At 70.0% G+C, this 47,619-nt stretch carries 36 protein-coding genes, 1 tRNA gene and 2 rRNA genes (1 of these 39 cut by a window edge); 19 read left to right on the top strand and 20 right to left on the bottom strand.

Annotated elements, in window-relative coordinates; all coding sequences use genetic code 11:
* From BLQ49_RS21060 to BLQ49_RS21050, 3 genes are all read left to right on the top strand, one after another.
* Window positions 1-300, top strand: a 23S ribosomal RNA gene (locus BLQ49_RS21060); the annotation flags it as partial.
* A 168-nt stretch (window positions 301-468) separates the two neighbouring features.
* Window positions 469-584 (top strand): 5S ribosomal RNA (gene rrf / locus BLQ49_RS21055).
* A 131-nt stretch (window positions 585-715) separates the two neighbouring features.
* A tRNA-Met gene (locus tag BLQ49_RS21050) sits at window positions 716-792 on the top strand.
* Between the two features lie 149 nt (window positions 793-941).
* On the opposite strand, the gene BLQ49_RS21045 is transcribed toward BLQ49_RS21050, so the two are convergent.
* Window positions 942-1,958 (bottom strand): zinc-dependent alcohol dehydrogenase family protein, encoded by a 1,017-nt coding sequence (locus BLQ49_RS21045; protein WP_091719284.1) that lies wholly within the window; start codon window positions 1,956-1,958, stop codon window positions 942-944.
* A gap of 99 nt (window positions 1,959-2,057) precedes the next feature.
* Between BLQ49_RS21045 and BLQ49_RS21040 the strand changes: the two genes are divergently transcribed.
* The 4 genes from BLQ49_RS21040 (at window position 2,058) to BLQ49_RS21025 (ending at window position 9,924) form a co-directional block, all read left to right on the top strand.
* A complete protein-coding gene (locus BLQ49_RS21040; RefSeq protein WP_091719282.1) occupies window positions 2,058-2,975 on the top strand; it encodes a LysR family transcriptional regulator in 918 nt (305 codons plus the stop codon).
* Window positions 2,976-3,214: 239 nt separating this feature from the next.
* Entirely contained in the window at window positions 3,215-5,152 is a 1,938-nt protein-coding gene (locus BLQ49_RS21035; RefSeq protein ID WP_091719280.1) for an autotransporter assembly complex protein TamA, read from the top strand.
* Window positions 5,153-9,502, top strand: a complete 4,350-nt coding sequence (locus BLQ49_RS21030; RefSeq protein ID WP_091719278.1) for a translocation/assembly module TamB domain-containing protein — start codon at window positions 5,153-5,155, stop codon at window positions 9,500-9,502.
* 104 nt (window positions 9,503-9,606) lie between these two features.
* On the top strand, window positions 9,607-9,924 hold the full coding sequence (locus tag BLQ49_RS21025; protein WP_091719276.1) for an HPr family phosphocarrier protein: 318 nt from the start codon (window positions 9,607-9,609) through the stop codon (window positions 9,922-9,924).
* A 20-nt stretch (window positions 9,925-9,944) separates the two neighbouring features.
* Here the strand turns inward: BLQ49_RS21025 and BLQ49_RS21020 are convergent, their stop codons facing one another.
* The 4 genes from BLQ49_RS21020 to BLQ49_RS21005 all read right to left on the bottom strand — a co-directional run bounded on the left by BLQ49_RS21020 (window position 9,945) and on the right by BLQ49_RS21005 (window position 14,253).
* A complete protein-coding gene (locus BLQ49_RS21020; RefSeq protein ID WP_091719274.1) occupies window positions 9,945-10,655 on the bottom strand; it encodes an endonuclease III domain-containing protein in 711 nt (236 codons plus the stop codon).
* Between the two features lie 63 nt (window positions 10,656-10,718).
* Window positions 10,719-11,516 (bottom strand): hypothetical protein, encoded by a 798-nt coding sequence (locus BLQ49_RS21015; protein ID WP_091719272.1) that lies wholly within the window; start codon window positions 11,514-11,516, stop codon window positions 10,719-10,721.
* A 104-nt stretch (window positions 11,517-11,620) separates the two neighbouring features.
* Window positions 11,621-12,712 (bottom strand): CobW family GTP-binding protein, encoded by a 1,092-nt coding sequence (locus BLQ49_RS21010; RefSeq protein ID WP_091719270.1) that lies wholly within the window; start codon window positions 12,710-12,712, stop codon window positions 11,621-11,623.
* A 56-nt stretch (window positions 12,713-12,768) separates the two neighbouring features.
* Window positions 12,769-14,253 (bottom strand): D-alanyl-D-alanine carboxypeptidase family protein, encoded by a 1,485-nt coding sequence (locus BLQ49_RS21005; protein ID WP_091719268.1) that lies wholly within the window; start codon window positions 14,251-14,253, stop codon window positions 12,769-12,771.
* Between the two features lie 253 nt (window positions 14,254-14,506).
* Here BLQ49_RS21005 and queE point away from each other — a divergent pair, with 253 nt between their 5' ends.
* A complete protein-coding gene (queE, locus tag BLQ49_RS21000) occupies window positions 14,507-15,139 on the top strand; it encodes a 7-carboxy-7-deazaguanine synthase (protein ID WP_091719266.1) in 633 nt (210 codons plus the stop codon).
* Window positions 15,140-15,188: 49 nt separating this feature from the next.
* Here queE and BLQ49_RS20995 read toward each other — a convergent pair whose 3' ends face one another.
* Entirely contained in the window at window positions 15,189-16,100 is a 912-nt protein-coding gene (locus BLQ49_RS20995) for a DUF6925 family protein (RefSeq protein ID WP_091719264.1), read from the bottom strand.
* Window positions 16,101-16,280: 180 nt separating this feature from the next.
* Here BLQ49_RS20995 and rfbC point away from each other — a divergent pair, with 180 nt between their 5' ends.
* The 8 genes from rfbC (at window position 16,281) to BLQ49_RS20950 (ending at window position 24,663) form a co-directional block, all read left to right on the top strand.
* Complete coding sequence (gene rfbC / locus BLQ49_RS20990; protein ID WP_091719262.1) at window positions 16,281-16,832, top strand: dTDP-4-dehydrorhamnose 3,5-epimerase; 552 nt, start codon at window positions 16,281-16,283, stop codon at window positions 16,830-16,832.
* A gap of 93 nt (window positions 16,833-16,925) precedes the next feature.
* A complete protein-coding gene (gene rfbB / locus BLQ49_RS20985; RefSeq protein WP_091719260.1) occupies window positions 16,926-17,975 on the top strand; it encodes a dTDP-glucose 4,6-dehydratase in 1,050 nt (349 codons plus the stop codon).
* Complete coding sequence (gene rfbD / locus BLQ49_RS20980; protein WP_091719258.1) at window positions 17,975-18,880, top strand: dTDP-4-dehydrorhamnose reductase; 906 nt, start codon at window positions 17,975-17,977, stop codon at window positions 18,878-18,880. Before rfbB ends, rfbD begins: the two co-directional genes overlap by 1 nt.
* Window positions 18,877-19,776 carry a glucose-1-phosphate thymidylyltransferase RfbA gene (gene rfbA / locus BLQ49_RS20975; RefSeq protein WP_091719256.1) on the top strand — a complete coding sequence of 300 codons (900 nt, stop codon included), beginning with the start codon at window positions 18,877-18,879 and terminating at the stop codon, window positions 19,774-19,776. The genes rfbD and rfbA overlap by 4 nt, the downstream gene beginning before the upstream one ends.
* Window positions 19,777-20,202: 426 nt before the next feature.
* Window positions 20,203-21,300 (top strand): OpgC family protein, encoded by a 1,098-nt coding sequence (locus tag BLQ49_RS20965; RefSeq protein WP_091719254.1) that lies wholly within the window; start codon window positions 20,203-20,205, stop codon window positions 21,298-21,300.
* On the top strand, window positions 21,297-22,130 hold the full coding sequence (locus tag BLQ49_RS20960) for an SGNH/GDSL hydrolase family protein (protein ID WP_244507703.1): 834 nt from the start codon (window positions 21,297-21,299) through the stop codon (window positions 22,128-22,130). The genes BLQ49_RS20965 and BLQ49_RS20960 overlap by 4 nt, the downstream gene beginning before the upstream one ends.
* A 56-nt stretch (window positions 22,131-22,186) precedes the next feature.
* The gene (locus tag BLQ49_RS20955) at window positions 22,187-23,527 is read left to right on the top strand and encodes a lipopolysaccharide biosynthesis protein (RefSeq protein ID WP_091719250.1); all 1,341 of its coding nucleotides are present in this window, start codon (window positions 22,187-22,189) and stop codon (window positions 23,525-23,527) included.
* Entirely contained in the window at window positions 23,524-24,663 is a 1,140-nt protein-coding gene (locus BLQ49_RS20950; RefSeq protein ID WP_091719248.1) for a GNAT family N-acetyltransferase, read from the top strand. The genes BLQ49_RS20955 and BLQ49_RS20950 overlap by 4 nt, the downstream gene beginning before the upstream one ends.
* A 6-nt stretch (window positions 24,664-24,669) precedes the next feature.
* On the opposite strand, the gene BLQ49_RS20945 is transcribed toward BLQ49_RS20950, so the two are convergent.
* A complete protein-coding gene (locus BLQ49_RS20945; RefSeq protein ID WP_091719246.1) occupies window positions 24,670-24,954 on the bottom strand; it encodes a hypothetical protein in 285 nt (94 codons plus the stop codon).
* 179 nt (window positions 24,955-25,133) lie between these two features.
* On the opposite strand from BLQ49_RS20945, the gene BLQ49_RS20940 reads away from it, so the two are divergent.
* Window positions 25,134-25,388, top strand: coding sequence for a hypothetical protein (locus tag BLQ49_RS20940; RefSeq protein ID WP_091719244.1), 255 nt, complete (start codon window positions 25,134-25,136; stop codon window positions 25,386-25,388).
* 108 nt (window positions 25,389-25,496) lie between these two features.
* Here the strand turns inward: BLQ49_RS20940 and BLQ49_RS20935 are convergent, their stop codons facing one another.
* From BLQ49_RS20935 to BLQ49_RS20880, 12 genes are all read right to left on the bottom strand, one after another.
* A complete protein-coding gene (locus BLQ49_RS20935; protein ID WP_091719242.1) occupies window positions 25,497-27,065 on the bottom strand; it encodes an ABC-F family ATP-binding cassette domain-containing protein in 1,569 nt (522 codons plus the stop codon).
* A 223-nt stretch (window positions 27,066-27,288) separates the two neighbouring features.
* Entirely contained in the window at window positions 27,289-29,631 is a 2,343-nt protein-coding gene (locus tag BLQ49_RS20930) for a PAS domain-containing sensor histidine kinase (RefSeq protein WP_091719239.1), read from the bottom strand.
* A 177-nt stretch (window positions 29,632-29,808) separates the two neighbouring features.
* Window positions 29,809-32,430: an aminopeptidase N gene (gene pepN / locus BLQ49_RS20925; protein WP_091719237.1), complete on the bottom strand. Its 2,622-nt coding sequence runs from the start codon at window positions 32,428-32,430 to the stop codon at window positions 29,809-29,811.
* 326 nt (window positions 32,431-32,756) lie between these two features.
* A complete protein-coding gene (locus BLQ49_RS20920) occupies window positions 32,757-33,767 on the bottom strand; it encodes a transporter family protein (protein WP_091719235.1) in 1,011 nt (336 codons plus the stop codon).
* Between the two features lie 265 nt (window positions 33,768-34,032).
* Window positions 34,033-35,301, bottom strand: coding sequence for an MSMEG_0569 family flavin-dependent oxidoreductase (locus tag BLQ49_RS20915; RefSeq protein WP_091719233.1), 1,269 nt, complete (start codon window positions 35,299-35,301; stop codon window positions 34,033-34,035).
* 35 nt (window positions 35,302-35,336) lie between these two features.
* Window positions 35,337-35,618 carry an MSMEG_0570 family nitrogen starvation response protein gene (locus tag BLQ49_RS20910; RefSeq protein ID WP_091719231.1) on the bottom strand — a complete coding sequence of 94 codons (282 nt, stop codon included), beginning with the start codon at window positions 35,616-35,618 and terminating at the stop codon, window positions 35,337-35,339.
* Window positions 35,611-36,786, bottom strand: a complete 1,176-nt coding sequence (locus BLQ49_RS20905) for an MSMEG_0565 family glycosyltransferase (RefSeq protein ID WP_091719229.1) — start codon at window positions 36,784-36,786, stop codon at window positions 35,611-35,613. The genes BLQ49_RS20910 and BLQ49_RS20905 overlap by 8 nt, the downstream gene beginning before the upstream one ends.
* Window positions 36,783-37,778 (bottom strand): sll0787 family AIR synthase-like protein, encoded by a 996-nt coding sequence (locus BLQ49_RS20900; RefSeq protein ID WP_091719228.1) that lies wholly within the window; start codon window positions 37,776-37,778, stop codon window positions 36,783-36,785. Before BLQ49_RS20900 ends, BLQ49_RS20905 begins: the two co-directional genes overlap by 4 nt.
* Entirely contained in the window at window positions 37,775-38,317 is a 543-nt protein-coding gene (locus BLQ49_RS20895; protein ID WP_208859089.1) for an MSMEG_0567/Sll0786 family nitrogen starvation N-acetyltransferase, read from the bottom strand. The genes BLQ49_RS20900 and BLQ49_RS20895 overlap by 4 nt, the downstream gene beginning before the upstream one ends.
* On the bottom strand, window positions 38,317-39,417 hold the full coding sequence (locus BLQ49_RS20890; RefSeq protein WP_091719226.1) for an MSMEG_0568 family radical SAM protein: 1,101 nt from the start codon (window positions 39,415-39,417) through the stop codon (window positions 38,317-38,319). Before BLQ49_RS20890 ends, BLQ49_RS20895 begins: the two co-directional genes overlap by 1 nt.
* Entirely contained in the window at window positions 39,371-40,459 is a 1,089-nt protein-coding gene (locus BLQ49_RS20885) for a Nit6803 family nitrilase (protein WP_091719224.1), read from the bottom strand. The genes BLQ49_RS20890 and BLQ49_RS20885 overlap by 47 nt, the downstream gene beginning before the upstream one ends.
* Window positions 40,460-40,537: 78 nt before the next feature.
* Window positions 40,538-41,020, bottom strand: a complete 483-nt coding sequence (locus BLQ49_RS20880; RefSeq protein ID WP_058191264.1) for an MSMEG_0572/Sll0783 family nitrogen starvation response protein — start codon at window positions 41,018-41,020, stop codon at window positions 40,538-40,540.
* Window positions 41,021-41,378: 358 nt separating this feature from the next.
* On the opposite strand from BLQ49_RS20880, the gene BLQ49_RS20875 reads away from it, so the two are divergent.
* On the top strand, window positions 41,379-42,818 hold the full coding sequence (locus BLQ49_RS20875; RefSeq protein ID WP_244507702.1) for an aminotransferase-like domain-containing protein: 1,440 nt from the start codon (window positions 41,379-41,381) through the stop codon (window positions 42,816-42,818).
* A gap of 90 nt (window positions 42,819-42,908) precedes the next feature.
* Here the strand turns inward: BLQ49_RS20875 and BLQ49_RS20870 are convergent, their stop codons facing one another.
* Window positions 42,909-46,346: an SbcC/MukB-like Walker B domain-containing protein gene (locus tag BLQ49_RS20870; RefSeq protein WP_091719220.1), complete on the bottom strand. Its 3,438-nt coding sequence runs from the start codon at window positions 46,344-46,346 to the stop codon at window positions 42,909-42,911.
* Between the two features lie 173 nt (window positions 46,347-46,519).
* On the opposite strand from BLQ49_RS20870, the gene BLQ49_RS20865 reads away from it, so the two are divergent.
* On the top strand, window positions 46,520-47,619 hold the 5' portion of the coding sequence (locus BLQ49_RS20865; protein ID WP_091719216.1) for a methyl-accepting chemotaxis protein. Its footprint extends 577 nt past the window's final position; only the first 1,100 of its 1,677 coding nucleotides appear in the window; the start codon lies at window positions 46,520-46,522; the stop codon falls past the right edge of the window.

The raw sequence follows: 47,619 nt of genomic DNA, 5'->3' as shown, positions 1-47,619 counted from the left end.
GAACGTCGTGAGACAGTTCGGTCCCTATCTGCCGTGGGTGTAGGAGGTTTGAGAGGCTTTGTCCCTAGTACGAGAGGACCGGGATGAACGTACCTCTGGTGGAGCTGTTGTCGCGCCAGCGGCAGTGCAGCATAGCTACGTACGGACGGGATAACCGCTGAAGGCATCTAAGCGGGAAACCCCCCTTAAAACGAGACCTCCCTTGAGGGCCGTGGAAGACGACCACGTCGATAGGCCGGGGGTGCAAGCGCGGCGACGCGTTGAGCCGACCGGTACTAATCGCCCGATTGGCTTGATCGCTCTCGTGATCCGTGTCCGGACTGGTTCGGCAGCCGCAGAGGCTGACCGATGCCAGACAACACGGTTGTAAGAAGACCCGCAGCGACGACGCTGCATGCTTGCCGAACACAGCACTCGACGTCGCAGCACCCTGCGCCGCCAAGTGCCAAAACAATTGCGATGCGCCGGTCTGGTGGCCTGAGCGGCGTGCCCAGAACCCGATCCCATCTCGAACTCGGCCGTTAAACACGCCAGCGCCCATGGTACTGTGTCTCAAGACACGGGAGAGTCGGTCGCCGCCAGACCCGCACATCGCAATCGAACGCGCACACGGCTCACACGAGCCAGCGCCATTCCCTCGACACGACACCGATCCGGCCCCCGCCGCAGCCTCACACAGGCCGCACGCCCAGCGGGATACGCCGCACACACTTGGCGCGGGGTGGAGCAGCCCGGTAGCTCGTCAGGCTCATAACCTGAAGGTCACAGGTTCAAATCCTGTCCCCGCAACCAAACTCACGACACAACAGCCCAACAAAAGCCCGCCCGTTCGAAAGAACAGGCGGGCTTTTGTTTGTCGACCGTTCGAGAAAAGGTCTCCTCCCCGTCGCAGCTGGCCCAGCAAGGTGGTCTGTCCGGCAGGGGAGGGCGCTCCGGCCGTCTCAGTCCAGCGCGATCACGATCTTGCCGAACGCGCCCCTGTCGAGGTGGTCCAGGGCGTTCGGCAATTCGGTCAGTCCGTAACGCCGGTCGATGACGGGCCTCAGTTGAAGCACATCCACCGCACGCACCAAATCCTCAAGGGCGCGGCGGTGTCCGACCCGAATTCCCTGAATGGTCGCGGTCTTGAGCAACAGCAACCCCGCGGAGCCGGCAAGATCGTAGCCATCGAGGACACCGATCACCGAGATCCGCCCCTGAACGGCAACGGCTTCGAGCGATCGCGCTAAATGCGGTCCGCCGACGATTTCCAGGATGTGGTCGATGCCTCGGTCTTCGGTGAGGTGGTGAACGGCCTCGACCCATCCCGCCCGGTCGAGCACGTGGTCGGCGCCCAAAGCCTGAACCCGTGCGCGCTTCCCGGGGTCGCCGGAGGTGACGAACACTTCAGCCCCATGCGCCTTCGCGATCTGAAGTCCGAACAATGCGACGCCGCCCGTCCCCTGCACGAGGACCCGTGTCCCGGCTTTAAGACCGCAGCGCTCGATCAAAGCGAACCACGCGGTCAGCCCGGCGCAGGGCAGGGTGCTGGCCTCTGCCAGATCGAGATCGCGCGGCGCCGCGACGAACCACGTCGCCGGGAAGGCGACATAGTCCGCGAGGACGCCGGGATAGCCGCCGCCCAGGGCATTGCCGTCCGGGCTCCGCGCGTCGCCACCCTGGACCCCGTCGATCCAGTCCGGAAAAAAGGTCGAGATCACCCGATCACCCACGCGAAACCGCGTGACGCCGTCGCCCAAGGCGACGATCGTTCCGGCCAGATCGGAAGCCGGCGTGAAGGGGAAATCGAGTGCCCGGCCCATTCCACCGGCGATCACAAGCTTGTCGCGGTAGTTCAGCGACACCGCCGCGACCTTCACCAACACCTCGCCCGGCCGCGGATCCGGGACCGCCACATCCTCCAATCGGAGGTTCTCACGGCCGAAGCCGCTCAAAACCCAGCGTCGCATCGTCGTCATCGTAGCTCCCCCGATTCAGCTTGACCGGTGAAGCCTAGCGTTGCCGCGCAGGCCGTGTGGGGGATAGTTCAGACCACGATCGGTGCCTGGGACGCGACAATGATCCACCGAGAGCTCCTGGCGGACATGCCGGTCTTCGTCGCCGCCGTCGAGGCGGGCGGTTTCTCGGCGGCGGCAAGCCGGCTGAATCTCACCCGCTCGGCGGTCGGACGAACCGTCGCGCGGCTGGAACGGCAGCTCGGCGTCCGATTGTTTCATCGCACCACGCGGTCGCTGACGCTCACGGAGGAGGGGCAAACCGTCTTCGAGCACGGGCGACGGGCCCTCGCCGAGATCCAGGGCGCAGCCGTGATGCTGGAATCGGGCCGGCGGGAAATCGCGGGACGGCTGCGCGTCTCGATGCCCGTTCTGTTCGGCCGCAAGTGCGTCGCGCCGATCCTGATACGCCTCGCCACCGCGCATCCGCGGCTGGAACTCGACCTCAGCCTCACCGACCGGCTGGTCGACGTGGCGGCAGACGGGTTCGATCTCGTGGTGCGCAACGGCGCCCTGCGGGACTGGCCCGGACTCACCACCCGTCGGATCGCGCGCCAGCCGATGCGCGTCTGCGCAAGCCCGGCCTATCTCGACGCATCCGGAGTTCCGCAGTCGATCGCCGATCTGGCGCGGCACCGCGCGATCCTCTACGGCCGCCCCGACCGGCCGCGCTCCTGGCTGTTCCCGCAGCCGAGCGGTCCGGCGACGGAGATCATCCCGCCGAGCCGGATGCATATCGACGATGTCGGCGCGATTCGGGACGCCGCCCTGGACGGCCACGGCCTCGCGTGGCTGCCGTGCTGGCTGATCCGGGACGATGTCGAATCCGGGCGGCTCGTCCCTGTGCTGGGTGACCTCGCGGCGCACGTGTTCGACAGCCACGCGCTCTGGCCGCAGACGCCGCATCTGCCGCTGCGGGTCCGTCTCGCGATCGATGCGCTCGCCGCCGCCCTTCCGGCTCGCGTCGCCCTGCCGGCGTGACCGCGCCGATCCCGCGATCGGCCTTGGACGACGCGCGCCGCAGAGTTGGCCTGAGCGGCACGGCGCCTTAAGATAGGTTGGGGTACGTCGGATCACGCGGCGTAGGGGGATAGCAGCGATGATGATCCAGACGGGCGGCACGGCCGACCTCCATCGGGACTGAAGAGCGCGGTTTGCGCGTTTCCGGTTCCGCCAACCCAGGATTCAGGGCCCGCACGCATCGCGCGCTGCCACGGCTGATGCTGGCCGGCGCAAGCGCGCTTCTGGTGCTGGCGGCCGCACCGCGTCCGGCGCAGGCCTTCGACCTGTTCGGCCTGTTCGGGAGCGAACCCGAACCGCCGGCGCCGAGCCCCTCAGCGCTGCCGTACAACGTACGGATCACCGGCACCGACGATTCCGACGTCCTCCAAGCCGTGCAGGATACGTCGACCCTTTACCGCCTTCGCCAGGAACCGCCTCCGGACGGGGAGGGGCTGCTGCGCCGGGCCGAGGCCGATCGCGCCAAGCTGGCCGATGTCCTGTCGGGCTACGGCTACTACCAGGGCACGGTCGCGATCCGAATCGACGGCGCCTCGGTCGGGGGGCAGGACGCTGCGGCGGTTGGCGCCGCGGAGGCGTGGCGCAATCGCGGTCTCGTCCCAGTTCGAATCGCGGTCGATCTCGGGCCGCTCTATCACCTGCGTCGGATCGTGGTGCGCGATCCGGCCGGCCGCCCGTTTCCGGAGGTGATCCTGCCGCCGCGGATCACCCGCGTCGATGAGGATGTCCCGGCGCGCTCCGCCACGGTGCTGGCCCGTGAGGCGCGGATCGTCGATGAGTTCCGCGCCCAGGGTCACCCCTTCGCCAAGGTGATTACCCGCGATCCGGTGGTGGACGATTCCGTCCACGTCATGGATGTGACCTTCACGGTCGTTCCGGGCCCGGTCGCTGGCCTCGGTCCGGTGGCGGTCAGCGGGGCACCGGGGATCGACCCGGCCACGATCCGGTCCTTCATCTACGCGGAGCCGGGCGATCCCTATTCGCCGCAGGCGGTCGCGGCGATCCGGCGGTCGGTGGCGCGGATCGAGGGGATCGGCGGCGTGCGGGTCCGCGAGGGCACGGCGCTCGACGCCGACGGCAACCTGCCGCTCTTCGTCGAGGTGACGGAACGGGAGCGCAATCTCATCGGCATCTCGGCGCGCTATTCCACGGTTGATGGACCGGGGGTGCGGGCCTACTACGCCAACCGCAACCTGTTCGGCGGCGGCGAGACATTCCGCATCGACGCCGACATCTACTATCTCGGCCTTGGGAACGACCCGTTCGCCACCCAGCGCAAGATCGCCGGCATCGGCACCAACGGGCTCGGCGGCCGTCTCTCCGCCACCTACGTCCAGCCGGCGCTCTGGGGCTCGCGCAACGACCTGCTGGCTAACGCCTTCGTCACCCGCGAGGTGCAGCAGAGCTATCTGGTCGATGGCGGCGGCGCCTCCGCGGCGATCCGGCACCGGTTCTCCGACACGTTCTCGGCCCAGATCGGGCTCGACGCGCAGGTCGGCCGCTCCAAGGATGCGCTGGGCACGGTCAATTACCGGCTGATCGGCGTGCCGGCCTCGGTCACCTACGACTCGACCGACAACCTCCTGGATCCAACCCGCGGGGTGCGGGCGATCGCCTCGCTCGCGGCCTACCCGGGGGCGATTTCGTCGCCCGGCATCCTCGTCGCGAAGGCGCAGGGCTCGACCTATTATTCGCTGGACGACGAATCCCGCTACATCCTGGCTGGGCGGATCGGGTTCGGCTCGGTCTCCGGCGCACCGCTCGGCGAGATCCCCGACAATTTCCGCTTCTTCGCGGGTGGCGGCGGCTCGGTGCGCGGCTATCCCTACCGGACCCTCGGGCCGATCGGACCCTACAACCTGCCGATCGGCGGCCGCAGCCTGCTGGAGGCGTCGGTCGAGGCGCGCATCAAGGTCACCGACACAATCGGCGTGGTGCCGTTCTTCGACGCGGGCACGGCCTTCGCCTCTGCGCTGCCGGATTTCGAGGAGAAGATCCGGAAATCGGTCGGCATCGGCCTGCGCTACTACACCGGGATCGGGCCGATCCGCGCGGATCTCGCCTTCCCGCTCGACCCCTACAAGGGTGGGCACGTCCGTCCGGCGGTTCTGTATCTCAGCCTGGGGCAGGCGTTCTGAATGGCTGATCTACGCGGCCGCACCGGACCACACCGAAGGACTGTCTCCAACCCCGCACCCGCGGGCTTGTTGCTCGTCCTGCTCTGCCTCGCCATCCTGGGGACCGCCGTCGCCACGGGAACGCGCGCTGACGAGGGCGACAAGTCCGTTCTCGGCGGGCTCCTGTCCCGGGCCCTGTCCACACCATCGTCGCGCGTCGCCATCGGCGCGATCGACGGCGCTCTGTCCTCGGACGCCACCATCCGAGATGTCGCCGTGAGCGACAGTGACGGCGTCTGGCTGAAGCTCGACAAGGCCCGGATCGTCTGGCGGCGGCTCGCCCTGCTGTCGGGTCGGCTGGAGGTCGACAGCCTTGAGATCGGGCAGATCCAGGTGCTGCGCCGCCCCGTTCCCGGCCCGACCCCGCCGGAGGCCAAGCCGGACGGGAAGCTGCTTCCAGACCTGCCCGTGAAGGTCGAGATCAAGGATTTCAAGCTCGGCGAGCTGATTCTCGGCGAGCCGGTCGCCGGGCAGCCCGCGCGGTTGTCCGCCGAGGGGCGCGCCAAGCTCGGCGCGGCGAGCGAGGGGCTGGAGCTCAAGGCCCGGGCGCAGCGCCTCGACGCCGCCGGGCGCTTCCTGCTCAGCCTGCTCTACGTGCCGACCGGCGACCGGCTGGAGCTGAAGGCGAATCTGGTGGAGCCCGCGGGTGGCCTGCTCTCGAAGGCGGCCAACATCCCCGGCACACCGCCCATCAACTTCGACCTCGACGGGACCGGGACGCTCGACGCGTGGTCCGCCAAACTCGATTTCGCGGCCGGCCCCGAGATCGGCGCGAAGGGCGGCGCCAAGATCTCGCGGATCGGCGCCGAGCGGCGCCTCGCCCTCGACCTTGCGGCCCGCGTCGAGGGTCTTGTGCCGGGCCCGGCCGCTTCCGTGTTCGCGGGCACGACGCAGCTCGCAGGCGGCTTTGCCTTCGCTGACAGCGGCGCCTTCCGGATCGACCGGCTGGAGCTGACCTCCCGTACCGCCCGGCTCACGGCTGGCGGCAGCCTGACGGCGGATCGCGTCGCCGACCTCACCCTGCAGGCGCGGGCGTTGCCGACCGACGGCGGCGTGACGCGCGCGGGCGAGGCTGAGATCGGTAAGCTCGTCTTCGACGGCAGTCTCAAGGGGCCGGTCGCGACGCCGACGATCCGCGGCACCCTCGATGCGGCGGGCCTGCGCAGCCGCGATTCCGCCCTCGAGCGGGTCGAGGCACGGCTGGACGTCACGCCTCGGGGCGAGCCGCCGGCCCAGCAATTCGTGATCACCGCCGACGGTAAGGTCGAGGGCCTGCGGCTGGCGGACCCGGCCCTCCGTCGGGCCCTCGGAAGCCGGGCGCAGCTCACCCTCAGGGCGGCGGCCGGTCCGGATGGGGTGATCGACGTATCGACGCTCCGGCTCGAATCCGAGACCGCCCGGGCGGGCTATACCGGCCGGATCGGCCAGAACACGCTGGGCGGCACGCTTGACGCCGCGCTGCCGGATCTCGCGGTCTTCTCCGGCCTCGCCGGGCGCGGGCTCGCCGGCTCCCTCGATGCCAAGGCGCGGCTCAGCGGGGATCCGGCGCGCAAGGCCATCGCGGCCGATCTCACGGTCACCACTGCGGGCCTCGCCACCGGGATCGCGGCAGTCGACCGGGTGCTCGGACGGACGCCCTCCCTCCAGGGGCGGATGTCGCAATCCTATGACGGCTACGGGTTCGATCACCTGCGCTTGGAGGGGCAGGGTCTCACCGCAACGCTGCAGGGTGCGGCGACTTCGCAGACGGCCGATGTCGCGGGCCGGCTGGACCTGCGGAGCCTCGCGGATCTCGACGGTCGTCTCACCGGGCGCGCCGCCGTCGATGCGCGCCTCACCGGCTCCCTGGAGCACCCGGATCTTGCGGCGGTGGTCACTGCCCCCGCCGCCACGGCGGACGGCAAACCCATCCGCAACCTGCGCGTCGAGGCCCTGCTCAAGGATGCCCTCCTAGCGCCCGAGGGTAGCCTGCAACTCTTAGGCGACGTCGCCGGCAAGCCGCTGACCGGCGAGGCGCACGGCGCCCGCGTCGGCGCGGATTGGGTGCTCGACCGGCTGGCGCTCAATCTCGGTTCGGTGGCGGTGGCGGGCAACGCTGCGGTCGCAACCGATACCTGGCTCTCGGCTGGCTCGCTGACGGTGCGGGCGGCGAACCTGGAGGATGTCTCGCCGCTCACGCCTGAGCCGATAGCCGGCCGCCTCGACGTGGCCGTGACGCTGGCCCGCGACGATGGTCGCCAGGATGCCGTCATCCGGGGGACTGGGGCGGCCCTGCGCTACGGCGGTTACGCCCTGACACGCCTCGATGCCGATCTGAGGGGCCGCGACCTGCGCGCCCATCCGGTCCTCGACGGGCATCTCGATGCCGACCGGTTGGTCGCCGCCGGCCAGCAGATCGACTCGGTCCGGCTCCTGGCTGCCGGAAGCCCGGCCTTCAGCGACGTCACTGTGACCGCGAAAGCCCGGGGCTTCGGCCTCGACGGGGCTGCGCGCATCGTCCCAGCCGATGAGACTCGCATCGAGGTCCAGCGCCTCGCCGCCGCCCGCGGAGGCGACCGCTTCGCCTTGTCCGGCCCAGCCACGATCACCCTGCGGGATGGCGGTGCGGTGATTGATCGGTTCGCCATCGCGGCGGGGTCCGGACGGGTCTCCCTCGACGGACGGGTGGGGCGCGATCTCGATCTGCGGGTCGCTATCCGAGCGCTGCCCCTGTCGCTCGCGCGAATCGCCGCGCCCGACCTCGCCCTCTCCGGCACGCTCGACGGAGATGCCGAGCTGCACGGACCGGCGGACAGGCCGGAGGGTCGCTACGCAGTGACGGTGTCCAAGCTCGTGGCACCACAGACGCGGAAGGCTGGCTTGCCGCCGGTGAGTGCCAGCGCCAGGGGTACCGTGTCAGGCGGGCAGGGCAGCCTCGATGGCCGCATGAATGCGGGTCCCGGCGTCGCCCTGACGGTCGCGGGCACGTTTCCGGTCGAGACCGGTGGCGCGCTCGACCTCCACGCCCGGGGCACCCTCGATGCGGCGCTGGCCAACTCCTTGCTGAGCGTCGGCGGTCAGAGCGTCGCTGGGAAGATCACGATCGACGGCGGCGTCACCGGCACGCTGGCCGCTCCACGGGCGCAGGGCGCAGCGATCCTCACCGCCGGCAGCTTCACCGATCCGCTCAACGGCATTCGCCTGACGGGCATCGAGGGACGGGTGACCGGCCGGGGTGACAGTCTGAGTGTGGAGCGCCTTACGGCGGCGACTCGCAATGGCGGCCGGGTCTCGGTGACGGGTCGGGTGGCGCTCGAACCCGATTTCCCCGGCCAGTTCCGCGTCGTCGCCGATAGGGCCGAGCTTGTGTCGAGCCCGCTCATGACCGCCGTGTCGAGCCTCGACCTGACCCTAGCCGGACCGCTGGCCCGGACGCCGCGTATTTCCGGCCGCGTCGATGTCGCCTCGATCGACGTCGCCGTGCCGGATCGGTTGCCGGCCACGGTGCGTCCCCTACCGGGCGTGCGCCACGTCAACACGCCGCCGGAGGTGCGCGTGCGGCTGGCCCGGCGGGCCGAGCGCAAGGCGGCGCCCGGACGCCGGCCGAAGAAGCCCGCCGTCCCCTTCGATGCCACCCTCGACGTGACGGTCGATGCCCCGAGCCATTTCTTCGTGCGCGGGCGCGGGATCGATGCCGAACTCGGTGGATCGCTGCGGGTCACCGGTACATCGCTCGCGCCCAACGCGGTCGGCGCCTTCGCGATGCGGCGCGGCCGCTTCGAACTTGTCGGACAGCGCTTGGATTTCAGCCGGGGCCGCCTGACCTTCGCGGGCAGCCTGACCACGCCGGAACTCGATTTCGCCGCCGAGACCAAGGCCGGCGACGTGACCGCCCGAGTCGCGGTAACTGGACCGGCCGACGCGCCGCAATTCGCCCTGACCTCCGATCCGGTGCTACCGCAGGACGAGATCCTGTCGCGCCTGCTCTTCAAGAAGGCTGCTGGCGGCCTGTCACCGTTCCAGGCGTTGCAGCTCGCCCAGGCGGTCGCGCAGCTCTCGGGCGGGGCGGCCGGACCGGACGTGTTCGAACAGGCGCGCAAGGGGCTCGGCCTCGACAGCCTCGACGTCTCGACAGGGGCGAGCGGCGGCCCGGCGCTCGGCGCCTCGCGCTACATCTCCGACCGGGTCAGCGTCGGGGTGAAGGCTGGCGCCAAGCCTGCTGACACGGCGGTGGGCGTCGATTTCGACGTCACCCGGCGGATCAAGCTGAAGGGCGAGGCCGGCAGCGACGGCCGGACCAGCCTCGGCGTCGGCGCCGAATACGAGTGGTAAGGCGCAGACCGGCAATCCTGCGGGATAGACATGCCCGGTCAAAGATTTAGGTTCGGCGCAAGCGGTCGCGACAGCCGCGGATCGGGCGGGAAACACCCAGGACGATGGACGATCTTTTCGAGACGGATGACGATCCCCCGGTGCCGGAAGGCGGCCTCCTGCGGATGCTGCCGATCATCAACCGGCGCGGCCTGCACGCCCGGGCCTCCGCGAAGTTCGTGCAGACCGTCGAGCGCTACCACGCCGCAGTGACGGTCACCCGGGCGGGCGAGACGGTCGGCGGACGCTCGATCATGGGCCTACTGACTCTGGGCGCGGCCATGGGCACGCGCATCGCCGTCACCGCCGTCGGCCAGGATGCCCAGGCGTGCCTCGATGCCATCGAGGCGCTACTCGCGAACCGGTTCGGCGAGGACGAGTAACCGCCCTCGGGTCCTCGCGTTCAAAGCGCTTTACCTGGCCACAGGCACAGATCCGAGACCACACATCGCGGACAGGCGGGCTTCCGGGCCGTGCAGGTGTCGCGGCCGTGGCGGAACAGCCAGACATGGGCTCCGTCCTTGAACCGCTCCGGCACGATCCGCGCGAGCCCGTCGGCGACGGCATCCACGGTGGCACCGGCAGCGAGCGGGATCCGGTTCGAGACCCGGAACACGTGCGTATCGACCGCGATCACCGGCTCGTGGAAGGCAAAGTTCGCCGTCACCTCTGCACTCTTGCGGCCGATGCCCGGGAGACGGCGCATCTCGATCGCGCTGCGCGGCACGGTGCCGCCGAACTCCGAGATCAGCGCGGCCGACAGCTTGACGATGTTGCGCGCCTTCGAGGGCCCGAGGCCGACCGGCCGGATGATCTCGGTGATGCGCGCCTCACCCAGCTCCAGCATGCCGGCGGGATCGCGAACGGCGGTGAACAGCAACTCGGCGATGCGGGCCACCGTCGGGCCCGTGGACTGTGCCGAGAGCAGCACGGTCACGAGCAGCCGGAACGGATCGCTGTCGTCGAATCCGGCCTTCGGATCCGGATCGGCTTCGCAGAGACGCGCCATCACGGCGACGACCCGGTCGGCTTGGCCGCTATCGGGCGGCAGCGCGGACGTGGCGCGCGACCGGGCTGGGTTTGATCGGAGGCCGTGGAGGGTGTCGCGCGCCATACCGGGGAGCTAGCGTTCAGCCTGGAAGCCCGACAGGTCGCGCCCGCGCGGCGGATTGACCGTTCAGGCCCGTGCCCGACGCCACGGCGCCGACGCCGCGCCGGTTCCGAGACGGCGTGTGCCGGCAACGACCTCACCGGCCCGCCGGAGGAATTCGATCCGCAGCGCCCCCCAACCTCTGAAGAAACGACCGACCAGGCGGCCTTGCGAGACCGCAGCCGGGTCGCGCAGAGCCGCCGACTCGGTCAGCGGGCGGACCGGGGCGGCGGCTGCGTCCCATCCGACAGGACGGATCCCGATGAACGCCGTGGCCGGAACCGTGGGCGGACGCGTCGAACGGTTCGCTGCCGGCGCGGGACGAACCGGCGATGAGACCCGGACGGGCTCGGCCGCGCCGACGAGGCGGATCGGCCGCCGCAGCGTCCGGAGGCGCGCCTTCACAGCCCGATCGACAGCCTCAGCGGCCGCTTGCGCGACAAGCCCGGCGATTTCCGTCTCAGGGGGTGTGCAGGAAGGGGCGCGATCCCCCCGGACCGGATACGGCATCGCCCACGGCTCTACACCTTGAAAGACTTCGCGCCCGATTTCGGCGTCGCGGTCCCAGGCGAGCGCGACGCTATGGCCAGCCGAACGGTGCTGAGCCAGGGGCGGTAGGTGATCGAAGTCGCGGCGCGGATCGGTCCCGATGTTCCGGACCAGCACGGCCCGTCGCGCAGAACCCGCATGCGCATCCACGCCTTCGAGCCTGCGCAGATCGACCTGCCACCCGGCGGCCCGATCCAGGACTTGCCATGTCCGCTGCCCCGCGGGCTCGGCCTGCTCGGACAGACCGCCCTGTATCACGGTGAAGCGTGGCGCCATCGCGTGTCCTGCCTTTCGACGCTCCGTCCCATATCGGGACGCTTCGGCGCCCCTGAGGCGCAACCTGGACGGAGCGTTTCAAGGTCGGTGCCGCGCGGCGCGCGTCAAAAGCCCGGGATGGCGAGGGGATTGTGGGAGAGTGCTGCAGCATCCGGCGCGTCGATACGCGGCCGTCCGAGGAACGCATCCCAGAGCCGCTGGACGAAGGCCGGGTCGAGATCCCGCAGGATCAAGATGAGTCGGGATGTGTGGTCGGGATCGGGCCAGCAGGAAAGGGTGAGCGGGGCATGGAAGACGTGCTGTACGCCATGCACCACGAGGGGTCGTTCGGGATCGTCGGCAAGCGCCACGATACCCTTAAGCCTAAGCAGCTTCGGTCCATGTCCCGATCGCAACAGGTCCATGAACATCTCGAAGGCGGCGCGCGGTACCGGCGCCGCGCTCGTCAGGCAGATGGCCTGAATCGAAGCGTCGTGCCGATTGACGTCGGCGCCGTGGTCAGGATGCGAAAGGGCCGCGTCGCCCAGCCACCTGCGCACGTCGGCCCCCTTGCCGTCGAGGCCGAACAGGCCGCCAAGCAATGCGTCGGCCGGAGCATCCGGCGCGACGATCGGCGCGACTGGATTGAGGGCGGCGAGCCGCGCTCGGATCCCGGCGGTATCTCCGGCGAGATCGGTCTTGGCGAGCACGATCTGGTCGGCGATGGCTGCTTGCCGCACCGCCTCGGGATGCGCATCGAGGGTATCGGCCCCCGTCACCGCATCCACCACCGTCACCACGGCCTGGAGGCGAAACCGAAGCACGAGATAGGGGTGGTAGATCAGCGCATGCAGAATTGGCGCAGGGTCGGCGAGGCCGGTCGTCTCGATCACCACCCGGCGGAACGGACCGATCCGCCTGTTGTCACGCTTGCGCAGGAGGTCTTCGAGGGTGGCGATCAGGTCGCCCCGCACCGTACAGCACAGGCAACCGGCGCCGAGCAGGATCATGTCCTCATCGACGGCCTCGATCAGGAGGTGGTCGAGGCCGATCTCGCCGAACTCGTTGACGATCACCACCGTGTCGGCCAGCGCGGGATCGCGCAGGAGCCGGTTCAGCAGCGTCGTTTTACCAGCTCCCAGGAAGCCGGTGAGCACAGTCAGTGGAATCGGCTCCGGGCGGCGCGGATCCGAGGCGGGCGCAGGGCTGAACGACATGGTGCCGAATTGGGGTCTCCCGGCGCCCGCGGCAACGCAGAGGGCACCCGATCGCCTTATTCCTCGGCCGACGCCTTCTTGTCAGCCGGCTTCTTGACCGGGGCTTGCTTGTGCGCCGCGGTCTTCGGAGCGGGCTTGGACAAGCCCTTGCCCGGCTTGGCCTCCGGCATCGACGGTGCCGTGGTAGCCGTATAGGCGCTCGCCGCATGGGGAAGGGGGCGGGCCGGCTTCGCGGCGACCTTCGCGGCCGGCTTGGGCGCGGTCTTCGCCGCCTCCTTGGTGGCCTTGGCCCGCTCGGCCCGCTCCGCGCGCGCCTGCTTGGCCGCCTCCAGAGCCGCGATGCGCTTGGCCTTGGCGGCTTCAAGCTTCGCGGCGCGCGTGTTGGCAGCCGCAGCCTTCTGCTCGGCCGCTTGGGCATCGAGAATCTGCTGACCTTCGGCCGGGTTCCGGCCGATCCAGACGGCGATCGGCTGCAGGGGTGCGCGCGGCGGCAGGGTGCGGCTGCGCAGGGCCGGATTGGAGAAGGCGGCCATCGCCAAAGCGGGCGAATTGGCGGCCGAACCACCGATCAGCTGCGCCGCCGAGCCGGGTGCGCTGATCGCCCCGGGACCGTCCTCGATGGCCGGAGCCTTCTTGCCGCCGCACACGAAGGGCCGCATGTCAGGCGGCTGGGGCAGGGCGGAGGCCGGCAGCGCGTCGAGGGTCGGGCTCGTCCAGCCGGCGCTCTGGGTGAAGGCGTAGTCGAACAGGTCGGCGGCCTTCACGTCGCGCTCGCGCGGGCTGGGCTGGCCCATCACGATGGTGATGATTCGGCGGCCGTTGCGCGTGGCCGTGGCCACCACATTGAAGCCGCCCGAGCAGATGAAGCCGGTCTTCATCCCGTCGGTGCCGGGATAGCGCCCGAGCAGGCCGTTGTGATTGGCCATGACGGCGCGGCCGAACTGGATCGCCGAGATCGAGAACAGGTCGTGGTTATCCGGAAAGTCGCGGATCAGCGCCCGGGCGAGCACCGCCATGTCTCGGGCCGAAGTCCACTGACGCGGATCGGGCAGGCCGTTCGGATTGTACCAGTGGCTGTCGTGCATGCCGATCCGCTGCGCGGTCTCGTTCATCATCGCGGCGAAGTTGTCGATCGAGCCGCCGAGGGTCTCACCGATCGCGTAGGCGATGTCGTTGGCCGACTTGACCATGATGATCTTGAGGGCGTTGTCGAGGGTGAGCTGCGTCCCCGGCTTGAAGCCCATCTTCGAGGGCGGCTCGGCGGCGGCGGCGGCCGAGATGGTGATCATCGAATCGAGCGAGACCTTGCCCTGCCGCACGAGGTCGAGGGCGACATAGGTGGTCATCAGCTTCGTGATCGAGGCTGGGTACCAGGGATCGGTCGGCGCCTGCGCGTAGATCACCTTCCCCGAATCGACGTCGGCCACGAGGATCGGCACGGTGACCGCCTCCGCGGCCCGGATTCCAGCGAGGCTCGCACCGAGAAGCCCCGTCAGCGCCGCGAACCCGACGGTGAAACGCCGAAGGAGGGAAGAGGACATGCGTGCCCGACTCGTCAGAGGGATCGCCAGGGTCGGCGCGGTGAGGCGCCGCGGTTCCGGCCCGCGGACCGGATTAGGGGAACAATCCGAGCGGCCGGATCCGGTCGCCGTGCTGCATCACGGCATCAACGGGGCCACCGTGGCAAGAGCAAGGCGAGAGCCCATCGCGGCCCTGCACGGCGCGGTTGACGGTGGTGCCTGACAGGCGCACCGCCTATCTCGAGGCGGCCCGGGACGACGAATTGGGACGACGGTGACTTACGCGGTCAAGGAACTCTTCCACACCCTTCAGGGAGAAGGCGCGCAGGCGGGCCGCGCAGCCGTGTTCTGCCGCTTCGCCGGGTGCAACCTTTGGTCCGGGCGCGAGGCGGACCGCGCCGCCGCGGCGTGCCGCTTCTGCGACACCGACTTCATCGGTCTCGACGGGGAGGGCGGCGGACGCTTCGCCGATGCCGATACCCTGGCCACTGCTATCGCGGCGACCTGGGCCGGCGGCCCGGAGAACCGGTACGTCGTCTTCACGGGCGGCGAGCCGCTGCTCCAGCTCGACGCGCCGCTGATCGACGCCGTGCATGCGCGCGGCTTCGAGATCGCGATCGAGACCAACGGCACGCTTCCGGCGCCGCCCGGAATCGACTGGATCTGCGTCAGCCCGAAGGGACGCAACGCCCTCGCTCAGACGAACGGTCACGAGTTGAAGCTCGTTTATCCGCAGGACGATGCCGACCCTGCGGATTTTGTCGGCCTCGATTTCCGCCACCGCTTCCTTCAGCCGCTCGACGGGTCGGGCCGGGTCGCCAGCACCGAAGCCGCGATCGCATATTGCCGGCGCGACGCCCGCTGGCGGCTCTCGCTCCAGACCCACAAGATGATTGGGATTCCATAGGCTCGATCAGGATCCCGGCGGGATCTCGAAGCAAGGCATATGCAGGCGCTCACGCCGCCATGAGTGAGCGCTGCTCCCGTGCGGCCCGAATCGCCAAGCGTGCGAAACGTCCGTTCACGGCGGCCGGATCCGGTTCCTCGCCGGCCAGCACCGCGCACCGGAGGGCGACCAGGTCCGGGTCGCCCCAGGCATCGAGTAGGCGCCCGAACGCCGCGTGGCGGCCCACGTCGAAGGAGAGCGGCCGTCCCGTCGCAGCTTGAACCGGGTGGGCCGGGTGCAGAGCCGCGACGGGCACCCAGCCTGCCGGAATCGGGGCGGTGGCGGCGTGCGTCAGGCGAAGCCGGAGGAGTTTTGGAAGAATGTGGCTGTGCGGCCCCGGATCGCCGGCCTGCCCCGGCGCCGGGATCGCCGTGTAGACCTCGATCCGCCCCGGGCGGGCCAGGAACACGCGATGCGGGCTTGCGGCCATGAGGGCCGGAAGGGCGGGATTGCCAGGCACGAACAGCGGCCGTCCGGTCGCGCCCCGAAGGCGCTCGATCAGGTCCGGCTCGGTGACACGCACGCAGGCATCGACCGCTCCCAGGTCGAGGCCGAGATCGAACAGGATCCCGCTGCGATCCTGCGGCCTGACTGCGGCCGGGTCTGCCCCGAGTTCGGTGAGAACCGTGCGCCGCCCCATCGCGCAGGCTGCCTCCGTCAGGCACAAAGCGACCACCTGGCTCCATCCGCCGGTGAAACCGGTCTCGTAGGCAATCGGCCTCAGGCCGGGGGGGGCCGTCAGTGCGAGCGCGCCGCGGTTCGTCGCGAGCCCGATCCGGCCGTCGTCGAGGTGCCGTACGGCTTCCTCCGCATCCCGGCGGAAGGTCGCCACGGCACCGTAGCTGCCGAGACTCCATGCGCAATGCGGATCGGCCATCTGCGCGCGGAGAAGCGCCTCCGCAGACCGCTCCGCTCGCCTCATCCGCAGCCCCCACGTGATCAGATCACAGAGATCCACGCCTTGACACGGCAGGCGAATGACCGGAAGTCGCAGGCCCATCATCGAAGTTGGGAGCGGCGACGCAGGCGCCCAGCTCGGAAGAGGTCAATGCGAAGACCTCTGCCGCGCCTCGTGACGGGACCTGTGGGAAAGGGCGTTGGCATGGACGTCATCGAGACTGAGATCCCGGATGTGAAGCGCATCGTGCCGAAGCGCTTCGGCGACGCGCGCGGCTGGTTCTCCGAGACCTTCCGGGCCGACGTCCTGGAACGCGCCGGGATCACCATGCCGTTCCTGCAGGACAACCAGTCCTTCTCCGCCCCGCAGGGCACGATCCGCGGCCTGCACTTCCAGATCGCGCCGCGGGCGCAAGCCAAGCTTGTCCGCGTGCTGCAGGGCGCCATCCTCGACGTGGCGGTCGATATCCGCAGAGGCTCGCCGACCTACGGCAAGCATGTGGCTGTGACGCTCGACGCCGAGACGGGCACGCAGCTCTTCATCCCGCACGGCTTCGCCCACGGCTTCTGCACCCTCACACCCGACGTGATGGTCGCCTATAAGGTCGACGAGTACTACAGCCCCGAGCATGACCGGTCGCTCGCCTGGAACGATCCCGAAATCGGGATCCCGTGGCCAGTCTCGGCCGATGCGGCCATCCTGTCCGACAAGGATCGCCGCGCGCCGAAACTTGCCGATCTCGGTTCCGTCTTCTGACCGCCGCGGCGTGTCGGCCGTAATTCCGTCACGGCAGCCGTCTTCTGACGCCCCGCCAATCCGTTTCCGACCATTCCGAGAAGGTACTCTGCCATGCGCATCCTGGTGACCGGAGGCTGCGGCTTCATCGGCTCGGCGCTGGTGCTGCACCTCGTCAACGATCTCGGCCACGAGGTCTGCACCCTCGACGCGATGACCTACGCGGCCAACCCGATCTCCCTGGCTCCCCTGGCCGACAACCCGCGCCACCGCCTCGTCGAGGCCGATATCTGCGACCACGCCGCGGTGCAGAAGGCGTTCGCCGACTTCAAGCCGCAGGCCGTGATGCATCTGGCCGCCGAGAGCCATGTCGACCGCTCGATCACGGATCCCGGTGCCTTCGTGCGCACCAACGCCATCGGCACCCAGACCATGCTGGATGGGGCCCGCGGCCACTACGAATCCCTGCCCGAGGCGGACAAGAAGACCTTCCGGTTCCTCCACGTCTCGACCGACGAGGTCTATGGCTCGCTGCCGCCGGGCGCCTTCTTCACCGAGGACAGCCGCTACGATCCGCGCTCGCCCTACTCGGCCTCGAAAGCCGCCTCCGACCACCTCGCCCGCGCGTGGCACGAGACCTACGGCCTGCCGGTGCTGGTGACGAACTGCTCGAACAATTACGGGCCGCGCCACTTCCCGGAAAAGCTGATCCCGCTGATGATCCTCAACGCCCTGGAGGGCAAGAAACTGCCGGTCTACGGCGACGGCCAGAACGAGCGCGACTGGATCCACGTGGAGGATCACGCCAAGGGCCTCGTCGCGGTGCTGGAACGCGGACGCGTCGGCCAGACCTACCTGCTCGGCGGCCGGGCGGTGCGCAACAACCTCGCGGTGGTGAAGGCGCTGTGCGCGGCCTTCGACCGGCTGCGCCCGGGGAGCGCCCCGCACGAGCAGCTGATCAGCTTCGTGGCCGACCGGCCCGGCCATGACCGGCGCTACGCCATCGATTGCACCAAAGCCGAGACCGAACTCGGCTGGCGGCCGCAGAAGACCTTCGAGCAGGCGCTGGAAGAGACCGTGGCGTGGTACCTCGACAACGAGAGCTGGTGGCGCCCGATCCGCGAGGGCCGCTACAAGGGCGAGCGCCTGGGGCTGAACGGCTGATGGACATCCTCGTCCTCGGCGGTGCGGGTCAGGTCGGGACCGAACTGCAGGCCCTGTCCTGGCCGGACGGCGTTCTCGTCCACGCGCCGGGCCGATCCGAGCTCGACATCACCGATGCGGATGCCGTCGCGGCAGCGCTCGAGGCCCGCGACTACCGTGCGGTGATCAACACTGCCGCCTACACGGCGGTCGACAAGGCCGAATCCGAGCCAGTCGCGGCGTGGCGCCTCAACGCGCTCGCCCCGGCGATCCTGGCGGCTGCAACGGCCGCGAAGGGGATCCCGCTCGTCCACGTCTCGACCGACTACGTCTTCGCCGGCACCAAGCCGGACGGGGCCTATGCGCCCGACGAGCCCATCGACCCGCAGAGCGTCTACGGGGCCAGCAAGGCCGCCGGCGAGCTCGCGGTGCGCACCGGCAATCCGCACCACGCGATCGTGCGGACCGCCTGGGTGGTCAGCCCCCACCGGGGCAACTTCGTCAAGACGATGCTGCGGCTCGCGGCCGAGCGAGACGCGCTCACCGTGGTGGACGACCAGCATGGTTGCCCGACCTCGGCCGCCGACCTCGCCGCGGCGCTCGCGGTGATCGCCCAGCGTCTGGCGACCGACGCGGCGGCCCCCAACGGCACGTTCCACTGCGTGAACGCGGGGGACACGACATGGTGCGGCTTCGCCGAAGCGATCGTTGCGGGCTCCGCCCGGCGCGGCGGACGCGCCGTTCCAGTCAAGGGCATCCCGACCTCCGCCTACCCGACCCCGGCCCGGCGCCCGGCCAATTCGCGCCTGTCCACGGCCAGCCTCACTGAGGCCTACGGCCTTCAGCCCCGCCCCTGGCAGGCGGCGCTCGACGACATCCTGGACCGGCTCGTCGGGCCGGTCTCAGAGGGAGTATCCAAGCCATGAAGGGCATCGTTCTGGCCGGCGGATCCGGCACGCGGCTGCACCCGGCCACGCTGTCGATCAACAAGCAGCTCCTGCCGGTCTACGACAAGCCGATGATCTACTATCCGGTCTCGGTGCTGATGCTGGCCGGCATCCGCGAGATCCTGATCATCTCGTCGCCGGAGCACCTCGACAACTACAAGCGCCTGTTCGGCACCGGCGAGCAGTTCGGCCTGAAATTCTCCTACGCATTGCAACCGCGACCGGAGGGGCTCGCTCAGGCCTTCATCATCGGGCGCGAGTTCGTTGGCGACGACGACGTGGCGCTGATCCTCGGCGACAACCTGTTCTTCGGCGCCGGCATGGGCGAGCTTCTGGAACGCGCCGCGGCGCGCAAGACCGGTGCGACGGTCTTCGCCTATCACGTCGACAATCCGCAGGCCTACGGCGTGGTCAACCTCGACAAGGCCGGCCGTCCGACGAAGATCGTGGAGAAGCCGCAGAACCCGGAATCGACCTGGGCTGTCACCGGCCTGTACTTCTACGACAATCAGGTCCTGGACATCGCCGCCGACGTGAAGCCCTCGCCCCGCGGCGAGCTGGAGATCACCAGCGTCAACGAGGCCTACCTGCAGCGCGGCCAGCTGCATGTGGAGCGGATGTCGCGCGGTTACGCGTGGCTCGACACCGGCACCCACGACAGCCTGCTGGAGGCGAGCGAGTTCGTGCGCACCCTGCAGCACCGGCAGGGGCTCCAGGTGGCTTGTCTTGAGGAGATCGCCTACCTGCAGGGCTTCATCACCCGCGACCAGCTGGTTGCCCGCGGTGAGATGTTCGCCAAGACCAGCTACGGCCAGAACCTGCTGCGGCTTGCCCGCGAGAGCGAGGACGATCTGCGGCTGCGCCGGGGCAAGTAGGCGGCGCGTCCTCCGCGCGCGTTTGCACCGAACCGGAATCCCATTCGGCTGAGGGCGCCCCGACGCGCATCGCAGCCGATGCGGGTCCCGCGCATAAGCTTGTCGTTTTCGGCCCGTCGCGGCGTGCGGTCGGGCCTGTCATCCGCTGTCGCCGCATCTGCATCGCGGCTCAGCGGCATCACCCGCGCGACGAGGCTTTCGGGCCCGTCACCGTCGTGGCCGATCCGCACCGATCCCGATCTGAGCCTGGGCGGCTCATCGGTCCGGGGCCCGTGCCGAGACGTAACGCGGGTGTGAAGTGCCAGTTCGGCCCGCGGTGCGATCCCCACCTTTGTTCGCCTTTGCAGACCCGACGCGGCACCGTATCAGGAGCCGCCACACCGCCGCCGACCCTCGGACGCATCGAAAATCGGAGCCGCCGCGAAGATGCGGGACCCCAACGCGATCGATTTCTGGCGCGGCTTCGCCCTGGTGACGATCTTCATCAATCACATCCCGGGCAACACCTTCGAGCGCTACACCTTCTCGCAATACGGAATCTCGGACGCCGCCGAATTGTTCGTATTCCTGGCGGGCTGGTCGATCGGTATCGCGACCCGCGGCCGCGACGGCGTCCCGGAAGCGCCGGGCCGGAGCGTGGTACGGCTCCTCGCCCGCACCGTGGAGGTTTACCGGGCGCAGCTCACCGTCATGCTGCTGGCGCTCGCGATCATCGCGGGCGCGGCACTCCTGCTCGACAACCCGCTCATCCTCGAATGGCACAATGCCGGCGGCTTTTTCGCGGATCCAATCCAGTCGGTCTGCGGCATGGCCTTGCTGACCTACCAGCTCGGCTACTTCAACATCCTGCCGCTCTACGTGGTCCTGATCGGTGTCGCACCGGTCTTCGTACTCGTGGGTCGTGTCAACCTCATTGCAGCACTGGTCCTATCCGCGAGCATTTATCTCGCGAGCCTCGTTTTCGAGTGGAACTTGCCCTCCTGGCCGGGGGAAGGTGATTGGTACTTCGATCCGCTGTGCTGGCAGCTGCTTCTCGTGCTGGGCTTCGTGCTTCAGCGATGGAATGCGCGCTCCGACATCCTGCGCCGCTGGTCGCGGCGGCTGTTCCCTGCTGGCGTCGTCCTCGTCGTCGCGGGCATCGTGCTCGCCGTGACCGAGATCCGGCCGGACCCGATGCTGGTCCCGGAGCCGCGACTGCTGTTCACATTCGAGAAAACCTACCTAACCCCGGCGCGGTTGGTACATTTTCTCGGGGTATTGTTGGCCTTTGCACCCGTTTACGCATTGCTCGCCCCGCGGATCGGCCGCATCGTCGGGTTCCTGTCTCAGCTGGGGCGGAACTCCCTGGCTGTCTTCTCGATGGGCTCGATCCTGAGCCTCGTCGGGCAGCTCGTGCGTTTCCAGACCGGCGGCGGCCGGCTGATCGATATGCTGGTTGCCGGCTCGGGCCTGATCGGTCTGGGGCTCACCGGATGGTTCGTCGAATGGCGCACCCGCACCAAGTCTTCGAGGCCGCGCCCATGAGGGCGGCTTTCCGGGTTCCGATCCTGGCGGCCCTGGTCCTCGCCGGCGCCGCGCTGCCGGCGCTGGCGGAACAGCCGGCCGATCCTACAGGTGACGAATCCGTCCTGTCCCAGGAATGCCGGGTGCCGGGCGCACAGCTCTATACGGCGGCCCGGCTTGGGGCCGTCAAGGCGGCGCTCGCCGAGAAGCGCCCGCTGAAACTCCTGGCGATCGGAGGCTCGGCGGCACCGGGCGCCTCCGCCTCCTATCCGGCCAAGCTGGAAACCGCGCTGGAGCGGGCCCTGCCGAAGGTCGATGTGGTGATCGACCATCGCGGCCTGCCGGGCGAGGTCGCCTCCGGGGCGGCCGAGCGCCTGCGCACCATGGTGGTGGAAGCCGAGCCCGATCTGGTGATCTGGCAGGTCGGAACCCACGACGCCATCGCCCGGGTGGATGCCGAGGCCTTCGAGTCCGCGCTGAGCGAGGCCGTCGCCTGGATCCGGTCCCACGGGATCGACGTGGTTCTGGTCGATCCGATCTACACCGCCAGCATGGCGGCGGATGCGGATTACAACCGCATCGTCGAGGCCGTGCGCACCGTGGCGACCCAGCAGCAGGTGCCCCTGGTGCGGCGCTACGAGGCGCTGCACTACCTGTCGAGCCGCAGTGACCGGGGCGAGGGGCACATGCTTGGGCGCCAGTTCCGGTTGAACGATCTCGGCCTGCGGTGCATGGCCGAGCACGTAGCGCTCACCATCGTCACCTCACTGGGGCGGACCGATGCCCCCGCAGAGCCGAAGGCCACCCCCGCCACATCGCCCTTAACCGGGCCGCAACGGGCCCCGGGTTAGATCGGGCAACCAGAGGTCGGCCACCCGCCGGACCCGGGTCCGGCGCGGAGCGCGTAGTGTCAGCCACGGCTCTCCCGATCCGCGCGTTCCGACGCCTGAGCGCCCTACGCGGCGGCCCGCAGCGGACGGCGCTCACGGTGTTCGCGATCCGTGTCGGCTCGGCCGGCTTCGCCTACGGCTCCCAGGTGCTCGCGGCGCGGCTGATGGGCTGGGACGCCTACGGCATCTTCGCCTCCGTCTGGGTCTGGACGGCGATGCTCGGCCACACCCTGACGCTGGGCCTGTCGCAGGGCGCCTGCCGGTTCGTGCCGGCCAACCAGGCCCAGGGGGATCTCGATCTCGCCCGCGGCTACATCCGGGCCGGCGCGCTGATGACCGGCGGCGCGGCCCTGGCCGTGGCCGGCCTTGGGGCGGCCCTGCTCGTCCTAGAGCCCGATTTGTTTGCGCCGGCCTACCGGGCACCGATCGCAGTTGCGCTTGGCGTGATGCCGCTCTTCGCGCTCCAGGATTATCTGGAGGGCGTGGCGCGCAGCCAGAACTGGATCGGGCTCGCCATCGCACCCCCCTATCTCCTGCGCCAGACCTTGATGATGGCCGCCATGGTCGCGGCAATCCTGCTCGGGGCGCCGCCGCGTGCGGAGGTCGCCATGGCCTGCATGCTGGTCGCCGCCGCCGCAGCGACGGCGATTCAGGCGGCCCTGCTCGCGGCCCGTCTGCGCCGGGCGCTGTCGGACGGTCCCCGGAGCTACCGGTGGCGCACGTGGCTCGGCACGAGCCTGCCGATCGCCGCCATCGATCTCGCCAATGCCGGCTTCACCTTCGTCGATGTCATCGTGCTAGGCGCCCTGGTGAGCCCGGCCGAGGTCGGGATCTACTTCGCGGCGACGCGGATTCAGCAATTCGTGGTCTTCGTGCATTTCGCGGTCAGCGCCGCGACGCTGCAGCGCTACAGCGCCGCCCAGGCGCAGGCGAACCGCTTCCTCCTGGCCGAGCTCGTGCGGCGACAGGCGCAGCTCACCGCGGCCGCGACGGTGGCGGTCGGCGGCGCGATCCTCGCCGCCTCGCCGCTGCTCCTCGCGATGTTCGGCCCCGGGCTCGGCGACAGCATCCCGATCCTGGGCATCCTCGTGGCCGGCAGCGTCGCGGCGAGCCTGTTCGGGCCCGGCGAAGATCTCCTGACCATGCTGGGCGGGGAGCGGCTGTGCGCCGGGATCACCGCGGGCTCGCTCAGTGCGGCGGCGTTCCTGTGCCTGATCCTGGTGCCCGGGTTCGGGGCGCTCGGGGCCGCCGGGGCCGTGGCGCTCGTCACCGTCGCGCGGGCCGGGATCCTGGCCCGCGCCGCCGGCCGGATGCACGGGTTGCCGACCCCGGTCTGGTCCGCGGGAAACGTCCGATGAGACTCGCGCGCACCGCCCTCCGGGCAACTCACCTGCCGGTCGCCGACGCCGCAGCCCCGGATGCGACCGCCTGGGATGCCCTGTTCGCGAGCGCCGCCGCCCCAAATCCGCATGTCTCGCGGCACGTCATGGCGGCGCATGGCGCCGCCGGCCTGCTGCCGCCCAGCCTGCGCTTCGTCACCGTCCAGACGGGCGGCCGGCTCGTCGCGCTGCTGCCCTGCGCGCCGACCTGGGATCTGTCCGGGCTTGGCGCCCGGGTCATGCGGCCATTCCTCTCGCCCTTCGTGACCGCGACCGCGCCCCTGATCGCCGACGGGCCCGAGCGCGCCGCCCATGCCCACGATCTGGTCGAAGCCCTTGAGGCGGCCTCCGGCGGCCGGGCATGGCGCTGGCCGCTGCTGCCGACGGAGGAGGGGGCCGTCCCCGAAATGCTGGCGGCGATGCGCGCGCGCGGCTGGGCCCTCGGCACGGTCGCGGCCTTCGACCGTCCGGTCATGGACCGCCGGGCCGATCACGACACCTTCCTGGCCGATCATCCGAGCCGGTCCCGGTTCAAGGACCTGCGCCGTCGCGCCCGGCGCCTGGCGGAGACCGGCGCGGTCGCGTTCGAAAGCGCCACAACGGGCGCGGATCTCGCCCGCCTCGTCGGCGCCTTCCTCGATCTGGAGCGCGCGGGCTGGAAGGGGCAGGCTGGCACCGCCATGGCCTGCCGGCCCGAGACCCAGGCGCTGGCCCATGCCCTGTTCGCCGACGGGCCGGGCCCGGTGCGCATCCGGGCCGATGCGCTCACCGTGGACGGGCGGCCGATCTCGGTCAGCCTCGCCCTCGTCGCCGGCGGCACCGCAACCCTGCTGAAGACCGCCTACGACGAGGAGCTGCGCAGCCACGCCCCGGGGCTGCTGCTGGAAGCCGAAATCGTGCGCGCCTGCCACCAGACCGGCTTCGCCGAGCGCCTCGACTCGGCGACGCTCGAAGGTTCGGCCCTCGAAAGCCTGTATCGCGACCGCACCCCGATCGCCGAGATCATCGCGCTGCCGCCGGGCGGCCACGCCCTGTCCCTGGAGCGGCGGCTCAGGCTCGCCCAGTTCGAACGGCAAGCTCGCGCCACCGCCAAACGCGCCCTGCGGCGGCACTGAAATCCGTTACCGGGCCGGGTAAGGCCCATCGCCCTCCACCCGATCGTAGACACCGTGACCGGTCCGGGCGCGATAGGCGCGGCCGGCGATCTCGCCGGGCGTCGGCGGAGTGCCGGGTTGAGCGAAGCTCGTCTCCGGCCGGTAAGCCGGTCCCCAGCCGATCTCCTCGTCACCGGCCGGGTCCTTGCCGGGAAACCCGGTCACGTAGCCGGTGCTCTGCGCGAGCGCCGGGGCGGCGGCGAGGCAGAGCAGGGCCGCGACGGCGAGGCGAAGGGGTGTGGTGGAACGCATCGGTCGAAATCTCCTCTCCCTGACCCGGCTGACGGATCGTCTCCGGAGCAAACCCGTCTTCGGGAGCGGTGTTGTCTCAGCGTGCACTCATGCCGCAGGGGTGTCGGCCTGGCACCCTTCTGGGATCTTGCCGGGCCGAGCGGCCGTCACCGGCGCACCATTGCGGAGGCGCGGACGCCATGGAGGACTGGAAGGCAGGTCTGCGGGCCGAATTGCGGGCGATCGAAATCGCCAACGGCGACGCGGCGATGGCGCAGCTGCCGAGCCTGCTGCGGCGGCTGCGCAGCCATGAGGCGGCCCTCGGCGGCAACCCGATCCTCGCCCTGTACCGGCGCTGGCGTATCCGCTCCCTGAGCCGGGCCGTCGCGGATGCGCGGTGGCATGCCGAGCAGGGCCGCGCCGCCCGCCTCGGAGGACTCGACCCCCGCCTCTGACGTCGGGATCCGTCGGATCGACCTCGGAGCTGTCTTTGAGGAGTTGGTTTGCGGTCGGTCCGCTCCCGGATGGAATTGGGCTAACGCCGACGCTCAATCTTTTGGATGTCAGACTTGGAAAGCGCGATCGAGCCTGATCCGCGCCAAGAAGGATGGATCGTGACTCACGACAAGCAGCGCACCGTCGAAGCCTCGCAGAGCCTGCTCCAGAACTTCGAGGGACTCGATGTCGAGATGGTTGGTCGGTTCATCCAGAATGACGAGCCAGGGCGGGGTGGGCCGGGACAGCGTCGCCGCAAGTCCCGCCCGCAGCCGCTCGCCGCCTGACAGTGTGCCGATGACCCGATTCGCATCCTGGCTGCGGAAGGCGAACCGGGCGCAGATAGCGTGCGCTTCCGCGTCGGTCGCCTTCGGGTTCACACCGCGAATGTTGTCGAGGATGCTTTGGTCGGGATCCAGCAAGGCGACGTGCTGATCGAGTAAGACGATGCGCCCCTCGGCACGGCGCACCGAGCCGGCAACGGGAGCGAGCAAACCGGCCGCGATGCGCAGGAGGGTCGTCTTCCCGGCCCCGTTCGCTCCCTTCAGCGCGATCCGTTCCGGCCCGTGGATATGCAGGGTCCACGGGCCAAGGCATCGATCGTCGGTCGCGGCCAGAACGCCGTCCATGGCAAGGACCATTGCGCCGGACGGCAATCCGCTCGGCGGCAGCCTGATCGTCACGGGTGTCAGGACCTCCACCCGCGATCGAGCCTCATCCGCCTCGGCAAGGGCAGCACTCACCCGCCGGTCGCTGAGCGCCTGCGTGCGCCCGCCACTGTTCTGCGCGCGCTCGGCTTGCGCATCCAGAAGGATCTTCGGTTCGGATCCCTTGGCGGCGAAGGCGCGTCCCGCTCTGTCGCGCCTCTCCTTTGCCTCGCGCTGCGCTTGCGCGGCCTGGCGCGCGGCGCGAACGCCCGCCTCGGCGCGCTCAAGCTCGGCGCCGGCGCGCCGTCGATCCGCGTCGCGCGCGGCAGCATAGGCCGACCAGCCCCCGCCGAAACTGCGCACGCCCTTCGTCGTCAGTTCGAGGATGCGGTCCACGTCCTCCAAGAGGTCCCGGTCATGGCTCGCGACGAGGATGCCCCCGCGCCAATTCCGCACCAGGGCTCGCATCGCTGCACGGCCGCCGGCGTCGAGATTGTTCGTCGGTTCGTCAAGAAGCAGAAGGTCCGGGGCCTCAACGATGAGGCGAGCGATGCCGACACGCGTGCGCTCGCCGCCCGACAGTGTTTCAAGGCGACGGTTCAGTGGCAGATCGGGAAGACCCGCCTGCGCGAGCGCCGCACCGATACGGGTCTCCAGGGTCCAGTCTGCGGCGTTGAGATCGTCGGCGGTGCCGTGACCGGCCAGGACTCGGCCGATCGCTTCCAGCGAGCCCGCGACGCCGAGCGCTTCGGCCAGGGTCCACGCTTGCGGCATGTCCTGCTGGAGAACACCGATCGTTCCGATCCGCCGAACGACGCCAGAGGACGCTTCGGCAAGACCGGCGATGATGCGCAGAAGCGTGGATTTGCCAGAGCCATTGCGGCCAACGAGCCCGACGCGTTCCGCCCCGATCGCGAAGGTCAGGTCTCGGAAAAGCGAGCGGTCAGGCGTCCGGGCAGAAACGGAATCGAGGGTGAGGAAGGCGGACATCGTCAACCGTGGCAGGTGTCGAGACAAGGCGGATCGCGTTGCTCATCCTGTCGTTCACGGCTTCACCCTCTGCGTTTCGATACCGACGTATGACCGGAAAGTCCTGCGCGCAACCGAATGGCCGCTGTCCGGCATATGGTGAGATGCTCTCAGCTTCCGGGCAGGATCGGAAACCGCCACCGCATCGTCATCTGGCTGGGTTCAGATCCGAGAGCTGCCTTCGTTACGCCGCCACCGACCGCGCCAGGCGCCGGGTCGCCCGCGGCTTGCTCGGGGCGCGCGCCACGGCGTCCGCGACGGTTCGGTCGGCGCCCATTGCCGGCAGGCGCACGAGCACGATGGTCCCGACCGATTGCTCCGAGCGGATGCGGAGCGATCCGCCGTGCAGTTCGACCATCGAGCGGGTGATCGCCAGCCCGAGGCCTGAGCCCTTGTGGGTCCGGGTCATCTGCGCCTCGACCTGGGTGAACGGCCGGCCGAGCCGGGCGAGGTCCGAGCGCGGAATGCCGATGCCGTTATCCACCACGTACAGGTGCGTGCTCGCCCCCGCCCGCCGCACGCGTACGGCGACGCGCCCCCCGGTCGGCGTGAACTTCACGGCGTTCTGCACGAGATTGGCCAGGATCTGTTGGAGCGCGGCCGGATCGGCCAGCAGGTCGAGATCGGGCGGCACGTCCGTGCTGACGGTAATGGACTTCTCATGCGCCACCGCCGCGAAGGGCGCGACGGCGGACGAGATCGCCGCCTCGGCCGGGATCGCCCGGGGGTTCAGCCGCACGCGGCGCGCCTCGAGCCGGGCCATATCGAGGATGTCGTCGATCATGGACAGGAGGTGCGAACCGCTCTCGCGGATGTCGCGGCAATACTCCGTGTAGCGGGGCGTGCCGAGCGGCCCGAGCACCGCGTTCTCCATCACGTCGGCGAAGCCGATGATGGCGTTGAGCGGCGTCCGCAGTTCGTGGCTCATGTTGGCCAGGAACTCCGCCTTGGCTTGGTTGGCGGCCTCCGCGACCGCCTTCTGGTCGAGATAGCGCTCGGCGAGGTCGGCGAGCTGCTGGGTCTGGAGTTCCAGGGTCCGGCGTGACCGCTTGAGGTCCTTCACGGTCTCGATCAGCTCACGCTCCGAGGCCTGGAGCTGCTCCTGATGCCGTTTCAGGCTGGTAATGTCGGTCCCGACCGACACGTAGCCGCCATCCTTGGTGCGCCGCTCGCTGATCTGAAGCCAGCGACCGTCCGCCAGCTCGGCCTCGAAGGTCCGGGATGCCATGCCGCCGAGCGCCATGCCGGCCTCCGGCGATTCGCGTCGGACCTGGGGCAGCACGCCCCGGCCCATCACCTCCGCGTAGCTCTGACCGGCCCGGGCATCCTCCGGGCTCAGGGCGTGCAGATGCCGGAACTTCGAATTGCACAGGACCAGCCGGTTGCCCGTGTCCCAGAGGACGAAGGCCTCCGAGATCGCCTCTACGGCGTCGCGTAGCCGCATGTCGGCCGCCGCGTTGACCTCCTCCAGGGCGCGCTGCTCGCTGATGTCGGTGGCGATGCCCACGAGGTGCCGGCTGCCATCGCCCGCGTTCACCACCACCTCGGCCCGGGCGCGGAACCAGACATAGGCCCCGTCGGCGCCGCGCATGCGGAAGGCATGGTCGATGGTGGTCTGGTTCGCTGCCAGCCCCCGGGCGAGGCTGTAGAGGTCGCCGTCATCGGGATGGACCAGCCCGTTGACGTCGCCGAAGGACAGGTATTCGTGCTGTCGCCGGTAGCCGAGCAGGCCGTACATCGAGTCGGACCAATAGATCCGCCCTCTCGCGACGTCCCAATCCCACAGGCCGCAGGCGCCCCGGCGCAAAGCCGTTTCGAGGCGGCCGCGGATCTTCTCGCGGGCGCAGTCGGCCCGGGCCGCCTGTCGGGTCTGAAGGGCGTAGGCGAGGCCCACGCCGACGATCACGATGGATGCGGCGGCGATCAGCACGATCTGGTCGCGGGTGCGGGCGCTCCAGCCGCGCAGGAGCGGCTCGACCGGCTGCAGCACCGCCACTTGGCCCACGCCGCCCGGAAGGCTGTGCATGGCCGCCAACACGGTCTCGCCGCCGGGCAGTTCGAGGACGATGGCGCCGGCGCGTTCTCCAAGGCCGGAGAGGGGCTCACTCGCGCCGAGAACTTGCGACAGCGTCTGGAGGTCGGCCGGGAGCGGTGGATGGGCCGCAACGATGCGGGTGTCGGGCCGGACCAGCAGCAGGCGCCGTCCCGAATGCCGGCCGCTCTCCGGCAACAGCGCGCGCAGATCCGCCGCGACGGCCCCCGCGGGATCGACCGCACGTGCGGCAAGCCGTGCGAACCCCTCGACCTCCACTTGGGCAACCGACAGGATCTCGGCGCGCTGGCCACGGATGTGGAGTGCGGCCAGACCGACGAGACAGGCCAGGAACACCGCAAGGCTTCCCGGCACGGCAAAGCGCAGCCAACGCTCGGCCTGCGCGAACCGCGGCTGCCGGGCATGACCCGGCCAAGAAACGGCGAGAGTCGAGTCCGCACGCGCGGAGAAGGAAGCGGAACCCGCCTCCGGCATGGCCGAACCTCGCCCGTGGGAACTGCAATCCGGTCCGAGCTCCCCGCCCCCCGAATCTTTGTGAATACAATCACCCTGAGGGGCGGTTTGTCCACGGATTTTTTACCATACCGGCTTGACGAACACCCCCTGTTGCAGCGTCGCGGAAGAATCGATTTTCCCCGTCGGTACAGCTACTTAGCCGCCTTCCAGGGTGCGGGCCAGGATGTCGGCCGTATCCCGGGACAGGCCCCGGATCGCCTTGATCCCGTTGAGCATTTCGGCGGCTTTCGCGGACCGCGATTTTTCCAGCCGCCGCCAGGATCCGAACGCCGTCAGCAGCCGCGCGGCAACCTGCGGGTTGGTGGGATCGAGCGCCGCCACAGTCCTGGCCACGCACGCAAATCCCGCTCCGTCGGGTCTCGCGAACTGGGTCGGATTGCCGAACGCGAAGCTGCCGATCAGCGCCCGCACCCGATTCGGATTGGTGAGCGTGAAGGCTGGGTGGTCCTGCAGCCGGGTGATTCGCTCCAGCGTCCCGGCTTCGGGGATCTGCGCCTGGATGGCGAACCACTTATCCAGGACCAGGGGCTCGTCGGCGTAGCGCGCTGCGAAATCGGCCAGCGCCGCCTCCCGTGTCTCGCCCGGGATCAGCGCCAGGGTCGCGAGGGCGGCGAGTCGGTCGGTCATGTTGGTCGCACCCGCCAGCCGCTCCGCGGCCCAGGCGGCGCCGGCTGCGGGATCGCCGGCCGCGATCAGGTCGAGGGCAGCGTTGCGCAGCGCCCGGCGCCCCGCCGAGGCGGCGTCGGGGCTGTAGGGTGCCCCCGGGACCGGTGCGAGGGCAGCGTCGATCCGTTCGAGGCGCGGTCGCAGGCTGCGGCCAAGATCAGCCCGCAGCGCGACACGCGCCTGATGGATCGCGTCGGGATCGACGTCGGCCGGCAGGGCGTCGGCGGCCTCGCCCTCGCTCGGCAGCGCCAGCACCAGGGCCGCGAAGGCCGGGTCTGCCAGCGCCTCGCCGTCGAGAAACCGGCCCAAAGCCTCCGCGAAGGCCTCCATGCGGCCGGCATCGGGCTTCAGGATCAGCCGCAGGGCCACGTCCTGCGCCGCCTGCCAGCGGTTGAACGGATCGCTGTCCTGGGCCAGCAGCCGCATGCGTTGCGCGTCGGTGAGCGCGAGGTCGAGCCGTACCGGCGCGGAGAAATCCCGGAGCACAGAGGGCACCGGCTCCTCGGTGACACCCCCGAAGACGATCTCGGCCTCAGACCGGTCGAGCACGAAGACCCCCTCCCGCACCTGGGCGGAGGTTGCCGCCTCAAGCGGGCCCGCGCTGCCGACGAGCCCGAGGGCGACCGGGATCACGAGGGGCGCGCCGTCCTGCCCGCCCTCACCGGGCAGGCTCTGCGCCAGCCGGAGCGTGTAGCGGGCCGCCTGCGGATCGTATCGGCCGGTCACCGAGAGGCGGGGCGTGCCGGGCCGCTCGTACCAGCGGGCGAAATCCGTCAGGTCGCGTCCCGTGACGGCCGTGAAGGCCGCGAGGAAATCCTCGACCGTGGCGGCACGCCCGTCATTGTCAGCGAAATACCGATCCATACCGGCCCGGAATGCCGGGGCGCCGATCAGGGTGCGCAGCATCCGGACGATCTCGGCGCCCTTATCGTAGACGGTCGCCGTGTAGAAGTTGTTGATCTCCGCGTAGGCCCGGGGCCGCACCGGATGGCGCAATGGCCCGGCATCCTCGGGGAACTGCCGCGCCCGGAGCGAGCGGACCTCGGCGATCCGGTGCACCGGCCGGGACCGCATGTCGGAGGAGAATTCCTGGTCGCGGAAGACGGTCAGTCCTTCCTTCAGGCAGAGCTGGAACCAGTCGCGGCAGGTGACGCGGTTGCCCGACCAGTTGTGGAAATACTCATGGGCGATGATCGCCTCGATGGCGGCGTAGTCCCCATCGGTTGCCGTCTCGGGGCTCGCAAGCACGTATTTGTCGTTGAAGATGTTGAGGCCCTTGTTCTCCATGGCGCCCATGTTGAAGTCGGACACGGCAACGACGTTGAAGACGTCGAGGTCATAGGCGCGGCCGAATGCAGTCTCGTCCCACTGCATGGAACGGATCACGGCGTCGAGCGCGTAATCCGCCCGGGACTCCTTGCCGGGCTCGACATAGACCGCGCAGGTGACGGCGCGGCCTTCGGCGGTGGTGAACTGGGTCTCGACCTTGCCGAGGCGGCCGCCGACCAGGGCGAACAGGTAGGCGGGTTTCGGGTGGGGGTCATGCCAGACGGCGAAGTGCCGGTCCGCGCCCACCGGGCCGGCTTCGATCCGGTTGCCGTTGCCCAACAGCACGGGCGCCTCGGTCCGGTCGGCCTCGATCCGCGTGGTGTAGACCGCCATGACGTCGGGGCGGTCGAGAAAATAGGTGATGCGGCGGAAGCCGTCGGCCTCGCACTGGGTGCAGTAGACGCCGTTCGAGCGGTAGAGGCCCATCAGCTTGGTGTTGGCGGTCGGATCGATTTCGGTGACGAGGCGCAGGCTGAAGGGCTGCCGGGGCGGGGTGAGAAGGCTGAGCCCCGCGGGCGAGACCGTGTAGGCATCGGGCGACAGGGGGGCGCCGTCGAGGGCCGCAGAGACCAGCCGCAGGTCGTCGCCGTCGAGGTTCAGCGGCGCCCCCGCGACGCCTGCCGGGTTCGGGCGCAACGCAAGGGTCGCGTCGATGCGGGCCGCGTGCGGGTCGAGGCGGATATCGAGGTCGACGCGGTCGATCAGGTAGTCGCTCGGCCGGTATTCCTCGAGGCGGATCAGCGGCGGCGTCTCGGTGCGCATGCGGCTCTCACTCCGGGTCTGTCTCGGGCCCGTTCTGGTCCCTCCCGGCGCCGGGCGCAACGCGGGCTTCGCCGCAGCGCGATGCAGAGGTTGCAGATCGCCCGCCCGCGGAAGTGGGTTTCGGGCTGATGCGAGAGCTTCACCACCGCGACACCGCCTTCGTCGCACAGCGAGGCGCGGGGATCCGTTAGCCCGCGGGAGGCGGGGCCGAGCGGGTTTAGCTGTTGAGACCGGGCCGCTCGGCCCCTGTCGAAGCGAAGACCCTGGGAAGGATGTGCACTTCGATTTCGGACGCGCCGCGATCCGCGGCGCGGGAACCTGCCCGCTCAGCCTTTGCGGACCAGCGGCGCCACCACCGGCGCAGCTGCGGGCGGCGTGTAGAGCGGTATGATGAACCGCACCCAGCCATCAGTCGAGTAGTTGTCGCGGGTACGGCCGAGCGCATTGGTGTAGGTCGCGCCGGTCACGACGTCGCGGGCGACATAGGCCTGGACGGTGAAAGCCTTGAAGTCGTAGCCGATGAGGCCGCCGATGGCGAAGCGACCGCGGTTGCCGGCTGCCGCGCTGAACGAGCTGATGTCGAAGTTATACGTGCCGTAGGCGACTGGGCCGATCTCGAAGTTGCCGAACTTCTTCGTCGCGGTCAGGTCGATATTGAGCGCGTCCGAGAGGCGCAGCGGGCCGATCGCCGAACCCACGAGGCCGCCGAAGCGGCCGGGCGAGTCGTAGATGTTCGCCGTCAGGTTGGCGGTGATATCCCACCCGTCTCCGGTATAGCTGCCAGCAACGCCGAAGCGGTAGGTGTTCGAGGAGAATTGCGGCAGCACCGGCGTTCCCACCGGGCTCAGGCCGCCGGGCACCCGCGGGTTCGGCGCGAAGGCGCCGGTGAACAGCGAGCCGCGCCCGGCATCGAGATCGTTCAGGTGAACGCCGCCGAGGAAGCTGACGCCGACATGACCGCCGAGGTCGAAGGCCCAGATGCCGGCGAGCAGAGTGCCGACATTGATCGAGATGTCCTTGTTGCCCTGGCCGGCCGCGTTGCGCGTGAAGGCGAACACGGTGGGCTGTGCCACCAGGGCCTCGATCCGGCCGCCGAGCGGAGTGAGCGGCGTCGACCACAGCAGGAACGGGACATTGACCGACGTATCCGGCGAGAACGGCTGGTCGGTGCGTCGGTAGGTGAAGGTGTCCACCGCGTAGATGCCCTCCGGCAGCGGCGCGCCGGCGGCGAGGCCGACCTGCTCGCCCGGAACCGTCGTCGATTGCGCGAAAGCTGCTGTCGCACTCAACGCGAGCGCCGCGCCTCCTGCCAGCGTTGCCGCAAACCGATTCATCATCCTCGAACCCCTTCCCACAAGCCGCACGTCATCGTTCGCCACGTCGCCGCGGCGCAAAGGACATCGAAGTTTGCCGCTGATCCAACCATATTTTCTTGTATGGAAATGCGATCAATCTGCATACATTTCCAATTACATCTTGATGATGTCACGGATTATCCTAGAGTCTACTGTAAATGATCTGATGAAATACGAGAGCGCGGCGGGTGTTGCAGGGACATCACGCGCCGGCACGGGAGACCGGCGCGCAGCGCGACGGCGGGCCTCAAACCATGCGGCTGAGTGCGAAGCCCTCGGCGCCGAGGCGCTTCTGGATGACCTGCACGATGTACTCGGCATCGCGGCCGACCGCGCCGAAACGCCCGGAGCCCCAGGTGTTCAGCCAGGGCAGGCCGATGAAGGAGATGCCGTCCTCACCCGTCACGCCGCGCTTGTGCTTGGGCTGGCCTGCACCGTTGAATACGGAGGCGTCCAGCCAGCGGAAATCCGGCGTGAAGCCGATGCACCAGACGATGCTGGTGATGCCGGAGCCTGCGAGGGGGAGGCTCGTAACCAACTCGCCCGGCTCCCAGACCGGGCTGTATGGCGTCTGCGCGGGCGCGGCGATGCCGGACTCGGCGATGTACGTGTCGATGGCCGCGTTGATGCCGTTGTAGGTCCGGTCGGCCTGATCGAGCGAGCGCTTGAGGTTGTCGCGGAAGCAGAGTGCACCGTCGGCGTAGTCCTCCAGCACGCCGTAGAGCGCCATGCCCTCGGTCGCGAAGCGGCGCAGGTCGATATCCCGGCCACCGTCGCGGCCGGTCACGTAGTGGTTGGTGTTATCGCGGACGCCATCGCGCAGGGGATGGTCTTCGACGGTCTTCTCGTAATAACCCATGTCGGCGAGCCACGTGACGACGTCACGGCCTCGGTAGAAGCGGGCGCAGCGGGGCGCGTCGCCTACGGCCAGATGCACGGCGCGGCCGGCGAGGTGGAGATCCTCGGCGATCTGCGCGCCGGACTGGCCAGAGCCCACGACCAGGACAGCGCCCTCCGGCAGCTGGGCCGGTTTGCGATACTGGTTCGAGTGGATCTGCGCGATCGAGCCCGGCAGCTTCTCGGCCATGCGCGGGATGATCGGCGTATGATAGCCGCCGGATGCCACCACGATCTCGTCCGCGGTGTAGTCGCCCTCCGAGGTCTGGACCGCGAACAGCCCGTCCGCGCCCCGCGCGACGCGCGTGACCGCGACCCCCTCGCGGATCGGCGGATTCACCTTGGCGACGAAGGCCTTGAGATAGGCGACGATCTCGTCCTTCTTCATGAATCCGTCCGGGTCCGGCCCGTCATAGGGATGACCCGGCAGGTCGCATTGCCAATTCGGCGTAACGAGGCAGAACGTGTCCCAGCGCTGCGTCGCCCAGGTGTGTGCGGCCGTGTGCGCCTCGAACACGAGGTGATCGAGGCCGCGCTGCTTGAGGTGGTAGCTGACCGAGAGACCGGCTTGGCCGCCGCCGACGATGGCAACGGGAACGTGACGGATCGTGGACGTCATGGTTCCAACTCCGTGAGGTTCGGGAGGGGGCCGGTTCAGGGCTCGAAGCGCTCGACCGCCACACGGCCACCGGGGGGCTGCCGCTGCGCGGCGGCCTCGATCCGGGCGAGTTGATCCAGGGCGGAGGAGCAGCTGAACCCGTACTTCTCCCGCACCCGCTCGCTCGCGATGGTGAGGGCCGTGCGGGTCTTCGCGACGAACTCGTCGAGGGCGTAGCTTTCGCCCGGGGTGAGAAAGTCCTTCACCACGAGGGAGGGCGAGTAGCAGGCCTCGCGCCGTCCGTCGGGCCAGCGGACGTGGAAGTGCATCTCAGGCATGGATCGGCTCCGGCTGGAGGCGGGTGCAGGCCGCGTAGGCCTGGCGGTGGCGCTCGGCGCAGGCCCGCCAGGTTTGAGCGGCCGCCCGGGCGAGACCCGCCGCACGCAGCCGGGCGCGGGTCTGCGGCACCAAGGCCGCCGCCATGGCGTCGGCGAGGGCATCCGCGTCGGCGGGATCGGCGAAGAGGGCGTCCGTCGGCGCGAGATACTCGGTGAAGGGCGGGCGGCGGGAGACGAGGGCGGGCGTTCCGCAGGCCATAGCCTCCAGCACGCATAGGCCGAAGCCCTCCGTCCAAGAGGGGAAGGCCAGGAGGTCGGCGGCCCGGTAGAGCGCCGGCATGTCGGCCTGCGGGACGGGACCCGTCTCGATGACGGCCTCACCCCGACCGACCGTGAGGCCCGCAGCCGCCAGGGCCGCGCGGCAGCGGTCGCGGTAGGCGGCGTGGTCGAGGAGCGAGGCACCGCCGGCAACCACGAGCTGCGCTTGCGGGCGACGCGCCCGCAGACGGCCGAAGGCCTCGATGATGCCCAGCGTGTTCTTGCGTGCCTCGAAGCCGCCGACGCTCAGGATGATCGGCCCCGGGCCGAGCTGCCAACGGTCCCGCACCGCTGCATCCGCCCCGGTCTGAACGTCGCGATAGACCGACGGATCGACCCCGTTCCCGACGATATCGGCTTCCGCACCGATCTCGTCCCGGATCCAGTCGGCCCAGAGGCGGCTGACACAGAGCAGCCGACCGGCTTCGCGGATCGAACGCTCCTGCCAGTCCGCCAGCACTGGGTCGGCGAAGTGATCGACGTGGTGGACGGTGCGGACGAAGCCCGGGATCAGGCGTCGGTGCTTCAGGGTCGCGAGCGCGTTGCCGCCGATCCCGTCGTGGGCGTGGAAGATGTCGAAGTCGCACGCGGCTGGGCTGCCGAAGTGGCGCAGGTAGTCCTGGATGCGGGTGCGCACCAGCTCGACCGTCGGGCCCGCGACCGGCTGGGCCGCGACCGCCACCGTCGGGCAGGCCGCCTCCCGGAAGAAGCCGCGTCCGGACGGGTCGGGGGCGTGGACCACGGCCTCGTGGCCCAGGACGCACAGGGCCTCAGCCAGCGCGAGGCAATGCGCGACGCCGCCCCGCGGGTTGGTGGAATGGGTCAGGATGGCAATGCGCAGGCGTTTCACGGGGCAGCCCCCACGCCGTTCCGGCCGCAGCCGATCAACGCGCCGGCGGCGAAATCCCAGACCACCGCCTCTGCCCCCGCCGCATGCCGCACCCGGGCAACCCGGCTCGCGTCGAGACGCCCGATACGGGACGCCGCGATGCCGCACTGCGCGAAGCGCGCCACCACGGCCGGTGTGCGGTCGGGGCGGACGCTCACGAGGTAGCCGAAGCTCGGGAAGGCCGTCAGCCAGCGCGCGAGTGGAACGTCCCTGGGGCGCGGGATCGCGTCGAGGTCGATAACGCCGCCGACGCCCGAGCATTCGAGCAACATCAGCGCCGTGCCGACGATGCCGGCCATGCTGATATCCTTCGCGGCGCGGGCCAAGCCATCCTCGGCAAGTCCCGGCAGCAGTGCGAGGTCGGCGCGTAGCCGCTCGCCCGGCGCGCCCGTCGAGGCGTCCCAGTAGGGATGCGGCTCGCGAAAGCGTCCGCGCAGGTCGATGGCGGCGACGAGGTCGTCTCCGGGCGCGGCATCGAAGCTCGTCAGGAGGCGCGGACCCGCCCGACCGAGCACGGCGACCGCAAGGTTGCCGGCGGCCGCACGGGTGTTGGTGTGGCCGCCCACCACCGGAACGCCGTAGATTGTGGCGGCGTCGGCCAGACCGGCCAGGATCGGGTCCGCCGCCTCGGCATCCCGGCTCCAGAGGGCATCGACGACGGCAAGCGGGCGCCCCCCCATGGCGGCGACGTCGCTCAGGTTGACCATGATGCCGCAATAGCCGGCGAAGTACGGGTCGGCGGCCACGAAGCTGTCGAGAAAACCCTCGATGGCCAGCAGAAGGTGCCCGTCGCCATCGGGAATCGCCGCGCAATCGTCGCCGACCGGCACTGCCGCATGCCGGCTTGCCAGCCCGAGCCGCGCCACCACGGCGTCGATGTCGCGTTTGTGGCCGACCCCCTTTGCCGCGCGGATCTGGCGGGCCAGGGCCTCGATGTCGGGGACCGCGGTCACGCGGCCCTGCGGAAGGTGACGAGGCCGTGCTCGGGATCGTGCATCGGCGGGTAGGCCGCGAGGTCTGCCTGCATCAGGCGGTGGGGCCGTCCGTGCAGATCGAGCGCGGCGAGGCTCGTCCAGTGGAGGGACTCGAACAGCGGGGCGTTCGCCTCCTGCACATGCGCGCGGAAGCAGGTGCAGCCCCGCGCATGTGCCGCGGCGACCGCGACGCGGATGAGCCCGGTGCCGAGCGCGGCGGCACTGCGGAACGGCTTGGCGACGGCCAGGCGCGAGCCCCACCATTCGCCTGGACGCTCCGGGATTTCGTGAATGCGGACGGTGCCGACCACGGCATCGGTGTCGCCGCCCAGCGTCGAGAGCGCGCAGACCGGGATAGCGTGAGCGTCGACGGCATCCCGGTCGTCATCGACGAAGAGGCCCTGCTCGGCGCAGAAGACCTGGCGGCGCAGGGCAGCGCAGGCGCGCCGCTCCCACGGCGCGATCGCGAATTTGACGCGGAAGTGGCTCGGCCAATAGGGCGGAACGGGGTCGAACATCAGGCCGCCCCCACACGCTCGTAGGTGGACAGCGCCGAGCAGGCGCCGCAGCGTCCACAACCGGCCTTGATGTCGGTGGAGCGCAGGTTCGCGGCGCCCAGCAGGGCGGCAAGCGGCTGCAGGATCGCGTGCATGAAGTCCGCGCCGGGGGCCGGGTGGCTCTCCAGCGGCGTGCCGGAGATCGGGACGAACGGCACCACGAAGGGATAGACGCCCATCCCGATCAGGCGCTCGGCCATCGCCAGGATCGCCCCCGGCGCGTCGCCGAGGCCGGCGAGGATGTAGGTCGAGACCTGGCCGCGCCCGAAGACCGGCACGGCCGCCGCGAAGGCCTCGAAATAGCGCTCCAGGGGCACGCTCGCCTTGCCGGGCATGATGCGCGCCCGGACCTCTGGGGTGACGGCCTCGAGATGCAGGCCCAGCGCGTCGATGCCCGAGGCCTTCATCCGCTCGAACCAGCGATCGTCGTCGGGGGGCTCGCACTGGGCCTGGATCGGCAGGTCGACGGCCTCCCTCACCGCGAAGGCGCTGTCGCACAAAACCGCGGCGCCCCGATCGGTGGCGTTCGGCGTGCCGGTGGTCATCACCATGTGCTTCACGCCATCGAGCAGCACGGCGGCGCGGGCGACCTCGGCGAGCTGAGCGGGGCTCTTGTGGGCGATGGTCCGTCCGGCGGCGAGCGACTGGCCGATGGAGCAGAACTGGCAGGTCTTGGTGCGGCTCGCGTAACGGATGCAGGTCTGCAGCACCGTTGTGGCGAGGACGTCGCGCCCGTGCAGCACGGCGATCTTGGAATAGGGCACCCCGTCGAAGGTCGAGAGCCCGTAGAAGCGGGGCTTGCCCGGGAAGGTGGCGCGCCCGATCACGACGCCCTCGTGCTCGATCACCGCGACCCCGTCCGCATCCGGCCGGCGCACGAGGAAGGGCGAGTCGAAGGCGGTCTCGGTATGGACCGGGACCATCACGGTGCGGCCCGCGATGGTCATGGCCTTATGGTCCGACGGGCCGGCGCCGCCGCGGCGACTCGGCGCCCCGGCGCGGCTGTCGGCCAGCCTAACGCCGTAGGATTGCAACGCGTTGATCAGGCGCTCCGTCGGCATCCCGATCAGACCCGTCGCGGCCGGCGGGACGGGGGGCGGGCTCGTGAGGAACGGGCTGCTGCTCATGGTCCAGGCTCCGGGGGGCGGGCTGCGCGCCGGCCGGCTGATGCACGAACGCGGCCGGGCGGTCGTCGTGGAGGAGGCTCAGGAGTTCGGGTCGGGCGTAGTGGCCGACCGAATCCATCATCCGCTTGCGCTTGGTCACCAGCGCGAGGTCCATGTCGGCGATCAGGATGCCCTCGCCGGGGCCGAGCGGTTCGGCGAGGTGCTTGCCCTCGGGCGAGACGATGGCGGTGCAGTTGCCGCCCCGGCAGGCGCCACGCAGGCGCTCGTCCGGGCAGACCTGCGCGACCTGTTCGTCGGTGAGCCAACCGGTGGCGTTGACCACGAAGCAGGCCGCCTCCAGGGCATGGTGGCGGATCGTCACCTCCATCTGGTCGGCGAAGATCTGGCCGACCAGCGAGCCCGGGAATTGCGCGGCGTGGATCTCCTCGTGGCGCGCCATGAGGGCGTAGCGGGCGAGCGGGTTGTAGTGCTCCCAACACGCGAGCGCCCCGACCCGGCCGACGGCGGTCTCGACCACGGTAAGGCCCGCGCCGTCGCCCTGACCCCAGATCATGCGCTCGTGGTAGGTCGGGGTGATCTTGCGGCGCTTGAGCTTCAGCGCCCCGTCCGCGTCGAAGATCAACTGAGCATTGTAGAGCGAGCCGTGGTCGCGCTCGTTGACGCCGAGCACGATCACGGCGCCGTGGCGGCGCGCGGCGGCCGAGACCGCCTGCGTCACCGGCCCCGGCACCGCCACCGCGCGCTCGTAGAGCTTCAGGTGCTCCGCGCCCTGCAGTGCCGGCGGCAGGACGAAGGAGAAGTAGGGGTAGTAGGGCACGAAGGTCTCGGGGAAGACCAGGAAGCGCGCGCCCTTGGCGGCGGCCTCATCGACGGCGTTGAGCACGCGCTCCAGGGTGCCCTCCGGCCGGTCGAAGTCGGGCGCGATCTGGATGGCGGCCGCCCGCACGATCCGGGTTTCTGGCCGGCTCTCTGACATGGATGATCCTCCGGCTGAGCCAGCGGCTGCGCGCGTCGCGCGGCCGCCGGGGTGCGGGCGTCGGACGGTCCAGGAGCTTCAGACGGTCCAGGTGTCGATGATCACCGCGTTGTCGCGCTTGTGCAGGAGGATGCAGTCAAGCACGTCGAGGGGGTTGATCATGCGGATGCCCTCGATGAAGGCCGCCTCGCCGTGGCCGTAGAGGGCCTGGGTCGAGAACCGGCAGGCATAGACCTTGCCGCCCTCGGCCATGAACTTCTCGAGCTGGTTGTTGAAGTTGAGGTGTCCCGGAAAGGCCTCGTCGCCGAGCCGCGGAAAACCGCGCTGGACGCCGAGCGTGATCCCTGGCCCGTAGAGCAGGATCGAGGTCTCGAAGCCCTTGCGCTGCAGGCGCGTGGCCTGGAGCAGGTTGACGAGGCCGATCGAGCCTTCGAACGCAACGGTGTGGAAGGTGACGAGGGCCTTCTGGCCCGGCTCGGCCTTCACGTCCTCGAAGACCTTCTCCTCGTAATCGACCAGGAAGTCGCCCTTCTTGTGCGGTTCGCGGTTCACGGCTGGCATCGCTCACGCTCCTCGATGGATTGGACCGCGGCAGAGGAAGCTGCGTGCGATCAGATCCCGTATTGGCAAGCGACGTGCCAGCTCATCACGATCAACGATCCATGCAATGGGTCGATCGGCAATGCATACAAGTATCCGATCAATACCATGTGACCAACCACCAGCATCTTCGCCCAGGCGCTCAGCGAAGTATCATTGCTTGCGCGATCCATGCACATGTTTTGCTTGTCGGAGCGCCATCCCTTGTATGGCTTGTATGGATGAGCCTCGCAAACTCGGTAAATCGTGGCGCGGTACGGTGCTTGCAGACCATACAATCAAGCAATGATTGCATCTTGATGGTCTGGGCGCGGAACCGATGAACCCGACGGAGCAGGAGGGGCGGCCAGACAGGCGGACCGGCATGGCGAGTGTCTGGACGCCGGACCTGAAGCGGTGGGGCAAACCCCATTATCTGGCGATCGCGGAGGCCCTCGCGGACGATATCCGGACGGGGCGCCTCAGCCCCGGCATGCGCCTGCCGACACAGCGCGCCCTCGCGGAGGCGATCGGCCTGAACTTCACCACCGTCTCCCGTGGCTATGTCGAGGCGCACAAGCGCGGCCTGATCGAGGGGCGTGTCGGCCAGGGCACCTTCGTGGTCGATCCGGCGCGGTCGGCCCGATCGGCCGGCCCCGCGCGGCCGGGCCGGGTCGGTCCGGTCGACTTCACCATGAACCTGCCGCCCGAGCCCGATCAGCCGGCCCTGCAGGCGCGCATGCGAACGTCGTTCGCGGAGCTGTCCGGCGACCTCGCCAACCTGCTGCGCTACCAGGGTTTCGGCGGGACCGACGACGACAAGGAGGCGGCCCTGCGCTGGCTCAGGGGCCGCGGGATCGTCGCGACGCGCGAGCGCCTGCTGATCTGCCCGGGCGGCCACAGCGCCCTGTTCGGCGTGCTGGGCCAGGTCGCCCGGGCGGGGGATACGATCTGCGCCGAGCGCATCACCTATCCGGGCATCCGGACGATGGCGGCGCACCGGGGCTTGCGCCTCCTCGGCCTGCCGATGGATCGACATGGGATCGATCCCGACGCCTTCGCGGCGGCCTGCACCAAGGCCGCTCCGAAGGCGCTCTATCTCAACCCGCTGCTGCAGAACCCGACCACCGCGACCCTGTCCCGGTCGCGGCGTGAAGCCATCATCGCGGTGGCGCGCCGGTATGCCGTGACGATCATCGAGGACGACGCCTACGCGCGCATCTGCCCGACGCCGCCACCGAGTTTCGCGGAACTCGCCCCCGAGATCACCTACTACGTGGCTGGCCTCGCCAAGTGCCTGGGCGCGGGCCTGCGCCTCGCCTATCTCGTCGCCCCGAGCGCCCGGGCGGCCCTGCCGCTCGGCGGCGCCCTGCGGGCCGCGACCGTCATGGCCTCGCCGATCGCGACGGCGCTGACGACGCGCTGGATCAACGACGGGACCGCCGAGGCCATCGTGCAGTTCGTGCGCGATGAATCGGCCGCTCGCCAGCGCATCGCGGCTTCGCTGCTCCCGCCCGAGACCTACACGGCCGATGCGCACGCCTTCCACGCCTGGATCACCCTGCCGGCGGGCTGGACGCGTTCGGCCTTCGCCAGCCAGGGCCGCTCGGCCGGCCTCGGCGTGGTCGCCAGCGATCCGTTCTGCGTGACGGGCGCGCCCCCGGAGGCGGTCCGCCTCTGCCTCGGCGGCCCCTCGACCCGGCAGCAGATCACCAACCGCCTGGAGAGGCTCGCCCACGCGCTGGAGGGTTCTCCGGCACTGGCCTCGAGCTACATCTGAGGCGCGCGAGCGGCGCTGCGCCCATCGTCCGCCACCAGCCGAAGGCGCGGCCCGGTAACCCGGCCGCGGCGGGCGCGGCTGTCCCGCCCCTCACTCCGCCGCGTCCGCCTGCCGAAACCCCTCGATCCCGACCTGATCCGGGTTGATCGCGTGCAGCGCCCGACGGGCCGCCTCCAACGGGTGTTCGGCCTCGATCCGGACCGAAGTCAGGTCCGGGCTTTTGTAAACGGTGACGATGGTGTCCATCACCTCCGTCAGCGTCGTGCGCTTGTCCTCGGGGGCGGCGATCAAAAGTTGCAGACCCCAGGCCCGGTAGAGATCGACCAGCGCCTGGCTGTTGCGCACGTCGAGCTTGGAGAAGGCCTCGTCGAGGAGGCAGAGGCCGAGTCCCGGGTTCTCGTCCCCCGGACGGTCGCCGGGATAATAGGCGCTCGCCAGCGAGGCTGCGATCGCCACGTAGAACGGCGCCTGCGCCTCGCCGCCCGAGCCGCGCAAAGCCCGCGCCGACATGGTGGTGCGGTTGCCCGCCCGGTCGCGCATGCCGATCTCGTAGACGAAGTAATTGCGGTAATCCGCGAGCCGCGCCGCATCCTCCTCGCCGGCGATCAGCGCGGTGATCTCGGCGAGTGCCGCCGCCATCGGGCCCTCGGCCGCGCCGTCGAGCAGCGCCTGCGCGGCCTCGGGCGAGCGGGCGGTCTCGGTGGCCAACGCGTGAACCGCGGCGTAGCGCCGGTCCACGGCCGCCTCGAACGCGTAGGTCTGGCCCGTGAAGCTGCGGGCCGAGAGCCGCTCGTTCAGCGCCTCCAGCCGGGCCTGAACCCGCTCGAACCGGTCGGCGAGGCGGGTGAGCAGATCCTCGGTCATCAGGCGTCGCATCTCGACCTCGGCCCGCTCGGCCTGGGCCCGGTAGCGCCGCAACTCGTGGCCCTCCACCGCCTCGTATTCCCGCCGGACCCAGGCGAAACCGTCGATCGCGGGTGCGTCGCCCTGGTTCAGGGGGTTTTCGACCCGCCACGCGGCGCAGGCCTCGGCCAGCTCGCGCTCGGCGACGCGTCCGTGCGACCGTGCGGCTTCAGCGGCCTCCCGGGCGAGGCCCCGCTCGGCGGTCGCCCGCGAGCCAGCGGCCTTGGCGTCGAGGCCGGTCAGCGCGCGCCGGGCTTCGGCGATCACCTCGACATCGAACGTCTCGGAGCGGGCGACGCGGACCCGGGCTGCATCACCGCCTACGAGCTGGCGCAGGGCCGCGCGCCGCGCCGAGAGGGCGGCACGGGTAGCCTCGCGCATGGTCACCAGCCGAGCGCGCAACGCGGCCTCGTCGGCGAGCAGGCGGTCGAGCTTGGGTTCGAGTTCCTCCGACAGCTCGCGCAGATAGGCGACCCGTTCCGTCGTCAGCGCGGCGATCTCGGCGGCGAGCCCGGCGGTGTCGCGCTTCTCGATGCCCTCGCGCTCGGTCTGGAGGGTGCGCCGCCGTCCGTCGAGCCCGTCGAGCTCGGCCCGGAGCGTATCGATGTCGTCGAGGCCCCGGGCGATACGGGCCCGGATCGCGGCCGCCGTGCGGGCAGCCTCGCGCAGCACCGCCGCCTCACCGCGCAGGCGCCGCGCCTCCGCGACCGCAGCCTCATGGACGCGCCGGCTGTCGGCGGTCGGCCCGCGCTGACCGCGGGTCATGAGCAGATCGACACTCCGCGTCACCGAATAGGCCATGCCGGCGGTGGTCCGCCCGCTCGGCGCCACCGCCCGGGCGAGGCGGGCGAGCTCGGCGTCATCTTTCGCCAAATCGTAGCCACCGAGCCGCACGCCCAGGAACGCCTCCGCGTGGGGATCGCTGGTCTCGATCACCGTGAGCGGGCCGTCATCGTAGCGGCGGGCGCGCTGCTTGGCGGTGTCGGTGGTCTTGACCAGGATACAGCGGTGGAACCGGTCGCGGCCCGACTGGAGCACGCCGAGCGCCTCGTTGAGCCGATCCGGCGCCACCACCAGCGCCTCCCGGGCGCGCCCGAGCAGGCCTTCGAGGGCCGGCCCCCAGGTCGGATCGACGATCTCGGCCAGCTCGCAGATCGGCACAGCGTCGATGCCCCGCCGCTCCAGTTCGCCGCGGAACGCCACCGTATCGGAGGAGAGGCGCGCCGCCGGGCCGGCGCCGGTGCGGGGCGCGGTACGCTCGGCCTCGCTCTCCTGGGCGCGGGCCTTCAGGGCCGCGTCCTCGGCGGCCCGCTCAAGCGCCTCGTCGAACTCGGGCAGCCGAACCAGCCCGTCGATCAGCTCGGCCAGGGGGCCCTCGGGGCGCAAGATTTCCTCGGGCGGCGATTCCCGACGCAGCCCGGCCCGGGCGCAGGATTCGGCCAAGCGCGCTGCCTGCGGAAAACCCTGCCGCAGGATCGGGGCGACCGGCTGGAGTTTGCCCATCTGTCCGACGAGCCCGACCAGATCGGCGATCCGCCCGGTCAGCTCCTTCCGATCGCGTTCCAGCATGGACAGACCGAGGGTCGAGGCGGCGAGCCGCCCCTCGGCGGCGCTGGCGGCGGCGAGCGCCTTCTTCTCGGCGATCTCCCCGTCGATGTCGCGCACGAAGCCGCGGCTGGTCGCCACGCGCTCGCGGGCAATGCGCAGGGCGTCGGCTCCCTCGCGCAGGCGCGTGCGCACGGCCACGAGGTCGAGGCTGCGGCGGCGCAGCTCGGCGGAGGCCGCCCGCAACTCGTGGGTCGCCGCCGCGAGCACCGACTCGCTCCAGGCCTCGTAGCGATCCTTCAGGCGGCGCAGGCGCGCGAGCCGGCTCTCCAGCTCGGCGATCGTCTCCAGCAGGCGGCGCCAGTTGGCGATGGACTGGCGGACGCGGTCCACGTCCAGGGGCTCCGGCTCCAGCACGAAGGCGCGCACGAAGGCACTGGTGTCGAAGATCGGCTTGAACGCCACGGCGTTGGCGAAGCTGCGCAAGAAGTGGCGCGGCTCCGGCGCCGGCGCGCCCTCCCGCAGGGTAGCCAGCACGTCGGCCGTGAAGCGCTCGCCGGAGGTCCGGTACTCGGTGAAGCTCGCCGCCTTGGCCCGCAGATCCCCGGCGATCTCGCTCCAGGGCGCCGTGTAGCTGCCGCCCGGGGCGGTGCGGGCGTAATCGGCGATCTCGAACCGGTGCCCGACCGCGATGAAGCGCGACAGCACGGTCTCCTTCGGCTCCACGGCGCGCGCCGCCAGCGCCAGCCCAACCGTGACGACGCGGCCGGACACCGGGTTCTCGAACACCAGGGCCAGCACGGTCTCGCAGGATTCCCGGGTCGGGCGGCCGCCCTCCGCGGGGTCGCTGATCCAGCCGAGGCAATAGTCGCGCACCGTGCGGGCGCTGCGCCCCGAGGCCGAGGCATTCAGCGCGAGGCGGCTGGCGTTATTGCCGGCCAGCACCGTGCCGACCGCGTCGAAGATCGTGGACTTGCCCGCACCGGTCGGCCCGACGAGGGCCGCGGCACCGCGCAGCCGGATCTGCTCGCGGCGGATCAGATACCAGTTCGAGATGGCGATATCGGTGAGGACGTACACGATGTCAGTGAGCCGGCCCGGATTCGGAAATCAACGGGCCCAGTTGGCCGGACTCGGCGGCGTATGCAAGCCGGTGACAGAGGCCGTAACGAATCAAGTTCTGCGCGAACTGCCAGCTTGCTCGCGCCGACACCCCCGGTATCGTGACCGAGGCCCAGAGAACTGACAAGACTATGCGTGCAAGCATAAAAACAAAACTTAGCAGCCTGTTCCTGTTTCTGCTTATCGCAGCCGCGATACAGGGTGGAATGACGATCGTGCGAATGAAATTCGTCGATCATCAATTGACCGAGCTGCTCGATCGGGCGATGCCGTCCTTGGATGCGGCGGAAACCATCAGCGCGCTGACTGTGAAAGCGCGTCTGCTGCAGGTGCGCGTCGCCACGGCGGACACGGAGGCCGAGCGCGATGCGGGCCGCGCGGCGGTTGAGGAGATGCTGAAGGATCAGGCTGCCCGGGTCGAGGCCTACAAGGCTCGGATCACCACGCCGGACGAGCAGGCGCTCTACGACACCCTGGTCGCCAAGCTGAAGGCCCAGCACTACGCTTGGGAGCGGCTGCGCGGGATGAGCCTCAGCCAGCGCGAGGCGGCGATGTCCTATTACCGGGGGGCCATGAATGCCCGTTACCAGGACGTCGCGAAGGCCGCGCACGCCCTGGTGGAACGACATGTCAAAGCCGTCGAAGAGGCCGGCCGGTCCGCCCGGGAAAGTCAGGCCAGCGCAGTCACGATGACCGTTGCGATCCTGGCCGGCATGCTGGCGGTCGGGCTGGGCGCCATGCTGTACGCGCTGCTCGGGGTCTCGCGGCCCATCACCGTGATGACCGACGCCATGCGCCGGCTCGCGGGCGGCGATACGGACTCGGCGGTGCCCTATGTGGGGCGCCGGGACGAGATCGGCGCCATGGCGGCGGCCGTGCAGGTCTTCCGGCAGAACCTGATCCAGACCCGCACCCTGGAGGCCGAGGCAGCGCGCGCCCGCACGGAAGCCGAGGGGCAGCGCCGGCAAGGGATGCGCGACCTCGCGGCGCGGTTCGAGGCCGCCATCGGCGGCATCGTCCGCACGGTCACGGCGGCGGCGACGCAGCTCCAGGCGACAGCCCAGGCGCTCACCGCGACGGCGACCCGGACGGCCGACCGCTCCGGCGACGCGCGCGCGGCTGCCGCCGAGGCCGCCGCCAACGTCAACACCGTGGCGGCGGCGGCCGAGGAACTCGGCTCCTCGGTGGACGAGATCGGCCGGCAGGTGGTGGCCTCGGCGGATCTGGCGCA

Source organism: Methylobacterium phyllostachyos, assembly GCF_900103445.1.
In the GTDB taxonomy this organism is placed as follows: Bacteria; Pseudomonadota; Alphaproteobacteria; order Rhizobiales; family Beijerinckiaceae; genus Methylobacterium; species Methylobacterium phyllostachyos.
The sequence above is the reverse complement of the archived record's forward strand: the minus strand, read 5'-3'. Positions and strand labels throughout refer to the sequence as shown.

Coding starts and splice junctions, on each gene's coding strand:
- BLQ49_RS21045 (WP_091719284.1), bottom strand. CDS start 1,958: ATGACGACGATGCGACGCTGGGTTTTGAGCGGCTTCGGCCGTGAGAAC.
- BLQ49_RS21040 (WP_091719282.1), top strand. CDS start 2,058: ATGATCCACCGAGAGCTCCTGGCGGACATGCCGGTCTTCGTCGCCGCC.
- BLQ49_RS21035 (WP_091719280.1), top strand. CDS start 3,215: ATGCTGGCCGGCGCAAGCGCGCTTCTGGTGCTGGCGGCCGCACCGCGT.
- BLQ49_RS21030 (WP_091719278.1), top strand. CDS start 5,153: ATGGCTGATCTACGCGGCCGCACCGGACCACACCGAAGGACTGTCTCC.
- BLQ49_RS21025 (WP_091719276.1), top strand. CDS start 9,607: ATGGACGATCTTTTCGAGACGGATGACGATCCCCCGGTGCCGGAAGGC.
- BLQ49_RS21020 (WP_091719274.1), bottom strand. CDS start 10,655: ATGGCGCGCGACACCCTCCACGGCCTCCGATCAAACCCAGCCCGGTCG.
- BLQ49_RS21015 (WP_091719272.1), bottom strand. CDS start 11,516: ATGGCGCCACGCTTCACCGTGATACAGGGCGGTCTGTCCGAGCAGGCC.
- BLQ49_RS21010 (WP_091719270.1), bottom strand. CDS start 12,712: ATGTCGTTCAGCCCTGCGCCCGCCTCGGATCCGCGCCGCCCGGAGCCG.
- BLQ49_RS21005 (WP_091719268.1), bottom strand. CDS start 14,253: ATGTCCTCTTCCCTCCTTCGGCGTTTCACCGTCGGGTTCGCGGCGCTG.
- BLQ49_RS20995 (WP_091719264.1), bottom strand. CDS start 16,100: ATGAGGCGAGCGGAGCGGTCTGCGGAGGCGCTTCTCCGCGCGCAGATG.
- rfbC (WP_091719262.1), top strand. CDS start 16,281: ATGGACGTCATCGAGACTGAGATCCCGGATGTGAAGCGCATCGTGCCG.
- rfbB (WP_091719260.1), top strand. CDS start 16,926: ATGCGCATCCTGGTGACCGGAGGCTGCGGCTTCATCGGCTCGGCGCTG.
- rfbD (WP_091719258.1), top strand. CDS start 17,975: ATGGACATCCTCGTCCTCGGCGGTGCGGGTCAGGTCGGGACCGAACTG.
- rfbA (WP_091719256.1), top strand. CDS start 18,877: ATGAAGGGCATCGTTCTGGCCGGCGGATCCGGCACGCGGCTGCACCCG.
- BLQ49_RS20965 (WP_091719254.1), top strand. CDS start 20,203: ATGCGGGACCCCAACGCGATCGATTTCTGGCGCGGCTTCGCCCTGGTG.
- BLQ49_RS20960 (WP_244507703.1), top strand. CDS start 21,297: ATGAGGGCGGCTTTCCGGGTTCCGATCCTGGCGGCCCTGGTCCTCGCC.
- BLQ49_RS20950 (WP_091719248.1), top strand. CDS start 23,524: ATGAGACTCGCGCGCACCGCCCTCCGGGCAACTCACCTGCCGGTCGCC.
- BLQ49_RS20945 (WP_091719246.1), bottom strand. CDS start 24,954: ATGCGTTCCACCACACCCCTTCGCCTCGCCGTCGCGGCCCTGCTCTGC.
- BLQ49_RS20940 (WP_091719244.1), top strand. CDS start 25,134: ATGGAGGACTGGAAGGCAGGTCTGCGGGCCGAATTGCGGGCGATCGAA.
- BLQ49_RS20935 (WP_091719242.1), bottom strand. CDS start 27,065: ATGTCCGCCTTCCTCACCCTCGATTCCGTTTCTGCCCGGACGCCTGAC.
- BLQ49_RS20930 (WP_091719239.1), bottom strand. CDS start 29,631: ATGCCGGAGGCGGGTTCCGCTTCCTTCTCCGCGCGTGCGGACTCGACT.
- pepN (WP_091719237.1), bottom strand. CDS start 32,430: ATGCGCACCGAGACGCCGCCGCTGATCCGCCTCGAGGAATACCGGCCG.
- BLQ49_RS20920 (WP_091719235.1), bottom strand. CDS start 33,767: ATGATGAATCGGTTTGCGGCAACGCTGGCAGGAGGCGCGGCGCTCGCG.
- BLQ49_RS20915 (WP_091719233.1), bottom strand. CDS start 35,301: ATGACGTCCACGATCCGTCACGTTCCCGTTGCCATCGTCGGCGGCGGC.
- BLQ49_RS20910 (WP_091719231.1), bottom strand. CDS start 35,618: ATGCCTGAGATGCACTTCCACGTCCGCTGGCCCGACGGACGGCGCGAG.
- BLQ49_RS20895 (WP_208859089.1), bottom strand. CDS start 38,317: ATGTTCGACCCCGTTCCGCCCTATTGGCCGAGCCACTTCCGCGTCAAA.
- BLQ49_RS20890 (WP_091719226.1), bottom strand. CDS start 39,417: ATGCCGACGGAGCGCCTGATCAACGCGTTGCAATCCTACGGCGTTAGG.
- BLQ49_RS20885 (WP_091719224.1), bottom strand. CDS start 40,459: ATGTCAGAGAGCCGGCCAGAAACCCGGATCGTGCGGGCGGCCGCCATC.
- BLQ49_RS20880 (WP_058191264.1), bottom strand. CDS start 41,020: ATGCCAGCCGTGAACCGCGAACCGCACAAGAAGGGCGACTTCCTGGTC.
- BLQ49_RS20875 (WP_244507702.1), top strand. CDS start 41,379: ATGAACCCGACGGAGCAGGAGGGGCGGCCAGACAGGCGGACCGGCATG.